We start from the raw sequence: 57,671 nt of genomic DNA, 5'->3' as shown, positions 1-57,671 counted from the left end.
CTCCCGCTGGTTGGTCACCCCGAGCGCCGCGAGGTCGGACGCGGCCAGCCGCGCGCCGCGCAGCGCCGTCTCGATCACCGCCCGGGTACGCTCCCAGATCTCCGTCGGGTTGTGCTCCACCCATCCGGCGCGCGGGAGGATCTGCTGGTGTTCGAGCTGGTGCCGGGCGATCTCGTTCCCACCCCGATCGAAGATCATGAACCGGGTGCTCGTGGTGCCCTGATCGACCGCTCCGACGAAGTCCGCCATGGCATGTCACCCCCTCTGCCGCACGCCTCACCAGGTCAGATGCCCTCGTTCTCGGTGGGGACACGGCCCACCTCCTGCCCCGGCACCGGCAGGAACCGGGCGATCAGGAGCCGGTAGAGGCCCGCACCCACCACGCCGCCGATGAGCGGGGCCACGATCGGCACCCAGAAATAGAGCTCCCCGTACTGGTCCCGCCATGCCGTCGCGTACCCGGTGATGAACGACGCGAGGCGCGGGCCGAAGTCGCGCGCCGGGTTGATGGCGTAGCCCGCGTTGGCGCCCCACGCCATGCCGATCGCCACCACGATCAGCCCGATGACGACCGGGAACAGGTTCGCCCCCGGCGCGACGTTCAGCTCGTCCACCACGGCGAAGATCAGGAACAGCAGGATCGCGGTGCCGATCACCTGGTCGCGGAACGCGCCCCACAGAGGCACCGGCAGCGACCCGTTGCCCGGCAGGGTCGAGAACACGAACTGCGTCTTGAGCGTGCGGCCCGGATCGACCGCGGCCAGCACCTCGTCGTAGTTCCACCGCACGAGCAGCGCGGCGACGAACGCGCCCAGCGTCTGGGCCGCCGTGTACGGCAGCACCTTGCGCCAGGCGAAGCCCTTGAACACCGCGAACGCGAGGGTGACGGCCGGGTTGAGGTGCGCGCCGCTGATCCGCGCCGCCGTGTAGACGCCGAACGTGACGCCGAGCCCCCACGCCCACGCGATGCTGTCGTGGTTCCCGAGACCGGCGGCGACGACCTGCGCGACGACGCCCGTGCCGAACAGGATCAGGATCAGCGTGCCCGCGAACTCCGCGGCCAGCTCCGCGGCCAGCCTCGGGGCCTTCGCGTGTGCAGCCACGTCTTCCCCTCCGGTCGCGGCGGCCCCGGCGCCCTTGCCCTCTACTGATCTCCGCGTACGGACCGGCGGACACGGCCCACCACCTCAAGAGTCCGTCCATATGGCATAAAAGTGAGAGACAAGAGACTCGGGAGCTCATGGGCACGGACGGACCCTTCTGGCGGGCCATCGCGGTGTACCGCGTCGCCTCGCTCGCGTACGCCGCGCTGCTGCTCGCGGCCTCGGGAGACTACCGGCGACCCGCCCTCGGGTGGCTCATCCTCGGCGTGATGGCGCTCTGGACGGCGGGGGCGACGGCGGCCTACCGCGTCGCGCGCGGCCGGGCGCTGCTGCTGATCGACCTGCTCGTCACAGTGGGCTGCCTGCTCGCCTCGCCGTACGCGCAGGGGCCCGAGGCCGAGCTCGGTGGCGTCGTGCCGATCACGGCGACCTGGATCGGCGGCCCCGTGCTGGCCTGGGCGGTGCACGGAGGACGCCGCGCCGGCGTCGCGGCCGGGGTCCTGCTGTCGACCGCCGACCTGTGGGTGCGCGGCCTGCGCGGCTTCGACCTCCTCGTCCCCCTCAACGGGTCGGCGCTGCTGATCCTGGCCGGGGCCGTCGTCGGCCACGTCGCCCGGCTCACCGAGCAGGCCGAGCGGCGGCTCCAGCGGGCGGTGGAGATGGAGGCGGCCGGCCGGGAGCGGGAGCGGCTCGCCCGCGGCATCCACGACTCCGTCCTCCAGGTACTGGCCCTCGTACAGCGCCGCGGTCTGGAGATCGGCGGCGAGGCCGCCGAACTGGGACGGCTCGCCGGAGAGCAGGAGGCGGCGCTGCGCGAGCTGATCCGGGCCGACCCGTCCCCCGCCGGCGGCGCGGGATTCTCCGACGTCGGCGTCCTGCTGCGCCGGCTCGGCTCCGCCTCGGTGACCGTGGCCACGCCCGCGACACCGCTGCTCCTGCCCGCGAGATCGGCCGAGGAGGTCGTGGCCGCGGTCGCCGCCGCCCTGGACAACGTGCGCCGGCACTGCGGCGAGGGCGCCCTGGCCTGGGTCCTCGCGGAAGGGGACGGCGGCTCCGTCACCGTGACCGTACGCGACGACGGCCCCGGCATCCCCGCCGGGCGCCTGGCCGAGGCGGAGGCCGCCGGCCGGCTCGGCGTCGCCCAGTCCATCCGCGGCCGGATCGCCGCCCTCGGCGGCGCGGTGGACGTCTGCTCCGTCCCCGGCCAGGGCACCGAGGTCGAACTGACCGTGCCCACGGCCTCCACGGGCCCCGCCCGGCCGTCCTACAGTTACGGTCGTGAACGGTCTGCGGGTGATGGTGGTGGACGACCACCCGATGTGGCGCGACGCCATCGCCCGCGATCTCAGCGAGGCCGGCTGCGACATCGTGGCGACCGCGGGTGAGGGACGCCAGGCGCTCCGGGTCGCGGCGGCCGTACGCCCTGACGTGGTCGTCCTCGACCTGCGGCTGCCCGACCTGTCCGGGGTCGAGGTGGCCCGCGGGCTGGCCGCCTCCGCGCACCCGCCGCACGTGCTCGTGCTGTCGGCGAGCGGCGAACAGGACGACGTCCTCGACGCGGTGAAGGCGGGCGCCTCCGGCTACCTGATCAAGTCCGCGAGCCGCGAGGAGTTCCTCCAGGCCGTACGGCGCACCGCCGAGGGCGACGCCGTGTTCACCCCGGGCCTCGCCGGGCTCGTCCTCGGCGAGTACCGCAGGCTCGCCGCGCAGCCGCCGCCCGACGACGGCCCCCGGCTCACCGACCGCGAGACCGAGGTGCTGCGCCTGGTCGCCAAGGGGCTCTCGTACAGGCAGATCGCCGAACGGCTGGTGCTCTCCCACCGCACCGTGCAGAACCACGTGCAGAACACGCTGAGCAAGCTGCGGCTGCACAACCGGGTCGAACTGGTCCGTTACGCGATCGAGCGCGGGCTGGACGAGGAATGAGAGCCCGAGGTCACACGCCGTCCACCTTGTACGGGTCGTGCTCGGACAGGAGCTTCTCCAGGCGCGCCTGGTCCACCCGGCTGTGCATGTTGCCGAGCTCCTGCCGGTCGCGCACGCACTTGGCGAGCGCGAACGCCGTCGTCACCGTGTACATCACCCCGACCCCCAGGAACGCCCGCACCCACGGGCTGACCGGCAGGTACGCGACGCCGACCGCGACACTGGTGAGCGCGATCCCGAACGAGATGACGCACTGGGTGTAGTAGGCGGCCGTCATCGTGGGCTGGATGGGCTTGGTCTTCATGCCTCCGATGGTCCGCCCCGCCCCGGCCTCCGCGCCTGAGTACGGCTACCCGACTCCGTCTGAGTACTGCACCCGGGCGTGGGTCGTTCCCGGCCTTCGCCTTGGGGAGACGGCTGGATATCGTGTCCGATGTGTCAGGACCCCGTACCCCCATGCCCGCCGCCGACCTGGCCCGGACGGTCGTGTTCGCCGCCTTCATCGCGGTGCTCGGCATCTTCCCGGGTTTTTACGTCGGAACCTCCGGCGTGCCCATCGTGCTGCAGAACGCCGGCCCGCTGCTGGCGGGGGCCGTCCTGGGCGCGCGGCGTGGCACCGCGTCGGTCGTGCTGCTGCTCGCGCTGACCGCGATCGGCCTGCCGCTGCTGTCCGGCGGGCGCGCGGGGATCGGCCCCTTCCTCGGCCCGAGCGGCGGTTTCCTGCTGGGCTGGATCCTGTCGGCGCTGGTCGTCGGCCTGATCGTGGAGCGCGCGGCGCGTCCCCGGCTGCCGGTGCTGTTCGCGGCGGGCGCCGCCGGGCTCGCCGCCGACTACCTGATCGGCGTTCCGTTCCTCGGCCTCTACACCGGCGACCTGCCCGCGGCCGCGACGCAGTCGCTGGTCTTCCTGCCGGGCGACGTGGCCAAGGCCGTGACGGTGGCGCTGATCGCCGCCACCCTGCACCGTGCCCTGCCCGGACAGCTGGCCGGATCGGCGAAGCGGGCCCGATGACCCTCGCCACGCCTCCGGTCCTCGGCCCGGCCCGGGTCCCGTACGCGCTGCTCGCCCGGGCGCACGGGGCCGCGCGGCTGCTGGCCGGGCGCGGGGTCGGCGCGGGCGCGCGGATCGCCGTCGACGTGGCGGACCCGTGGGACGCGCTGGCGTGGTTCCTCGGCGCGGACCTGCTCGGCGCCGCCACGCTGATGGTCGAGCCGGCGTGGACGCCGCGCGAGCGCGCGGCGGTACTCGCCGACGCCCGCCCGCACCTCGTGGTCACCGGCACGCCGTCCCCGGCCGCCCACGGGATCACGCCCGCCGGGGACGACGACACCTTCTTCTACCTGCCGACGACCTCCGGCAGCAGCTCCCGGCCCAAGGTGCTCATCCGGACCCGCGGGTCGTGGCTGCGCAGCTTCGCCGCGCTCGGCCGTCTTCCCGGGCCCGTGCTGATCCCCGGGCCGCTCAGCTCGTCGCTGTTCCTGTTCGGCGCGCTGCACGCGCTGTGGTGCGGCCACGAACTGCGGCTTTCGCCGCGCTGGGACCCGGAGGCCGCCGCCGGGGCCGCCCGCGACGCCGCCGCCGTCCATCTGGTCCCGGCCATGCTGGCCGGGCTGCTCGCCGTACTCGACCGGCGGCCGGACCTGCGGGCGGCCTGCACGCTGCGCACGGTCGTCTGCGGCGGAGCGCACCTCGGCGCCGAGACGCGGGAGCGGTTCGCCCGGCTGCTGCCGGACACCGAGCTGATCGAGTACTACGGCTCCGCCGAGCACTCCCTGATCGCGATCCGCCGCGGCGACGACGGCCTGCGCCCGGTCCCCGGCGTACGGCTCGACATCCGCGACGGACTGCTGTGGGTGAACTCGCCCCTGGCGTACGGCGGCCGCCTCCGCGACGGCGGGCTCGAACCGGACGGCGCCGGATGGTCCACCGTGGGCGACCGGGTCGAACTGGACCCGTCCGGCTGCCTCGTGGTGCGCGGCCGGGCCGGGGCGGTCGTGTCCAGCGGCGGCCGGCTCGTGTCCGCCGAGGAGGTCGAGGCGGTGCTGCGCGGCGTCCCCGGGGTGACGGACGTGCTCGTCACCGGCACCCCGCACCCGGCGCTCGGCGCGATCGTCACCGCCGTCGTCGAGGTCGGCGCGGACGCGCGCCCGGCCCTGCGTGACCTGCGCGCCGCCGCCCGGACCGCGCTCGAACCGGGCAAACGCCCGCGCCGCTGGCTGGCGACGCGCGCGCTCCCCCGCACGCCGTCCGGCAAGCCGGCCCGCGCCGCGATCACCCGTCAGTTGCGGGACGGCACCCTCCCGGCCGAGCCGCTGCGATGAACGACGACCTCACCCCCGTGGTCGTCGCGGCGCGGCGCACCCCGATCGGCAACGCGGACGGCGCGCTGCGCCGGTACGCCGCCGACGAGCTGGCCGCTCCGGTGCTGCGCGCCGTGCTCGACGACGCCGGCTTGGACAGCGTGGACGACGTCGTCCTCGGCAACGTCTTCGGTCCCGGCGGCAACCCGGCCAGGATGGCGGCCCTGCGCGCCGGGCTGGGCGAGGGCGTCCCCGGGATGACTGTGGACCGGCAGTGCGCCAGCGGGCTCGCCGCGATCGTCCTCGCCGCCGCGATGATCCGCGCCGGGGAGGGGCGGGCGTACCTCGCCGGGGGCGTGGAGAGCGCCTCCACCGCGCCGATCCGGGCGTGGCGTCCCGCGTCCCCCGGCGAGCCGCCGCGCCCCTACGCGCGGGCGCCGTTCGCCCCGGCCGAGATCGGCGACCCGGACATGGGCCCGGCCGCCGACCTGGTGGCCGCCGAGGCGGGCGTCTCGCGCGAGCGGCAGGACGCCTTCGCCGCGCGCAGCCACGCCAGGGCCGTCGCGGCCGTACGGGACGGCCGGTTCGCGGCCGAGCTGGTCCCGATCGGCGGCGTCGAGCAGGATGAGCGGCCCCGCGCCGGGTTCACGGTGGAGCGCCTCGCCCGGTTCCGGCCCGCGTTCACCCCCGGCGGCACCGCGACGGCGGCCAACTCGTGCGGCATCAACGACGGAGCCGCCGCCGTGCTCGTGGTGAGCGAGACGCTCCGCCGCCGGCTCGGACTGCCCGGCCTGCGGCTGACCGCCTCGGCGACCTCGGCCGTCGATCCGAACCGGCTCGGCCTGGGCGCGGTCCCGGCCATGAAGACGGTGCTCGGCCGCACGCCGGACGTCGTCGAGTTCAACGAGGCCTTCGCCGGACAGACGCTCGCCTGCCTGGACGCCGCCGGCATCGACGAGCACACGGTCAGCCCCGACGGCGGCGCGATCGCGCTCGGCCACCCGTGGGGCGCGTCCGGCGCGGTGCTCGTGGTGCGGCTGTTCGCCACCCTGGTCCGGGTACGCGGCGCGGGCCGCGGCCTGTCCGCGCTGTCGGCGGGCGGAGGCGTCGGCGTGGCCGCGATGTGGGAGGCGGTGCGGTGATCGAGTTCGAGGACGTCGGGCACCGCTACGGCGAGCGGGTCGTGCTGTCCGGCGTGGACCTGCGCCTGGCCGAGCGGCGGGTGGCGTTCGTCGGCGCGAACGGCTCCGGCAAGTCCACGCTGGCCCGCATGATCAACGGCCTGGTCCTGCCGGCCTCCGGACGCGTCCTGGTGGACGGACTCGACCCGGCCCGCCAGGGCCGCGAGGTGCGGCGGCGGGTCGGGTTCGTCTTCACCAACCCCGACAGCCAGATCGTGATGCCCACGGCGGGCGAGGACGTGGCGTTCTCGCTGCGCCGCTCCGGGCTCTCCCGCCGGGAGCGCGCCGAGCGGGCGGCCGAGGTGCTGGCCGAGTACGGCCTGGCCGGCTACGCCGACCATCCCGCCCACCAGCTCTCCGGCGGCCAGAAGCAGCTGCTCGCGCTGTGCGCCATGCTCGCGCTCGACCCCGCCGTGCTCGTCTGCGACGAGCCGACGACGCTGCTCGACCTGCGCAACAAGCGGCGGTTCGCCGAGATGCTGACCGGTCTGCGGCAGCAGGTCGTGATGGTGACCCACGATCTCGACCTGCTCGACGGCTTCGACCGCGTCGTCGTGCTCGACGGCGGCCGGGTCGTCGCGGACGACGAGCCGGGGCCGGCGCTGCGCCACTACCGCGCGCTCGTGACATGACGGCGGGCGGATGGTACGAGCCCGGGTCGAGCCCGGTGCACCGCGTGCCGGCCGGCTGGAAGTTCGCCGCCCTGCTCGCCCTGGCGGCGGCGGTGTTCGCGCTGCGCTCCCCCGTCTGGCTCGGCGGGATCTGCGCCGCCGTCGTCCTCGCGTACGGCGTGGCACGGGTCTCCCTCCGGCGCTGCGCGGGGGTGGCCCGCTCGCTCGGGGTGCTGGCGGCGTTCGTGTTCGCGGTGCAGTGGTGGCTGCTCGGCGCGGATCGGGCGCTGGTGGTGTGCCTGCGCGTCGTGACCGCCCTGGCCGCGGCGAACCTGTTCACGATCACCACCAGGATCGACGACGTGGTGGCCGCGGTCGAGGGCGGGCTCGGGCCGCTGCGGCGGTTCGGGGTCCGGCCGGACCGGATCGGCCTGATCGTCGGCCTCACCCTGCAGGCGGTGGCCGCGCTGTCCGCGATCGCCGCCGAGGTGCGGGAGGCCGCCAGGGCGCGGGGCGCGCAGCGGTCGGTCACCGCGTTCGCCGTACCGTTCCTGGTCCGGACGCTGCGGCACGCGGACGAGCTGGGCGAGGCCCTGGCCGCCCGCGGGGAGGGCGACCGCTGACGTCGCGGACGGATGTGTCTCACCCGCGCAGCGTCCGCCAGATCACGGCCGGGCGGGCCAGCGCCGACGGCGGATCGATCAGCCCGGTCACCCGGGTGAAGGCCTCCGCGACCCGCCAGTCCCGCGCGGCCGCCCGCCGCATCCTGCCGAGGTAGGCGTTGAGGACGCGGCTCGCCACGGTCTTCTGGTTCCCGGCCTCCCGCAGGGCCAGATCCGCCCCGGTCGAGAGCTGCCACGGCGGGTCGAGCGCCTTCGCGACGGCGGCGAAGTACCGGCCGGCCAGGGCCCGGGTCCCCTCGCGCAGACAGTCGCGCAGCGCGAGCGCGTCCAGCGCCCCCACCGACATGCCCTGGCCGTAGATCGGGTTGAAGTGGCAGATCGCGTCCCCGGTGACCAGGAGCCCCTTCGGGAACCGGCCCAGCCGCTCATACCTGCGCCGGACGCTCGTCGGCATCCTGGCCACGCCGATCTCACCCAGCGCCTCGCCATCGCGTACGGCCGCGGCCACGTCGGGCGGGAGCACCTCGTCGACCCAGGCGAGGAAGTCCTCGGGGTCGGCCGGCGGGCGGACGCCGGCACTGCCGCCCAGCGTCACCAGCCAGCGGCCGCCCTCCACCTCGCAGAGGGCCGCGCCCTTGAGCGTTTCGGGGGACGTGCCGACGAGGACCATGCGGTCGCCCTCCACCGCCCCGTCGGGAAATCGCACGTACCGGGTGGCGTAGGCGACCTCGACCCGGATCGTGTCTTCCTCCGGGCGGTCGAACCCCAGCGCCTCCAGCCAGGCGGGGGTGCGCCCGCCCCGGCCCATCGCGTCGATCACGAGGTCGGCGGACAGTTCCCGCTCCCCGTCCGGCCCGGCGACGCTCGCCCCGACGACCTCGTCTCCCCTGGCCAGCACGCCGGTGACCTGGACGCCGTCCTCGATCGCCACGCGGTCCAGCGCCCGTACCCGCCGCAGGAGGTGCCCCTCCAGGAAGGGCCGGGTCGCCGACACCCCGATGTCCCCGGCCGGCGCGCGGGCGAACTCGAGCCCACCCATGATCATGCGAACCTGCGCCGCCGCGTACGGCACGGCGCCCGCCGCGAGCAGCTCCCCGGTCACGCCGGGAAACAGTTCCTCCATGATCTGGAGGCCTCTGGCGAGCAGGGAGTGGGCGTGAAAGCCCTGTGGCACGCCTCTGCGCGGCCCATCTCCGTCCAGCGCGTCCCGCTCGACCAGCGTCACCCGGTCGTAGAAATCGGTCAGCACCCGGGCGGCGAGCAGCCCGCTGATTCCCGCTCCCAAGACGATGGCATGGTCACCGGCCCGTGGCGTCATGAAACGGATCTTGCCGGAAAAATCACCAAAGATCGAGATTTGACCGGACGACGATCTCAAGATCCGTAATCATCAGATCAGGGACAGGTAGACGGAGCCCCGAAAGGAAGCCTCCATAAAGGGGATTTCCACCCACCGGAAATCCCCATTGTCAACTGTCACTGGTCGGTCGAGAACTGCCAGGCCCACGATGGCAGGGAACGAATAACGAAAGCCCAGGCCGGGATGCCCGACCTGGGCTTTCGACAGGTGCGCCGCCAGGGGGTCGAACCCTGCCTCCAATTAAGAGTCAGCGGTTCTTCCGGCTGCCAGCGGAGCTGTGGGGGAACGGAGGCCGATCACTCCGCTCCCCCACCACGCGCCTACTTCAGCCTGATGGTCGTGAGGTGGCTGCTGCCGTCATCGAGCTTCAGTTCGAACTGGCGGCAGGAGTCGGACCAACCGCGGTCGGTCTTCCACACGTAGTTGTACTGGCCGTCGTCGTAGCCGAGCTTGGAGTTCCCGGGACCGCTGGTCGGCTCGGCCGGACCGGTCGCCTTCCCGGTGTCGCAGGTCACCGGCCGGGAGACCGGGTAGCCGGACGCGATCACATCGGTGCCACGGTCACCGCCGAGGCCGAACTTGATCGGCACGGCGCTGCCGGCCTTGCCGTCCATCGTCTCGGGGAAGTAGGCCTGCCAGGGGTAGACGACCTGGTAGGTCGCCTTCTGGTCGGCGACGTTGCCCGCGTTGTCGGCGGCCTTCACGGTGAACTCGTGGAAGCCGACGGCGGAGGTGTCGAGCGGACTGCCGTCGGGCACGGTGCCGGTGCACGTGGCCACCCCGGACAGGGTGTCATCGCACCGGTACGACGCGGTCGCCGCCGTCCCGAGAGTGAAGACCGCGCCATCGGCGGGCGTGGTGAGGGAGATCGTCGGCTTGGTGAAATCGACGGTCATCTTCACGGCTCGGTCACCGGCGATCGACACGGCGCGCTCGGTCGCCGTCCGGCCCTCGACGGTGGTGGTGAAGTCGCAGGTGGCATGCGGGAGCACCGCCTGCAGCCGGCCGTCGGCCCCGGTCGTGCCCAGGTCGCGCGGGCCGTTGCCGCAGTCGGCCCGCACCGGCGCGCCCGCCACCGGCTGGTCGGCGTCCGAGGTCGCGGACACCGTCACCGCGTTCAGCGCGTTGTGCGCCACCGCACCGCCCACGACATCAAGGGTGATCTGCAGCCGCTCGGGGCTGATGTTGTCCATCGTGTCCGTGGGCTTGTGGTACTCCGGCTCCGTGACGTACGTCCCGCCGGTCGGACCGCAGACAGCCGGCGGGGCCGGCGGCCGGTAGTCGAGCCAGATGAACAGCGACGACGGGATGCCCACGTCGTAGAACGCCTGGTGGTCGCTCTGCCCGAGCCTGCAGTTGCGCAGTCCGTCGAACCCGGCGCGCGCGGCCGCGTCGTACGCCTCCTGGACCACGAAGTTCGACTGGCCGTTCGGGGTCAGCGCCCACAGCCGGGCCGGCTCGTACGGCGTACCGACCATGTCCATCTGCCACTCGCCGACGAACCGGGCCTTCTCCGCCGCGGTCAGCGTGTTGACGTACGCCCGCGCGCCGAGCAGGCCGCCCTCCTCACCGCCGAAACCGCCGATCCGCAGTTCCTTGTCCAGCGGATACTGGCTGAGCACCCGGGCGACCTCCAGGGAGACGCCGTTGCCCGAAGCGTCGTCGTGAGCACCGGGCGCGCCCAGCACCGAGTCGATGTGCGCACCGACCATGACGATCGGCGCGGTGGTGCCGGTCGGGTCCCCGACCGCGTGCCGGATGCCGATCACGTTGGTGCCCATCGGGTTCGCGTACTGGTTCGTCGCGATCCGCAGCGTCAACGGGCCCTTGTCCAGGAGACCCCTGATCCAGGTGTAGTGCGCGCTGCCGCCACCGATCACCGGGATCCCGGGCTGGGACGTGGTGAGAGTGAACGACGGCGGCGCGGAGTTGCCGGTCGGGTAGGCCAGGATGACCGCGCTCGCCCCCCGGTCCGCCGCGTTGGCCACCGCGGTGTTCCGGATCGAGGCGGTGCTGTTGTAGTCCATCAGCACGATCTTGCCCGCGGTGTCGGCGGGGAAGTCCGCCGCGGACTGGCCGGTCCCGGCGTAGACGACGGGCCCTTCCACGCCGGCGTCGCCGGTGAACTTGCCGCTGGCGGAGGCGTACATCTGCCAGTTCGGTCCACCGGGCAGGTCGGCGTTCGGGGACGTGACCTTCGCTACTTGCTTGGTCGAGACCGGGCCCCACTGCTGGTAGGTCACCTCGAAGCCGTAGGACTTGAGGAGGCCGCCGATGTACTCCGCGCCCTCCCTCTCCTGCGGGGTGCCGTTCAGCCGGGGGCCGATGTCCACGGCCAGGTGCCGGATATGGCTGACGGAGTTGGCCGAGTCGAACTGGTCGACGATCTCGCGGTCATAGCCCGTCAGCGACGCGTTCTTCGCAGCGGGCGCGTCGGCCGACACGTCCGCGCTGGAAGCGCCGGACGCGCCGGACGCGCCCTGAGCCTGAACGCCACCGACGGCGGCGGACACGGTCCCGAAGGCCAGTGCCGCAGCCAGGCCGCCGGCGATGGTAAGTCGTCTGAGGAGTGGGGGGTGATTGAGCGAACTCCTCACGGAGAACCTCCTGGTACTGGCGGACACAGAGGTCCGCGTGGCGTCCCCGCCTGTCGGATCACGAAGGCGGGGACAGGTTCGCGATTAGTATCAGGCAGGCAAAGAAAGGGTCAAGAGGTCCTATAGCGCCCGACAAGTCCAGACCCGGCCCGATCCGCCAAACGCAGGCGATTGAGGTGAAGGGCGAGGGTCGACGACCGCAGGCCGCTTCCCACACAGTGATCACGTGCGATGCGACGAACCGGCGTGCGTCGGAGTGTCCCTCGCATCCCGCCGCGCTCAGATGAGGCTCGGGGCCGAAACGCTCACGGCGTAGCTCCGGCCGAGAAACCCGCTGTCTTCTGGTCGAACTCGTCACGCAGGATGGAGAAGAGGAGCTGGTCGTGCCAGCGCCCTCCCCGCCATTGGGCGCGCCGGACGATGCCCTCCAGCCGGAATCCGATCTTCTCCAGGCAGCGGACCTCCGCCCTGTTCTCCGGATCGGTGGTCGCCTGGACGCGTTCCACCCTGGTGTGCGTGAACAGGTATCGAACGAGTTCCCGCTGGGCCCAGGTGCCGATGCCTCGACCTCGCGAGTCCGGCAGCAGGCCGATCGCGATCTCCCAGCACAGCGACGTGTCACGGCGCCCCCAGCGCCGCTCCAGCCACTCCACCCGTCCGGCGAGTTTCCCGTTCACCGTGACGGCGAGCATGTTGTCCGCTCCCGCCAGAAGCCCGCGGGTGCGCAGGGCCTCCCGCAGTGCCGTCGTCGGGGTGAATCCGAACCACTGGTACGGGGTCGCGCCGCTCTCGCTCTGGAAGGCGAGATCGAAGGCGTCCAGGTCTGCTTCCGTGACAGGGCGAAATTCCAGGTGACTGAGCATTCGTGCCAATCTTCCATAGTTGGTGCGTTCGGTACGGGATAGCCAGGCGAAGGCGCTGATCAAGAGTCTCGAGACATATACCGGCAGCCCATCGACACCGATCTTCGACGATCTCGGGCCGCCGGGGAGCGTGGCCGTCGCCTCAAGGGGCCGGAGCCCGCTCTCGATGCCTTTGCGCAGGAGACCCCCGGCCGAAGCCTCCAATGATCAGGCAAGCAGCGTTGCTCCGCCCCCTTGAATTCGTGCGGTACACGGGGTGTGGGGCATCGGCGAGTTGATCACTAAATAAAGAAAGCCCAGATCAGTGACGCTGACCTGGGCTTTCGACAGGCGCACCGCCAGGGGCTCGAATCCCGGACCCGCTGATTGAAAGTCAGCGGTTCACCCTGCCGCACTGCGCCGACCGCTACCACACCGCGCCATTTGATGCCGTTTGTACGGCTGTCGCCTGCTTTGACCGTCGCTCAATACCGGCCCATGATGCCCCGTTCCGCAGCGTCCGAGCAACCACCGAGTAACCGAACCGGGAATACACCGACCGATCTCCTTGGCACTGCTGACGTGCGGACTCGGTGTCCCAGCGGTCAGGGGGCCGTGGCCGGTTCCGACCCCCCGGCCGACCCTCCTGATCGAAATTCGTTATCCCAGGTCATCCAGATGTTCATTAACGTTGCCGAACAATGGTGAGACAGGCGAGCGAGGGAGGACTGGTGGCGCGCAACCCGAATCCGGGAGAGGGCCCCGTCGTCGAATTCGCCGACCGGCTGCGCAAATTACGCGGACAGTTGAGTTCACTGAACGATCTTGATGTCAACAGCCCTTCCGCTACGAGCACGGGTTCGTCGTCGGCACCAAGGCGTAGGTTCCAGCTCAAGGAACGGGTGCGTCCGGCTCTCACCCCGATCCGGCCGCTCCCGAGTTCGCCAGAGTGTGGAGTTCGAGTGCGGCACCGGCCTGACCGATCCGCAGCGTGGCGGCGTGCGAGCGTTGCTGGACCAGTTGCGCTGCTGGCCGGCGGATTCCGGCATATCCGGCGAGCGCGACCGGAGCCGGAAGGTCAGGCAACGTGAGCAGTTCGGAAAGTACAGCGGCATCTTGTAGGCCCACTCCCGCGCCCTGGCCCAGTCGTGGACTCATGGCGTGCGCTGCGTCGCCTGCGAGCGCGATCCGGCCGGCGGCCCACTTATCGGTCACGACTTGGTTGATGTTGGCGTAGAAACCGACGGGCTCGGTGCGCATGGCCTTGACGAGACTGGCCAGCGGACCCCGTAGGTCGCCGTAACCCTCGGCCAGTTCGGTGAGCGTGCGGTCGCGGTTGTTGTCCGGTTCACCGGGCAGGAACACGACGCCGTGCAGTGTCGTGCCACCGTTCAGGACGAAAAGGCCCAGACGGCCATCACTGGTCATGGCGGCGAGGTCGAGGCCACCGGTGTTAGGGACTTGGAAGCGCACCACGGCACTGCCCGCGTAGGTGGGATCCGGACCGCCGAAGACGGTGCGCCGGGTCCAGGAGTTGATGCCGTCGGCGCCGACGACCGCGTCGAACTCGCCGCTGGTGCCGTCGCTGAACGCGACCTCGACGTGCGGGCCACTGTCGTTGATCGTGACCGCTGTGATCCCGGTGCGCACCAGGTCGCCGACGGGTCCCCAGAGCCACAGCTGCAGCTCGGAACGGGTCGTCACGACCCCGTCCATGGCGGTGATTCGGACCGGGACGGAGGTGTTCGGGTCGAACATGATGGTTCGGGCGAGCGGATCCGCGGTCAGATCCCGCAGCACCAAGCCCAGGTGCCGCAGGGCTTCGAGATGCCTGTCGGTCAGGCTGATCGCCCAGCCGGCTTCGGTGATGACCGGCGCCTGCTCGACGACGGTGACCTCGATGTCGCCGGCGCGGCGGAGCCCGTTGGCCAAGGCCAGACCGGTGAGTCCAGCTCCGATGATCAGGACGCGGCGGGTCATGCGATCGCCATCCCGCCGTCGATCGCGATCACCTGGCCAGTGACCCACTCCGCAGCGGGGTCGACGAGCGCGACGATCCAACGGGCGACTTCGTCCGCGGTGCCGCGCCGCTTGAGCGGGAGCGACGCCGCCTCCAGCGCGGCGATCTCGGCAACCTTGTCCGGCGGTAGCACTGTCGAAAGGATCGGGGTGTCGGTGGGTCCGGGAGCGACCGCGTTGACGCGGATGCCCTGGCCGGCCAGCTCGCCTGCCCATGACCGAGTCAGGTAGTCCAGGGCGGCCTTGGACGCACCATAGAAGACTGACCGTGACTGGGGACGCTGCGCGACCGCGCTGCTGACGTTCACGATGCTGCCGCCGGAGACCGACAGGTGCTTGACCGCGGCGCCGACCAGATAGGACGGCCCGAAGACGTTGATCGAGAACAAGTGGTTCAAGGCGTCGTGGGTGGGGTTGGTGGTCGATATGGGGTTGAGTGCGCCAGCGTTGTTGATCAGCGCGTCGAGTCGGCCGTGCGTGTCGATGGCCGAGTCGACGAGCCGGCGGGCCTGGGTGTCATCGGCGACGTCCACGACCTGGTAGCTGATCGCCGGATGCTCGGCGGCGAGATCGGCGAGTGGTGCTTCCCGACGCCCGGCAACGATCACCTGCCAGCCCGCGTCGGCGAGCTGGATGGCCGTCGCGCGGCCGATGCCGGTGCCACCACCCGTGATCAGGGCCACCCGACCGGTGTTGTCCGCAGTCATGGTCAAGCTCCTCACCCGATAAAACGAATGATCTTTCGCTTTAATTGATACTCGCCACCAGCACACGCGTCAAGGCGAAAGATCGTTCTATATTGGGGTATGCCCCAGGTCACGCCCGAGTACCTCGCCCAACGACGTGCGTCGATCCTTGACGCCGCCGCTCACTGCTTCGCGGCCAAAGGCTTCCACGCCACGTCGATGCCGGATATCTGCAGCCAGGCTGGGATGTCTGCGGGTGGGGTCTACCGCTACTTCGCCAGCAAGGAGGAACTCATCGAGGAACTGGCCGACACTGTGATGGTCCCGGTGCTCCACGTGTTGCGTGCGGCGCTCGACGCAAACCCAGTGCCGCAACCGGCCGAGGTCATCGATTTGATCCACGACACGCTACTGGTCGACAGCCCACCCCTACCCAGCGCCGCGCTCATGCTTCAGGTGTGGTGCGAGGTCGTCCGCAACCCCCGCGTCCACGAGTCCCAGCGCCGCTATATGAGCGAACTCCTCGACGTCCTGAGCGGTTTCACCCGCCGATGGGCCCAGCTCGACGACGCCTCGGCACGGGCCGCAGCGAGTGCGCTGGTGGCGATGAGCATGGGCACGTTCTTGATGCAGAACGTCCTGGAGGCGGACCTGAAGAAGACGTCGACCCGGAAACTCATCGAAGCACTCAACCCCATCGTCCGCTCGGGCTAGATCCACAAACGGGCTACCGACTGCACCAGCTACAACGCCACCATGCCGCCCCTGTACACCGACATGCTCTTCGGCATGAACAACCCCCGTCACGGCCAACGCCTACATCAAGCTGCCCTCGGGCGAGGAGAAGAAGGTGACCACAGACACGACGGCGGGCTGACGCGCATCCTCCGCGGCCGCGAGCCGGCCCGCGTGATCCCCCGCCGGGCGCCTCCCGCTCGGAGTCGTGGCCGGGCGGCGCTTACCCGACGGCGGCGCAGCCGATGACGTCCTTGACGACGCGACCGCCCACAGCGACGAACGGGGGGTCCAGCAGCGCGTCGACGCCGGACCGCGGGTCGGCGTCGACCGCGATCAGGTCGGCCAGGTATCCCGGCTTGACCGCGCCCGCCTTCTCCAGCCCGGCGGCGCGCATCCCGGCTTCCGTGGCCGCCGCCAGCGCCTGCCGTACGGACAGGCCCGAGGCGACGAGGCCGCGCAGGCCGTCGACGACCCCGCCGACGTGCGGGTGGCGGGGGATGCCCGAGTCGGTCCCGGCGAGGATCGGCACCCCCGCGGCGTGGAGCTGGGCCACCCAGCCGCCCCTGACGTCGAGGGAGATGGGATGGGTGTGCGCGCCCGCGAGCCCCAGCGTCGGGCAGACCCCGGTCCCGGCGCTCACCAGGTCGCGGACCACGGTCGCGTCGTAGCCGTCCCCGCCCTCGGAGGAGATGAACGTCGCGTGCTCGATCGAGTCGACCCCAGCGGCGGCGGCCGCCCGGACGCCCACCGTCGACAGGGCGTGCGCGGCGACGGTGACCCCGTTCCGGTGTGCCTCGTCGACGATCGCCGCGAGGGCCGCCTCGGACACCTCGAACCGCAGCGGGTCCGTACCGGGGGTCATCCGTCCGCCGGTGACCATGACTTTGACGAGGTCGGCCCCGGACTCGATCTCCTCCTGCACGGCGGCCCGAGCACGCTCGGGCCCGTCGACCTCGTTACCCATGAACCAGCAGTGCCCGTTGGGCCGGGTCAGCGGCCGGCCGGCGACCATCAGGCGAGGGCCCGGCGTCGTCCCGCTCCGGATCTCATCGCGGATCCGCGCGGAGAGTCCGCGCGGCGCCCCGAGGTCCCTGGCGAAGGTGACTCCGCTCTCCACCAGCTGCCGCGCGGACAGCCGCATCCCGTCGAGCCGCGCCTGCTCGTCCCTGGCGAGCATGCTCGCCACCGGGTCGTTCCCCGCGTCGAAGGCCAGGTGCACGTGCGCGTCCATCAGTCCGGGAAACAGGACGCGCCGGCCGAGGTCCACGACCGCGGCCGCCTCGTCGGCCGGCGCGTCGACGGTCGGCCCGACCCAGACGATCCGGTCGTCTTCCACCAGGACGGTCGCGTCGTCGACGGCTTCGTCGGCGAGCACGTCCGTGATCACGGTGGCCGCCCTGAACACGATCCTCATGTGGTTCTCTGCTCCCCTTCGATTCCGCCTTCGCGGTATCCCAAGCTCTGTGAAACGGCCGTCGCGGTGTCCTGGACGGCGGCGGACAGGCTGGCCAGCCGCCGCTCGTCCACCGCCCGCTCCAGCACCGTCACGCAAACGCAGTACCGAACCGATCCCTCGGTGTCCCAGACCGGGGCCGACACGCCGACCGTGTGCGGCGTGATCTCCCCCTCACTGATCCAGACCCCTTCGGCCCTGATCCGGTCGAGCATGTCGTGGATGACCGCCGGGTCGGTCGGCGTCCGGTCGGTGTAGCGCGGTTGCGGCGCGGCGAGAACCTCCTGGATGAAGCGCTCGTCCTGGAACGCCAGCAGGGTCTTCCCCGCTCCGGCGTTCAGGCCGATGGTGTCGCCGATCTCCACGGTGACCGCGGTCTCCGCGTTGATGTCCAGTCGCTCGACACAGACGTAGCGGTGGCCCCGGAGCGTGTAGAACAGCACGACCTCCCCCGTCTGCTCGGCCAGCCGGATCAGGTGCCGGCGGGCGGCCGTCCGGGGCGCCCGCCGCCCGGCCGCCCGGCCGAGCGCCACCGCGGCGGAGCCGAGGGAGTACGAACCGCGGGCTTCTGCCTGCTCCAGGAACTGCCGCGCCTCGAGGGACCGGACGATCCGGTGCGTCACCGCCTTGTGCATGCCCAGGTGCTTGGCCAGATCGGAGACACGCCACTCGGCCTGCCCCACGAAGGCCTCAAGCACGGTCAGCACCCGGTCCACGCCCTGCAACGACGCGGGCTTGACAGGTCCCTCCACCACGTCTTCCTCCAACCGCGAGTCAGCTCCGAGGATCATCGCGTCCATTCTCGATCATCGCCGCGAGCTCCCGGACTAGGTCACCGGAGGCCGTCGACGAGCGAGCCGACGTGTTCGATCTCCGACTCGGTGTTGTAGTAGTGCACCGATGCCCGGACGACACTGGTCAGCCCCCGTGACGGCAGGTCCCACTGCGACGACGTGGATTTGGAAACGCTCACGTTGACCCCGTTGTCGGCGAGAGCGCACCTCACGTCATCGGGCGCGACGCCTTCGACGGTGAACGACACGATCCCGCACCGGCTCTGGCCGAGGTCGTGAACCCGGACCCCCTCGATGTCGGCGAGCGTCCGCCGCAGCAGGTCGCCCAGCGCGAGAACGCGGGTCTCGATCGCGTCCATCCCCAGAGCCAGGGCGTAGTCTACGGCCGCTCCCAGGCCGACGACCGCCGCGTAGCTCTTCTCCCACGTCTCGTAACGTCGGGCGTCGGGGTTCATCTCGTACGCGGTGGGTGACGTCCACACCGCGGAGCCGTTGTCCAGTACGGCCGGCTCGAACGCGTCCATGGCGTCCTCCCGCACGTACAGGAAGCCGGTGCCGCGCGGCCCCCGCAGGTACTTGCGGCCCGTTCCGGTCAGCACGTCGCACCTGAGCTCGCGGACATCGAGGTTCAGCTGCCCGACGGACTGGCAGGCGTCAAGCAGGAACGGCACCCCGGCGGACTCGGCCAGCGCGCCGACCGCCGCCGCCGGGTTGATCAGGCCGCCCTGTGTCGGGATGTGCGTCATCGACACGAGCTTGACGCGGCCGTCGCCCAGTTCCCTCTCAAGCTGGGCGAGGTCGATCTGCCCGCTGGGATCGTTGCCGATGGCCGTGGTCTCGACGCCGAAGCGCTTCGCCTGCTGCAGGTAGGCGATCGCGTTGCTTCCGTACTCCGCCTGGCAGGTGAGAATCCGGTCCCCGGGCGTGAACCGCATGCCGTAGAACACCATGTCCCAGGCGCGCGTCGCGTTGTCGGCCAGCGCGATCTCCGACGGCCTCGCGCCGATCAGGGAGGCGAGCGAGGTGTAGGTCGCCGCGATCTGCTCGGACCGGTCCCTCTGGACCTCGTATCCGCCCAGCGACGCCTCGTTGCGCAGGTAGTCCGTCATCGTGTCGACCACGCCCCTGGGGGGCAGGGAGCAGCCGGCGTTGTTCAGATGGACGAGATCCCGGCACCCCGGGGTCTCGTCACGTACCCGCTCGACGTCGATGCGGTTGTCCACTGTTGTGTCAGCCTCGTTTCAGAAATTCTCGGGCCCGCGCCGTACGCGGATCGGTGAGCACGGTGTCCGGGTGGCCTTCCTCGACGATGACGCCTTCGTCCATGAAGCACACGTGATCGGCGACGTCGCGGGCGAAGCCCATCTCATGGGTGACGACGATCATCGTCATCCCCTCGGCCGCGAGGTCGCGCATGACCGAGAGCACCTCGCCCACGAGCTCGGGGTCCAGCGCGGACGTCGGCTCGTCGAAGAGCATGACCTTGGGCTTCATCGCCAGGGCCCGGGCGATGGCGACGCGCTGCTGCTGCCCGCCCGACAGCTCGTTGGGGTAGTGATCGGCGCGCGCGGCGAGGCCCACCTGGTCCAGCAGTCCCATGGCCAGGTCGCGGGTCCGCTCCTTGTCGGCGCGGTTGACGCGGAGCGGCCCGGACATGACGTTCTCCAGCGCGGTCATGTGCGGGAAGAGGTTGAAGCGTTGGAAGACCATGCCGATCTGGCGGCGCTGGTCGGCGATCTCCTTCTCCGGCAGCGGGACCACGTGGTCCCCGTCGATCCGCAGGCCGATCAGCTCGCCGTCGACCCAGACCTCGCCCTCGTCCGCCGGCTGCAACCCGTTGATGCAGCGGAGCAGGGTGGACTTGCCCGAGCCGGAGGGGCCGATCAGGCAGCTGACCGATCCCCTGGACACCGAATAGTCGACTCCCTTGAGGACGTGCACGGAGTCGAACCGCTTCTGGATCCCCCTCAGGGCGATCATGGGAGTCTCCACTAGGCCTCCTTGAGCGCGACGGCGTCGCTCGTCCCGGTCGCGGCCTGCGGGCGCGACCTCGGCACGTAGCCCTTCGAGTACCTGCGCTCCAGCAGCGACTGGACGTAGCTGAGGAGCGAGGTGAGCAGGAGATACCAGAAGGCCGCGACGATGAGGAGCGGGATCGTCTGGTAGTTCAGCGCGTAGACGACCTGGGCACTGTGCAGGAGATCCGCCAGGCCGATGACGCTGACCAGCGCGGTGTTCTTGAACGTGGTCACCAGCTGGTTGGCGGTGGGCGGGATGATGGTGCGCACGGCCTGCGGCAGGATGATCCCGAAGACCTTGCTCGGCCGCATGCCGAGCGCCTGAGCCGCTTCGTACTGGCCTCGGTCGACTCCCAGCAGGCCGCCGCGCACGATCTCGGCCATGTACGCGCCCTCGTTCAGCGACAGCGCGAGCACCGCGGCGGTCCATGGCGTGACGAGGGCGTTGGCGTCGATGCCCGCCAGCGTCGGGCCGAACGGCACGCCCAGCGAGATCCGCGGGAAGAGGGCCGCGATGTTGAACCAGAAGATGACCTGGATCAGCAGCGGCGTGCCGCGGAAGAACCAGATGTAGGCCCACGCGCCCCGGGCGACGAACGTGTTCGTGGACGTCCGCATGACCGCCAGGATCACGCCCAGGACGGACCCGACGACCATCACGACCGCGGTCAGCTCCAGCGTCAGCAGGAGCCCGTCGAGAATGACGGCGCTGAAGAGGTACTGCCCGACGACCGGCCAGCCGAAGTTCGGGTTGGTCAGGACCACGTCGGCCAGCGCGAGCGCCAGGAAGAGCATCACGGCGATGACGACGTACCGCCATGGGCTTCTCTTGGGATTCCGGCGGGGCCTCAGACCGGGCCCTTCGGTGACGTTCATGGGTTCGATCACCTAGCCCTTGAGCTGGCCGAGCTCGGCGGCCGGAAGAGCGTAGCCGGGCATCCCCCACTTCTCATAGATCTTGTTGTATTCGGGGAGCCCGTGGAGCACCTCCATCGCCTTGACGACCGCCGGTGTCAGCTCGGAGCCCTTGACGACGGCCATCCCGCCGGTCGAGGTCAGGTTGGACTCGTCCTGCAGCACCTCGAACTTGGTGTCCTGCGTCTTCTGCGCGTAGCCCAGGACCGGGCCGTCGGCCATGACCGCGTCGATGCGGCCGCTCGACAGGGCCAGCAGCACCTGGCTCTGGTCCGGCAGTTCGACGGGCTTGATGGCCGGCTGGCCCTGGCTTGTGCACGCCTCCTCGCTGAGCTTCGGCAGCCGGGTCGTGGCCTGGAAGGATCCGACGCCGACGCCCACCTGGAGGCCGCAGAGCGTCTTCGAGCTGAGGCCCTTCGGATTGCCCGCGGGTACGGCGATCGCGGAGCCGCCCTTGGTGAAGGCGACCATGTCGAGGACCTCGAGCCGCTCCGGGCTCGGTGACATGGAGGCCACGGCCATGTCGTACTTCTTCGACTGCAGTCCGGGGATGATGCCGTCGAGCGGGATGGACACGAGCGTCGGCTCGACCCCCATCGTCCTGGCGAGCGCGCGCCCGATGTCGGCGTTCAGTCCCAGGCTCGTCTTCCCGTCGGGAGAGATGAACGACGTGGGCGGAGCGCCCGCGGTGAGAACAATCGTGATCTTCTTCGACTGCTTCAGCTCTGCGGGAAGCAGGGCCTCGACCTCCGGGTTCGGCTGGATCTGCGGGAAGGTGTCGGCCTGTTCGAAGGCCGCTCCGCCGCTCTTCCCCTGATCACTCTGAGGGGTATCGGTGGGCGTCGAGCAGCTGACGAGCGCGACTGCGGACACCAACGTCGCCGCGGCAACCTTCACCCTCTTCACGGGCGTTCACATCCCTCAGACAGTCTCTTTGAGAGAGACAACGTTTCGCGGAGGGAGACGCTATTGGAGCCGGCTCGGCATGGTCAAGAGCTCTGCCGCACACTGGGGCGAAAGCGGCTGATCCGGTACATCCGCGACTGCCGGACTCACCCGGTGCGGACGATCACCGAGGACATGGCCCACCGCCTGGTCGAGGTGCCGGGCGTGACGGGGTGACACTCCGGCCACAGGAATCTCGGCGTCTACTTATGACCGATACATCCTGAGTTACGGGCCTTACGGAACTCCGCGCCTTTTGGGGTGGTCGCCGGTCAAGTAATGGAGAAGGACAAGTTTTATACTTGAAGCGCCCTATTAAGGGACTCTTGATTGCGGGAACTATGAGCCACTTTCGCGCCGCAGGGACTCAGAAGACCTGCTTGCATCGCGTCAACTCGTCGAAGCTCCTGGAATAGAGACTCACGTCCTCATCGAGCGAGTCATACAAGGCTTCCCGCACGTCAGCCACCCCGACGAAAGTCCATGTGACCGTCTCGCCGTACTCGTTGGCATAAGACGTCTCATCCTCTCGTCCTCGTGAATCCGCCGCCGCGCGCGCTTCGCCGAGAGAACAGGCATGAATGAGAACGATGTCCTCGCTGAATCGTGGAGGGGCGTAGCCACCACCGACCTGAGTCGTGAAGACCAGAATCGCGATGTACGGAACTCTGGATCCGCTATTCACAAGCTCGCCTCTCCCTCAGGGTTGGGCGCGGTAGTGGTCGGTGGCCGAGTCGTATGTGGGCCGGCCGTCTTCGCGAGGCGTTCCCGGCATCGGGGGGCGAGGCCTTTCCTGCCGAGGCTTCGCACCCGCGTCACGGTTGGGAAGGCGTTTGAAGGAACGCGCGCACCGTCGCGACCACCTCGGGGCCGGCGTCCTCCAGGAGCGCGTGACCGGCGTCGCGAACGTCCACCAGGCGCGATCCCGGCATCACGTCGCGATAATCGTTCGCCGCGGACATCGGGATGTAGTCGCAACCGCCACGCAGGATCAGGGTCCGCACCGACCCGAGGCCGGGCACCTCGGCCCGGGTGACACCGTCGAGGCCAGGATGCTGTTGCGGTACCTGACCGGCGTAGAATCCCAGGCCGGACGGCTTCGCGGACCGGCTGCGGCGGTCGCAGAACGTCGCCGGTTCGGACGCGGCGAACAGCTCGGCGAACCGCGCGTCCATCTCCGCGTCCGAGGCGAACCAGCGCGCGACATCCGGGTCCGCGCCGACCAGCATGTAGACGAACAGGTTTCTGGGTTTGACCGCCAGTCCGTACGCGTATGCCTTCTGGGGCAGGGTCAACCGGCTCTGCGGCAGTCCGGGTCGCAGCGGGCGGCCCTGCCAGGGAAAGAAGCCCGGCGACATGAGCACGAGTTCCGCGACCCGGTCCGGGTGCTCGGCGGCGTACACGGTCGCCACCTGAGCCCCCCACGAGTAGCCGAGGATCGAGACCTTCGGCATGCCGGTGGCCGCGACGACCGCGACGAGGTCGTCCACGGCTCGCCGTAGAGAGTACTCATGCGGTTCGGAGAGCCTGCTCGAGTCGCCCACCCCGATCTGGTCGTAGATCACGATGTCGCGGTCGACGGCGAGGCCGCTCAGTGCGCGTTCCTCGGCTTCCGTGAAGGGCACCCCGGGCCCGCCGTGCAGAGCCACCAGCGGCGGCCTTTTCTGGACCGTGGCCCGGATCGTACGGACGGCCAACTCGCCGCCGGCCACCCGCAGGCGCGTCGCGCGGTGATCGGGCCGGACATCGGACGTGGACACGCCCGGCCACATGAAGAGACCCAAGGAGACGGCCGTGCTGATGGTGACCAGGCGTGCCGCGTCGACCAGTGGCCGCCGTCCCGCCGAATCGCGGGCTCGGCTGACCCGCCACTTCGCGATCAGGATCGCGGCGGCGCAGCTCACCGACCAGGCGCCGGCGAGCGCGGTCCACGGCTGGTGGAACGACGCGACCAGCACCACGACGCTCGCGACCTGCAGCAGGCACAGCAGCCCGCACAGCATGGCGAACCGTACAAATCTCATCGAGGCCCTGACGCCCGGCGTCGGCGGCGGCCCTCCGGCGCTGTCACGCGGCCTCGTCACCACGTCGCCTCTGCCTCCTGGTGATCCGTACTGCTGTACGCAGAGCGCAGCCTAGCCACGAGAGCCTCCGGCGGTGAAGGCCCGCGCCCCCCGTCAGCGCCTGATCAGTTTCCCCGAGCGTGAAGAGTTGAACGGGCTTGGCTGTGGAATGCCAGTAGGGAGCGCTACGGGCTTGACCGATCGAGTCGGTGTTGGGGGATCGCCTTGGAGCAGTGGGCCAGGCGCGAGGACCGGCGGCTGCTATCCGGCCGTGGCCGGTTCGTCGCGGATGTGGCGGTGCCGGGTTGCCTGGATGCGGTCTTTGTCAGAAGCAGGATCGCTCACGGTGTCGTGCGCGACGTGGACTGCGCGGCCGCCCGAGAGGTGCCGGGAGTGGTCGGGGTGTGGTCGGCGGCGGATCTGTCCGGGCTACCCGCGTGTGCGCACGCTGCCGCGCGCCTGCAGGATCTGCCGCCGGTGCCTCATACGCTGCTCGCGAAGCTGTCCACCGCTGAGGCGGTCGCCGGACGTGAGTGGCCGGCGTTGGCGAAGGACCGGGTGCGGTATGCGGGAGAGGCCGTCGCGGTCGTCGTGGGAGAGGACCGCTACCGGGCCGAGGACGGAGCCGCCGAGGTCGCCGTCCGGATCGATCCGCTGCCGGCCGTGGTGACGCCCTCCGCCGCCGCCGACGACTCGGTTCTGCTGTTCGACGGGCGGAGCAACACCGCGTTCCGGGGAGAGGCCGGGACACCGATCGATGAGACGGTATGGCAGGAGGCGGCCGCCGTCGTCGAGGCCCGCTACCGCCAGCAACTCCTGATGCCGACGCCGATGGAGTGCCGGACGATCCTCGCCGTCCCCGAACAGGACGGGCGGTTGACGGTGTGGTCGGGGCATCAGATGCCTCACCGGCTGCGGAGTGAACTGGCGGCGCTGCTGGGAATGCCAGTCGACCGGATCCGCGTGGTGGTGCCCGATACCGGCGGCGCGTTCGGTTCCAAGAGCGCGGCGTTTCCGGAGTTCGTCACGGTGGTCTACCTGGCGGTGATGCTCGGGCGGCCCGTGCGCTGGATCGAGGACCGTCTGGAGTCCATGACGGCCGCCACCCGCGGGCGGGGCCAGGACCAGCGGGTCCGGCTCGCCGCCGACGCCGACGGGCACCTGCTCGCCTACGAACTGCAGATCGACGCCGACGTGGGTGCCTACCCTCATCTCGGGGTGGGCCTGCCCATGCAGACGGCCTGGATGGCCACCGGGCCGTACGCCACACCGCGGGTTCACGCCTCCGTGCGCTCAGTGCTGACCAACACGATGGTGACCTACCCGTATCGCGGTGCCGGCCGGCCGGAGGCGACGATCGCGTTGGAGCGGTCGATGGACCTGCTGGCCCGCCGACTCGGGCTCGACCCGGCGGAGTTGCGGCGACGCAACTTCATCCCGGCCGATGACGTCCCGTACCAGACTCCCACCGGCCGGTGCTACGACAGCGGGAACTACGCCGCCGCCCTCGACCTGGCGTTGGAGACCATCGGCTACGACACGTGGCGGGCCGAGCAGACACGCCGCAGGCATGACCCGTACGCCCTGCCGCTGGGCATCGGCCTGTCCTGCTACGTGGAACGCTCCGGCGGAGAACCGGGGGGACTGCACGACTTCGCCGGCATCGAAGCGCACGAGGACGGCACGATCATCGCCCGCTGCGGCGCGGCATCCAGCGGGCAGAGCCATGAGACGACCTTTCCCGCACTGGTCGCCGCGACCCTCGGCGTCGACGAGAGCCGGGTACGGCTGATCGAGGGAGACACCGACGCACAGCCCGAGGGCCTGGGTTCCTTCGCCAGCCGTTCGGCGCAGGTCGACGGGGCGGCCCTGCACCACGTCTCCGCGCTGCTCATCGACCTGGCACGCGAGCGGGCCGCGGACTTGTGGGGGATGCCGGTCGAGGAGGTGGAGTGGTCCGACGGCTCGGTCCACCACATCCGGGACGGCTCGGCCGCGATGGACGTGGCGGAACTGGTCAAGGCCACCGGACCGCTCAGCGTCGACGACCGGTTCGAGTCGGGCATGGGCTTTCCGTTCGGCGCCCACGCCGCCGTCGCCGAGGTCGATCCGGAACTCGGCACCGTCCGCGTGCTACGGCTGGTTGTCGTGGACGACTGCGGAGTCGTGCTCAACCCGGCGATAGTACGCGGGCAGGCATTCGGTTCGGCCGTCCAGGGGATCGGCCAGGCCCTGTACGAGGGCATCCCGTACGGCGACGACGGCGTGCCGCTGCTGGCGGGCGGCCTGCTGGACTACCTTCTGCCGACCGCGACCGAGGTCCCGCCCATCGAGGTCAAGGAGACCCGCACCCCGAGCCCGATTACGCCGCTGGGTGCCAAGGGGGCGGGTGAGTCGGGCTGCATCGGCACACCCGCGGCGATCGTCAACGCCGTGGCCGACGCGCTCCAGATCGCCGACCCCGGTCTGCTGCAGATGCCGCTGACCCCGGACGTCGTGTGGCGCGCGGCCCGAGCCACGAAGTACGAGGGGGCCCGTTGAAACCCGCAGCCTTCGACTACGTCGCACCTCGTACCGTGGACGAGGCCCTGAACGCCCTCGGCGACACCCGGCGCGACGTCCGCGTCCTCGCCGGCGGCCAGAGCCTGATCCTGGAGATGCACCTGCAGCGGATCCGCCCCGACCTGGTGGTCGACATCAACCGTGTCGCCGGGCTCGACCGCCTGAGCGTGAACGACGGCACGGTCGAGATCGGCGCGCTGGTCCGCCACGGCGTCTTCGAGTCCCCGCAGGCTGTGCCGGGTCCGCTCGGCAGGCTGTTCGCACTCGCCGCCGTCAACATCGCCCACCCGCCCATCCGCGCTTGCGGCACGATGGTGGGCAGCCTCGCCTGGGCACATCCGGCATCGGAGTGGTGCGCGATCGCCCTCGCGCTCGACGCCGCGATCGAGGTACGCAGTACCGGCGGCGCCCGCGAGATCGCGGCCCGTGACTACTTCCGCGGCCCTTTCCAAACCGCGCGCGCACGAGACGAGCTCATCACCTCGGTGCGGTTCCCGCTGCCCGCAGACGGCACCGGGGTCGGCTTCATGGAGCACCGGCGGACGCATTTCTGCTTCGCCCAGGTGGCCGTTGCCGCCGCGCTCAGCGCGCAAGACGGACTGATCAGCGACGCGAGGATCGGCCTGGTCAACTGCGCCGACCGGCCGATTCGGGCCCACGCCGCCGAACAGGTCCTGATCGGCCGCGAGATCACCGTCCCGGCGGTCGGCAACCGGCTGCCCGGCGGCCACCCATTCGCCCGCGCCGGCCGGATCGCCGCCGACCAGGACGCCGCTCCTCTCGCCGAGCCATACGCCGACCCGGAATACCGGCGGCAGGTCATCGCCGTCCTGGTCGGCCGAACGCTGCGCCAAGCGGCCGAGGGAGTCCTTCAGTGAAGATCACACTCACGGTCAACGGCGACGACTACCCGCTGGATGTCGAGCCGCGACGCATCTTGGCCGATGTACTGCGCGAGGACTGCCGGCTGACGGGTACACACCTCGGTTGCGAGCACGGCGTCTGTGGGGCCTGCACAGTGCTGGTGGACGGCAAGGCCGTACGTTCCTGCCTCATGCTTGCCGTACAGTGCGACGGCCGGTCAGTACGCACCGTTGAAGGCTTGGCGGGGCCTGACGGCGAGCCGCATCCGCTCCAACGGGCCTTCTCCGCCGAGCACGCCCTGCAGTGCGGTTTCTGCACACCGGGCTTCTTGATGGTGGCGGCAGGCGCCCTGGAGGCCGACCCCACTATCGGCGACGATCCGGAACGGGTACACGGCCTGGTCGAGTCCAACATCTGCCGGTGCACCGGCTATGAACCCATCCGGCGGGCGATCATGCGCGCCGCGGCCGAGTCGGCCTTCGCGGACCCCTCAGGCGGAGGCGAAGAACCGGCGGCCGGTGGCCGTCCCGAGTTCTGACCGCTCAGCCAGGTTGATCCCCATCTCCGACAGCCTCACCAGGTGAATCAGTCGCTGCTCTTCCCAGTCCGCCAGCCGCCGGGCGGGAAGGTCGTGACCGGGTGCCCATCCGCGCATGGCCGCGGCGAGGCCGGCCGCGTCACCGAACGCCTTGGAGGTCCCGGAGGCGGTGTGCGGCCGGACCGTTCCGGCGGCGTCGCCGATCAGAGCCGCATGGTCGGCGACCATCCGAAACGGCCGAAGGTCGAAGACAGGCTGCATGAAGACCTCACTGTGGCGCACGAGCTCCGCGAACGGCGACGGAAGCGATGCCTCCGCCGTGGCATTAACCTCCGCGACGACGTCCGGACGCATCTCCCCAGGCGGCAGGAAGGTCGTGAACCGCCTTCCGGACCGGCTCGCAAGCAGCCGTGGAACGTCGCGCTCGAGCACGTTCGTGTACCACACCCAGTTGACCCGCCTGGAGCCCACAGCCAGCTCACCGCCGGGACCAGGGACCAGGTAGCACAGCATCTGCAGGCCGTCCGCGCCGAAGAACGTGAACCGGTCCGCCAGCAGGTCCAGAAGGCCACCGGGCAGGGCCGACTCCGGTTCCAGCCCTCGCCAGGCCACATACCCGGCGTACGCGGGACGCGCGGCGGAATCGAGCAGCCGCCGCGTGGCCGAGCCGATCCCGTCCGCGCCCACCAGGAAGTCACCCTGAGCCGTGTAGCCGTCAGCGAACTCGGCCGTGACGTCAGAACCTTCCACCCGGACCCGTCTAAGGGCACTGTCCAAGCGGTAACAGACCCCGGCGAGGGGTTCCCGCAACGCCCGGTAGAGAGTGTCCCAGGCCGTCATCAACTGCGGGGCCTCATACCTGTCGGGACTGCCGTGGATGTGAAGCTGCTGGCGCTCACGCAGTTCGACACTCACCGACTCCGCGGACATGCCCAGGCCGACCAGCAGCGCCTCCACCTCCGGCTGCATGACGATCCCAGCGCCACGGGCCTGCATCCTGCCCGCCGACCGCTCGTACACGACAGTCTCCGCACCGACCGCCCGCAACTCATGAGCCGCTGCCAGCCCCCCGACGGACCCACCGATGATCAAAGCCTTGAACGATTCCATCGGACGCATTGGATACCCTTCCCTGCCCGCAAAATCCGGCAGGTCTTTTCTATACTCGCGCGTCCCTGCGTTCCCCTTAATTCAGCGCGACCAGAGCCGAAAACTGGGTGTTGACCTGCGGGTAGACGAAGAGACACGCCGGGGTGGCATGTCTCCAGGGAATGGGTGATCGGCAGGGCGATGAGGCGGGCGTGAGCTCGATGTGGCAGGTCTACCGCCGATCCGGCTGCACGATCTCCGCCATGGTGCCGTCTCGCTGATGCTCGCTGCCGGCATTGTCGTGGCCGAGGTTGTGGGATGGAGAACCGGGAAGGTGTGGTGTCAGGAATCGAGCTATGCGGTCTGGCTGTCCACCCTCATCCAAGGGAACCGATCATGTCCACTCCCGTGGTTCTCGTTACCGGCGCGCTCACCGGCATCGGTCGCGCCGTGGCCGTCGCCTATGCTCGCGAGGGCGCGAATCTCGTCGTCTCCGGCCGGCACGAGGACGTCGGCGTCGAACTCGCCGATGAGCTGGGCAAGCTCGGCGCGCAGGTCGCGTTCGTCCGTGCCGACGTGCGCAGCAACGAGGACATGACCAACCTCATCGACCGCACCGTTGAACGCTTCAGCCACTTGGACATCGCGTTCAACAACGCCGGCACAGAGGGCGCACCGGGACCCGTCACGGATGTCACCGACGAAAGCTACGCGGCCACCTTCGACACCAACGTCCTGGGCACGTTGCTGAGTATGAAACACGAGTTCCGCGCCATGCGACCTCAGGGCGGTGGGAGCATCATCAACGTCAGCTCCACCTACGGGCTGATGGGCTACCCCAACTCCGCCCTCTACGTCGGTAGCAAGCACGCCGTCATCGGCATCACCAAGGCGGCGGCACTCGAAGGCGCCGCCCACGGCATCCGCGTCAACGCCATCGCCCCCGGCTTCACCCAGACCGGCATGTACGAGAGGTTCACCGCCGGCGACGACGTCCGCGAGGCCGTCAACTCCGTCCTGCCCATGCACCGCCCCGGCACCCCGGAGGAGATAGCCGCGGCCGTGCTCTACATCGGCTCCGACAAAGCCTCCTACCTCACCGGGCAGACCATCGTCCTGGACGGCGGCCTCACGGCCGGATGGCCCCTCTTTTCCACCGGCTGACCTTCGCGAAGCGACGCGGCGACGATCGGTGAAGCCCGGCTCCTCGCTCCGGCTCGCGGCCCCTTCGCGGACCTTTAGGTGATCCGTCAAGACGCGGCGGAACGGAAGATCGCGCGCGCCAAGCGAAGCCTGGCCGAGGCCACCCGCGCAGACGGCCCCGCCCGCGTGCGGACGAGGCCATCTGGGTGTCTGGCGCTCCCTAACAGGCCGGCTCACCGGCGGACGCCGGCACCGGGGCGTAACCGGCGGCCCGGGTGGTGAAGTCTCCCTGGCCCTGGGTCCGGCTGCGGAGGCGGGTCGCGTAGCCGAAGGTCTCGGCCAGCGGCACGATCGCGGTGATCACGACCGTACCCGCTCTCGCGGTCGAGCCCGAGATCCGGCCGCGCCGTGCCGCCAGGTCGCCGAGCACTCCGCCGACGGCGGCGGCGGGCACGGTGACCGTGACCTCGGCCACCGGTTCCAGCAGCACCATCGCACTGGCGCGCAGTGCCTCCCGCAGTGCGAGCCTGCCGGCCGTCCGGAACGCCATCTCCGAGGAGTCCTTGGGATGGGTGGCTCCGTCGGTGAGCGTGACCCGCAGTCCGGTGACGGGGTGGCCGCCGATCGGGCCCTCAGCCAGGGCGTCCCGGCAACCGGCCTCCACCGCGCGGGCGTACTCCCGCGGCACCCGTCCGCCGACGACGGTCGAGTGGAACAGGAAGTCCACTCCGCCGCCGTCGTCACGGACGAGGTCCGGGGTGGCCTCCAGCGGCGCCACGTCGAGGACGACCTGGGCGAACTGGCCCGCGCCACCGTCCTGCTTGACGTGCCGATACACCAGCCCGGACACCCCACGCACCATCGCCTCCCGGTATGTCACCCGCGGGCGGCCGACGATCGGTTCCAGCCCATGGGTACGGCGGATCTTCTCCACCGCGACCTCCAGATGCAGCTCGCCCATCCCCGACAGCACCGTCTGACCGGTCTCGGCGTCGGCCCTGACCACCAGCGAGGGATCCTCCTCGACCAGCCGCGCCAGCGCCGAGGCCAACCGCCCGGTGTCGGTGCTTCTGCGAACCTCGACGGCCACGGAGACCACCGGAACGGCCGTGCTCGGCGGTTCGAGGACCAGCGGCGCCGCGGGTGCGCACAGCGTGGCTCCCGCGCGGGCCGTCTTAAGCCCGATCACCGCGACGATGTCTCCGGCCACCGCCCGGTCCACCTCGGTGTGCCGGTCCGCCCGCACCCGCAGGATCCGGCCGATCCGCTCGGTGCGCCGCGCGCCGGCGTCCAGCACCGTGTCTCCCTTCTCCACCGTTCCCGAGTACACGCGCAGGTAGGTCAACCGCCCGGTGGCGGTCGAACTCACTTTGAACGCCAGTGCGGCGAACGGCGCCGCCAGGTCGGCGGCGCGCTCCTGCTCCGTGCCGTCCTGGCTGCCGCGCACCGCCGGCATGTCCAGAGGCGAGGGCAGGTAAGACACGACGGCGTCCAGCAACGGCTCGATCCCGCGATTTCGGTAGGCCGATCCGCACAGCACCACCACGCCCTCACCCGTACGGGTCAGGTCGCGCAGCGCGGCGGCGAGAGTCCGTTCGGAGATCGCCGACTCCGCGCAGAACTCCTCCAACGCGATCGGGTGCAGTTCGGCCACCGCCTCCTCGAGGAGCCGGCGGCGCCGGCGGGATTCTTCCCGCAGGGAGTCCGGAACCGGACCCTCCTCGCACGTGCCGCGGCCGTCGGCCCAGACGAGCGCCCGCATGCGCAGCAGGTCCACCACTCCGACGAACCCGTCCTCACGCCCGATCGGCAGCTGGACCACCAGCGGGGTGACGTGCAGTCGCGTGCGGATCGACTCGACCGCGGTGTCGAGATCGGCGCCGGCGCGGTCGAGCTTGTTGACGAAAGCGATCCGCGGCGCCCCGTACCGGTCGGCCTGCCGCCATACCGACTCGCTCTGCGGTTCGACTCCGGCGACTCCGTCGAATATCGCGACGGCGCCGTCGAGTACCCGCAGCGAGCGCTCCACCTCGTCGGAGAAGTCGACGTGGCCCGGGGTGTCGATCAGGTTGATCCGGTGTCCGTCCCACGCACAGCTCACCGCCGCGGCGAAGATGGTGATCCCACGATCCCGCTCCTGGGAGTCGAAGTCCGTGACGGTCGTCCCGTCGTGGACTTCGCCACGCTTGTACGTGGTGCCGGTGACATAGAGGATCCGCTCGGTGATGGTGGTCTTGCCGGCATCGACGTGGGCGAGAATGCCCAGGTTGCGGACATCGGCCGGCGTATCCGTGAGATGGCGGTGCAGGTTGGCGCGCATTGCCTATGACCCTTCGAGATGGTCCAGATGGGGAAAGCGCGATTCCCGAGCGAAAGAGCCTGATGCGGTGCCACCGCATCAGGAGATGCCCGGCCGATCAGCTCGGCACGGGGCAGACGCAGGTCAGATTTCCGCCGGGGACATCCGGTGCCGGCCGCGCAGCCGACACCAGGCCGGCGAAGACACCAGGAGCACCTCATACCGTGACGCGGGGATGACCTCAGCGGTGCGGTAGCGCACGGCCGGCTCCTCTCCCTCGTCAATGCGCACGTCGTGGCGGCGCGTCGTTCGCAGCGAGTGTATTGAGATCAGTGCCCGCGAGAGAACTGGTTTTTTGACGGCGAACCCGGTGCTGCGGGCCCTCGCCATCCGGTCGGACTCCCCGGCGGTTCCCGCGAGCCGGGCGGAGCGGCGGACTCTATGGGAGCGCCAAGGGGATCCCGTCCGCCGCCTGCCACAGGCTGCTCGCCGCCGTGGCGGTCGGGTCACGACTGCGCCGGCTGAGGTTTCAGAAACAGCGGGAGAGGGTCTTCTTCAATCAGATGACGAGCCCAGGCAGGTGACTCCCGCCTGACAGCATCGATCGCTCTGCTGGTGGGGCGTCCGACTCCCTGGGGGACCTGTTCGAGGGGCACGTCGAAGAGCTCCGCCCACTGGCGACGCCAGCCCAGCCGTCGCCGGGCCAGCCGGGTGGCGCGATTGTCGGCGTGGCGGCGACGGCGGTCGGCTTCCGCTCTGGCTGCGGTCTGCGACTGCAGCCAGAGCGGGGTGTCACGCAGCAGTCGCTCAACGTTCTCGGCCGACCACCGGCCGCTCTGGGGACGCAGGAGCCGGATCACCTCGACGGGAAGGTCGAAGAGCTCCGCCACCGATGTGTCGGACAGACGGGAGGCCACCCGCGCGGCCGCGTCGACGGCGGCTTGTTCGTCCCGGTGGCGCCGGAAGGCCGCCTCGGCGGCTCGGCGGGCTTCGGCGAGAGCGGCCTCTCGCAGCTCTTGATCCGCCCGAGCTTGCAACAGCCAGGAAGGCGGCGCGGCGAGCAGCTCATCGAGGGAGGAAGCGAACAGATGATCTCCAAAGCGTTGGAGATCATCTGGTACCTGATCGATGGGCACGCCGAGTTTCCGCTCGGCTTCGTGCGGCGAGATCAGGAGTGCGATCAGCTCCGTCGCCCGGGCGAGCAGAGCGGTGAGCATCGCCTCCAACTCGGCAGGAGTCAGGCGAGCCTGGCGTAGGGTCGCGACGAGCGGGGGGATACGCGGGTCCACGATGAGGCGGAGCCGTCGCAACGGGCCAGGCCAGACACTGGCGGCTGTCATCAGCGCCGCGGCCCAGATCAGCACGTCGACCCGATCTCTGTCCAGCGCGGGCTTGGCGCTTCCAGGCTTGCGGGCCTGGTGCGGGCCAGGGGCCACCTGGCAGGCGGGCGGTGTCGTAGCGCCATGGCGATCGGTGAAGTTCAGCACCCAGGAACTCGGCCGGGGCCACAAAAGATCATGCTGCGACCAGGGTTTCGGCTGGCGAGCAAACGACGAGCAACCATCGTGATCAACGCGGGGGCGTGGGGCATCGGCGAGCTGACCGCCGAATGAAGAAAGCCCAGGTCAGTGATATCGACCTGGGCTTCTTGCACGTGCGCCGCCAGGGACTCGAACCCCGGACCCGCTGATTAAGAGTCAGCGGTTCGCCCTGTCATCCCGTGCCGGCCACCATCACACCGCACCGATTGATGCCGGTCGGTACGGCCGTCGCCCGGTTTGCGTGCCGCCCAAGGCCATGCCGTGACATCCCATTCCACGGCATCCGAGCAACCACCGAGCAACCACACTGAGCGGCGATCAGGCATGGGAGCCAGCATGACCCTTCTATGACGTTGGCATTTCAATCTGCCCGTTGGGCCGTGGCCAGATCTTAGTGATGGTTTCCGCGAGTTCAGTGGAGCGGGCCATGATCGCCTCTTTTGTCCATGTGTCCGGGTGCCTCGCCACTATCTCCGCGTTCAGCTTGAGGGTGGCGTGCCAGAGAAGCAGGCTCCGCTTGCCCGGCACTGGCTTGAGCTCTTCACCCTCTTCGGTTTGCGCCTCGGAGTCCTTCCATGGCCGGTTGGAGAGCTTGGGGTTCAGCCGCTCGTTGACCAGAGTCAGATTGCCGAGAGTCTGCACAAGGCGGTCCCTGCGCTGGCGTGCAGCGTGGTCCGCAACGTCATCTCCCCAATACTGCTCCCAACTTTGGGGCATCACATGCTCGATCGTCAGGGTTCCTCGGGGGCAGTGCTCATGTTCAGCCCACTTTCCGCGACGATCGTCTTCGAGCGCCTCCAGAACCATCCGCAACCGCGTCTGGGTGAGGTCCTTGTACAGCCGAAGCGTCTGCATGGCTTGAATGACTTCCGGATCCGAGGGCCAGTAACCCGCGTTCGCCGTGGCGGTCGAGAGGACGCGCTCGGTGACGTCCCCGGCCACCTCCGGTCCATGGCGATCCAGTGCTTGCAGAAGATCGACAAGGATGCGGCTGTAGCTCTTCGTGGACAGCTTGCACAGCATCCGGCGGACCAACCAGCTCTCCATCGCCCCCAGAGCCTTGAGGCGCTGCGCTCTGCTCATCTTCTCTTCCGGCCAGCGCAGGACCCACAGCAGGAATGGACCGACCACCGCTGTCTCCATGATGCGGATGACGCGGTAATAGAAGGTTCCCTCCGGCGAGTCCCACGGGAGGTGCTCCAACTCGGCATACACCTTGGCGTCAGAGGCAAGGTCTCGCATCACCTCCCATGCCGCCAGTTCAGAGGTGCGCACATGATCCCGGAACTCGCTAAAGACCCGGTCTGCGGGCACTTCGCGGAGCCGCTGCATGGTGAGCCAGTACTGGAAGAAGATGTCGACATAAGGACGATAAAGCCGCCCTTGCCGCACATTCCGGCGCCAGTGATCGGAATCGAAAGGTTTCCAATACTGCACGTACAGACTCTTGAGGTCTTCATTCTGGGCTGTGGCCAACTGGAAGACCAGGTTCTTGATGAGGTCGGCCGCGAGAAGTGGCGTCCCCCGATGGTTCAGCGTCTCGAAGATGACTTGCGCATTGTCACCAGGCTCGAGATCGATCACCACGAGCTTGAGGAAGCTGCGCAGCGCATGGGTCAATGCCGTTACCCGGCGTTTGCAGTTGTCCGGGTCACCATCCGGATCTGCCCACGCCGTCAGCTCCGTCACGAAATACCCGTGAGCCTGGGCAATCCGGCTTTCCGCAAGCTCCGCTGGGATTTCCCGCTCATTGTCCATGACCACTCGGAACGCGTCCTGGTCACGATCGGTCGGCCAGACCTTGAACACCTCGTCAGGGTGCTGGGCGAGGCCCTTGTGGTTGAGGACCAGCGTCTGCAACGCTTGAGCGTCCATCTGCAGGCCATGCCGCTCGGCCACGAGCTGAGCGGCGTCGAGAAGGATCTGCAGGGTCGTCAGACGCTGCTGTCCGTCAATGACGTGCCGGGTCGGAATGAACGCCGTCGGAGACCACTGCTGCTCCAATACGATGGCGCCGAGGAAGTGCGGAGGAATCGGCTCGGTGTTGTAGGGCCCATTCTTGGCTTCCAAAATCTGCTCGGCGACGGTGCGGACATCGTCCCACAGCGGCTCCCACTGATCATTCTTGTTCCAGACATATGGCCGCTGAAAGAGTGGGATCAGGTATCGGATATCGCTACCAAAGATCTCAGCGGGGGTGTGGGTATCCGCCTTCATGAGCCCTCACACTTCCGATCGGGGGATATCGCTGGAGGATTTGTTAATTTTTACCACCGAGGCATCGACCTGCGCCACATCCGCACTAAGACGCAACCGTCGAGGATGCCATCATTCGCATCAATATCCAGCTTGGGCGCAAAATAGCATCATTTCTAGCAAATAGGCACACAACTTACACATCACGATCCTCCCGAAATGGCCTATATCGGTAAGAACGAGCTCGCGTTACCGTGCCAGGAGAGAGCAAGTTCCTCGCGGGCTCGAGTGCAGGCAACGAAGAGCAGGCAGCGTTCCCGCTGAAGGTCCTGGTGATGGGCGATCACATCCTCATCAGCGGGAGTGATTGCTGACGTGGGCGGAACGGTGTGCTCGCTAACGCCGATCACCGCAACGCACCGGAACTCCATCCCCTTCATCCGGTGCATCGTGCCGACCCCGATCTCGGAATCTGTGTGTTTCTTCGCCAAGGAGGCTGCCGGAATGCCCGCTGCCTTAAGCTTGGCGACAGCCTGGTCGGCCACCATGTTCGATCGTGCGGCGACACCGATGCGACCGGGTTCCACTCCCTGGTCGAGCCAGCGGGTGACGGTCTTGACGAGATTGTCGAGCTCGCCCTGCTGGGTTGTGAAGCCCACCCTCTGAGGCTCCGCGCCATGGATCTCAGAGCGATATCCGGCCAGCGTGTCCAGATCACCGTTCATGTCGTCGACGCGCTCACCATGCAACAGCCCGAGGCTCCAGTGCAGGATCTCCGCCGTCGTCCGATAGTTGATCTTTAATCGGGCGGACCGGCCCGCGATGTCGATGCCCAGCTTCTTCAATGAGACGCGATAGTCGTAGACCCGCTGGTGGGTGTCGCCCGCCAGAAACAGGTCGTCCCGGCCTCGGGTCGTCGCGGCGCGGAGAAGCCGCCAATGCCATGGACTGAGGTCCTGCGCCTCGTCCACGATCACGTGCCGGTACGGCTGTCGCTCGCTGGCCTCAAGCAGCCGGATTGCTTCCAGGCAGATGGTTTCGTACGTCCACACCTTGTCGGCACGGAGACTCTCGGTGAAGGCCGAGACGGCTTCCCAGACCTGCGCCTTCTGGAGATGCCCCAGAGCCTTTCCCCGCCCCGGGCGGCGCGCCTGCTGGTAAGCCTCCAGTGAGGTGATGTCCTGACTAAGGATCACCTGACGCCACTCATGACCGAGAAACGCCTCATCGAACCGTGATGGCAAGCCGAGTCGCCGAATGACCCGGGTCCAGCGTGCCTTCTCCTCCTCGGCCCGCAGTACGGCGAGGCTGCCGGAACCCCCGGTGACGAGACGGTAGGCGACCCCATCGATGTGCCTGATCTCGATTCGATTCAGCACCGCTTCGTCATCCACGAGCTCGCGTAGCGCGTCCTCTATCGTGGAGGGCAATGTGCGGATGAAGGTGGTGACCAGGACGGCCCCGTCCTGGTTGGCCCGCCCGGCCAGATGCTTCGCGCGATGGAGCGCGACGACCGTCTTGCCGGTTCCCGGTCCTCCCGTCACTCGGGCGGGTCCGCCGAAGGAACCGTGAGCAGCATCCCGCTGAGAAGGGTGCAGGTAGATCCGCCAAAGGGCGAACGGCTTCGCAAATGCCTCCATCAGCTCATCGGGCCCATTGACCAACAGGACCTGCTCGGGAGAGCGCTCAACCGCGGCGGCCACGTCCTCAAGGTCGATGTGCCGCAGATCATCAGCGGGGGACGGCAGGCTGGCCCATACCTCGTCCACTGTCATGCCGGAGGCAAGACCGACGAGCACATCGTGCTGCTGCTTCGGCAAGAACGTCTGCGCCTTGTCGAGTTGGTCGTCACTGTTGAACGTGCGAGCGAACGCGAGCACTTGAGCATCGACCCCCAAACGCTCCATTTCGGCGTCCTTAACACGAGAAAAGAGCGGGGCCAATTCCTGAGGCTCAGCAATAGTGGACTCCGCCTGCTCTTCGAGGGTCACTAAGTCACGCAGCTCGATGACACCCGTGGCCGTGTTCACCGTGACGCGTCGCCGCTTCGCCCAGTCGTACGCCTTGTCATGTGGCAGCACGTTGAGCAGGACGTATAGATCACCCCTCTCCGGAGCAAGCACGACACCTCGCCAGAAGTCTGTGATGCGAATGGTACGCATTCGACCATCACGGGCGTTTTTTACCGGTTCCAGATGCAGCCCGGCGTACGTGGCCTCCTCGAACTTCGAGAAGGCCTCGATGACCTGGTCCTGAACGGGCTTCTCAAGTCGCGAGAAGTGACGAAAGAAGTCCCGATAGACACCCAGCCGCGCCATGCCGCACCCTCCACAAATCGCCAGGTCGCCGACCGTGATCATAGCGATACAGACTGCCATCTTTGCAGTGACAGTTCCGTTAAGCCATCTAGCACCACATAATGGCCTACTAATATCTTCAATCCGTCATGACTCTTCTAACCCATTAAGTTGGACATTTCGCCCTCAATGGCAGAAATGGAGCAGTTGCCTGGCGATGGATGTCTTCCAGGTACACGAGCGGCTCATTGCTGACTACGACGAGTTCACCACGTCGCTCGTTCACGTCCGCGATGAACGGATAGGCAAGCACCTTGCAGACGAGCGCCAGGCCCGGGTCCGTTGGCCCTACCCCTGGGTGTCGCTGAACCCGAGCTTCGCCGGTGGCGGCACGATCTCCGAGCTAGTCGAGAGCGGCCTGCTGCACCCGATGTGCAAGCGTCTCTTCCGCATAAAGGCTGATGGGAACGATCCAGGGGCTCGTCCCATCTCCCTTCACCGGCATCAGCGGGAGGCAGTGGAGGCCGCCCGCGACGGCGGCAGCTACGTGCTGACGACCGGAACGGGCTCTGGCAAGAGCCTCACCTACATGGTGCCCATCGTCGACTCCGTCCTCCGGAATCCCGAGCCCGGCCGGGTCAAGGCGATCGTCGTCTATCCGATGAACGCGCTCGCCAACAGCCAGCTCTACGAGCTGGAGCGCTTTCTCGAATGGGGCCTTCCACGAGGTGAACGTCCCGTCAGCTTCGCCCGCTACACCGGGCAAGAGAGCGACGAGCAGCGCAACCGCATCCTGGCCCGCAAGCCGGACATCCTGCTCACCAACTATGTGATGCTGGAATACCTGCTCACCAGGCCCGATGAGCGCAGGGCGCTGATCGGAGCAGCCCAGGGCCTGCGTTTCCTCGTTCTCGACGAGCTGCACACCTACCGGGGCCGACAGGGTGCGGACGTCGGCCTCCTCGTACGCCGCCTACGCGATGCGTGCGACGCCCCCGACCTGCAGTGCGTCGGCACTTCGGCGACCATGGCCACCACGCGAACCTTCGCCGAAGCACAGGAAGTCGTGGCCGAGGTCGCCACCCGCCTGTTCGGCACGCCGGTCAGCCCCGAGCGGGTGATCGGTGAAACCCTCGTACGGGCCACGGCCGACAAGGACCCGGCCGCCGCGGAACTGATCGCCGGCATGGCGCGGGCGGGCAGCGACAGGTCTTACGGCGAACTCGCCGACGACCCTCTGGCGTGCTGGATCGAGTCGGAGTTCGGGCTCGCCGCCGAATCCGGCAGCGGCAGGTTGACCAGGCGGCGTCCCGCGAAGGTCGCTACCGCGGCGGAGGCGCTGCACGAGGCAACCAGCCGTCCAGTCAGCGAGTGCGCCACGGCGATCGAACGGCTGCTGCAGGAAGGGGCGCGCGCACAACACCCCGAAACCGGGAGACCGCTGTTCGCGTTTCGTCTGCACCAGTTCCTATCCAAGGGCGATACGACCTACGTCAGCCTGGAGCCCGAGGACGAGCGCTACATCACCAGCCAGTACCAGGTGAGCGTCCCCGGCGAACGCGAGAAGATCCTGCTCCCCCTGGCGTTCTGCCGGGAGTGCGGCCAGGAGTACGCGGTCGTCGTGAAGAACAAGGACGGCAGCTACAGCGCACGCCAGGAAGCCAACGTCGTCGGCGGTGACGCCGTCAACGGCTACCTCTACATCAGCACCACCCATCCGTGGCCGGCCGATCCCGTACAGGAAAGCAGACTGCCGGATTCGTGGCTGGAGCCCGCCGCGGACGGTGGCACGCAGGTGCGTCCGTACATGAGCGATCGCCTACCGCGAGAAGTGTGGCTTGGCCCCGGCGGGTCCGAGGTACCGCGAGGTGAGGGCCTGCAGGCGTGGTACGTCCCATCGCCGTTCCGGTTCTGCCTCCGCTGCCGGGTGGCGTACGAGCAGAGCCGGGGGCGTGACTTCGCCAAGCTCGCCACCTTCGCCACCGAGGGACGCAGCTCGGCAGTCTCAATCATCAGCACCAGCATCGTGCGCAGTCTTCGTGAGCAGAGCGAGCGCAAGCAACTCGACGAGGAGGCTCGCAAGCTGCTCACCTTCGTCGACAACCGGCAGGACGCAAGCCTCCAGGCGGGACACCTGAACGACTTCGTCCAAGTGGCTCAGCTCCGTGGCGCGCTCTACCACGCCGCCAAGGCCGCGGGCGAGGACGGGCTGCGGCATGACGATGTCGCCCAGCGAGTCGCCAAGGCGATGAATCTGCCGCTCAGCGCGTTCGCGCTCAACCCCGAGGTGAAGTTCGGCCAGAAGGAGGCGGTGCTCAAGGCGTTCCGGAGTGTCCTCGCGTACCTGATCTATCTCGACCTGGAGCGCGGCTGGCGCATCACCATGCCGAACCTGGAACAGACCGGCCTGCTCAGGTTCGACTACATCGCCCTCGACGAGATCGCGGCCGACACCGAGCACTGGACAAACCCCGTGCTGCGTACGGCCGATGCCGCCCATCGGGCGGAGCTGGCTCGTCTTGTCCTGGACGAGATGCGTCGAGCGCTGGCCGTTGACGTGGAAGAGCTCACCCCCGAGGGGTACGAACGGATCCTCAAGCAAAGCACCCAGCACCTCACCGGAGCATGGACGCTCACCGACGGCGGCAGCCGTGACAACGCCCGCACTGTCTTCGCCCAGCCCGGCAGGCCAGGTGAGAGCCGCGACCGGGTCAACTTCACCGGCCGTTCCGCGCTCGGTGCCTATCTGCGCCGCCATGGAGCGTTCCCCAACTTCGGCCACAAGCTGGGCATCGACGATGCCCAGCTTGTCATTGCCGATCTGCTGGAGACGCTTACGAAGTACGGCCTGCTCATCCAGGTCGAGGAGGGTCGAGACAGGGCTAAGGGGTATCGGCTGAAGTCCTCCGAGCTGATCTGGAGGGCCGGAGACGGTTCGACTGGCGCCTCCGACCCGCTCCGCAAGACGGTGGACCCAGAAGTCGGCGCCCGCGTCAACCGGTTCTTCCGCAACCTCTACACGCAGGTCGCCACGGACTTGGTGGGCGTTCACGCAGCCGAGCACACCGCCCAGGTACGGACCGAGGACCGTCAGGAACGCGAGCAGCAATTCCGCGAGGGGAAGCTTCCCCTGCTCTACTGCTCGCCCACGATGGAGCTGGGTGTCGACATCGCCACCCTGAACTCGGTGGCCATGCGGAATGTCCCGCCGACTCCCGCGAACTATGCGCAGCGCTCGGGCCGGGCGGGACGGAGCGGCCAGCCCGCGCTCATCACGACGTACTGTTCCACGGGCAGCTCGCACGACCAGTACTACTTCCGGCGCAGCGACCTGATGGTCGCGGGCAGCGTCCAACCGCCTCGGCTCGACCTCACCAACGAGGACCTGGTCCGCTCGCACGTCCACGCGGTCTGGCTAGCCGAAACCGGCGTTCACCTGCACAGCCAGATGACCGATGTCATCGACATCTCGCGACCCGACGACTTACCCATCCACGAGCACATCCGGCTGCAACTCACCGACGAAAGCGCCCGCCGCCGAGCTGTACCGCGCGCGACGCGCATGCTCGCCACGATCCTCGAGCGGGAGCGGCTCGGTAAGAGCGCCTGGTGGTACGAGGGCTGGATCGAGGACACCGTGCGTGGGGCCGCGGAGAGATTCGATGCCGCCTGCGGAAGGTGGCGCGACCTTTACCGGGCAGCCATCGCTGAACAGGCGGAGCAAAACCGCCGGGTTCTGGACCACGCCTCCACTCCGGGAGCCAGGCGGCAGGCGCAGCAGCGCCGCCTCCAGGCGGAGAACCAGCTGCGGCTACTCAAGAACGAGGACAGCGAGCAGCAGTTCAGCGACTTCTACACCTACCGCTACTTCGCGTCCGAGGGGTTCCTCCCTGGCTACTCCTTCCCACGTCTCCCTCTTGCCGCGTACATCCCGGGGCGCAAGCAGCGGGGCACCTACGTGCAACGCCCCCGCTTCATCGCGATCGGCGAGTTCGGCCCAGGCGCGCTGATCTACCACGAGGGGCAGCGCTACCAGGTGGCCAGCATCCAGGTGCCGGCCGGGGAGTCCGGCGACGTCGCCACCGCCGAGGCCCGAGTCTGCGCCGAATGCGGCTACTGGCACGATCGGCAGGCGGGCGCGGACACCTGCGACGAGTGCGATGCAGAGCTGGGCGGCTCCCTCGCGGGCCTCATGCATCTGCAGACCGTGCACACGGTTCTTCGCCAGCGCATCTCCTCCGACGAGGAGGAACGACGCCGCGCCGGGTTCGAGCTGCAGACGACGTACCGCTTCAGCACGCACGGCGCCGGCCGCTCCGGCCGTCTCCAGGCCGGCGTCGAGGGGGCCGACGGCTCCCTGGCCGAACTGGTGTACGGCGACACCGCCACGGTCCGAGTGCTCAACCGCGGCCACAAGGGACGGCGCAATCGAAACGATGTCGGCTACTGGCTCGACCCGATCCGGGGCCGATGGCTCAGCGAGTCGAAGGCATCCGAGCGAGCCCCGGAGGACGAGGGCTTGACCTCGGCCGAGGAGGCGCAGCGTGTACTGAAGGTCGTCCCCTTCGTGGAGGACCGGAAGAACATCTGCGTGATCCGGCTCACCCAGCCCGTCTCCCCCACCGCGACCACCACGCTCCGGTACGCCCTGGAGCGCGGCATCGAGGCCGAGTTCCAGCTGGAGGACGCCGAGCTCACCAGTGAGGAGCTGCCCGACCCTCACGACCGCGCGCGGATGCTCTTCATCGAGAGCGCCGAGGGCGGTGCCGGTGTCCTGCGCCGGTTACACGACGACTGGGACGCGCTGGGCAAAGTGGCCAGGAGAGCACTCGAGATCATCCATGTCGACCCGGCGACCGGTGAGGATCTGGGCCACGCGCCGGGCGCGCGGGAGCGGTGCGAGCGCGGCTGCTACGACTGCCTGCTCTCCTATACGAACCAGTTCTGGCACGAGCAGATCGACCGGCTCGCCGTCATAGAGATTCTGCGCGAACTGGCGGCGGCGCAGACTCGGCCGTCCTCCGGCCACCGCACAGCCGAGGAGCACGTGGGCAGCCTCCGCAACGCATCCGGCAGCGAGCTTGAGCGCGACTTCGTGAACTTCCTGCGGGCCGGAGAGTACCGGCTCCCGGACGGATCGCAGGAACTGGTCGCCGACGCCCGGGCGAAGCCCGACTTCATCTACCGCACCAAGGGCGGAAATATCGCCATTTTCGTTGACGGTCCCCATCATGACGCTCCGCACGTGCACGAGCGCGACATTGAGGCGGAAGACCGCCTGATGGATCTGGGGTGGCTGGTCATCAGATTCCGACACGACGAGGAGTGGGACGAAATCGTGCGCAGGTATCCGAGCGTCTTCGGCACCGGACGGAGCGGCCGATGAGCTACGACGTCGGTTCCCTGGTGACCGCCCGAGGACGTGAGTGGGTCGTTCAGCCCGGTAGCGGTGACGACTTCCTCGTCGCCCGCCCGCTGAACGGCGACACCGATTTCGACGCCTGCCTCTTCGCCGACGAGGTCAGCGACGCGACCTTCCCTCCACCCACTCCGGACGAGGTCGGAGACAACGCCGCAGCCGGACTCCTGCGTACGGCGTTGCGGATCGGGTTCACGTCCGGGGCGGGACCATTCCGCTCGCTCGCGTCGATCGCCGTCGAGCCGCGGCAATACCAGCTTGTCCCGCTGCTGCTTGCGTTGCGCATGCCGACCATACGGCTGCTGATCGGCGACGACGTCGGCATCGGCAAGACCGTCGAGTCCGGGCTGATCGCCAAGGAGCTGCTGGAGCGCGGCGAGGCGAACGGCCTGACCGTGCTCTGCTCCCCCGCACTGGCCGAGCAATGGCAGGCCGAGTTGCGCGACAAGTTCGCCATCGAGGCCACGCTCGTGCTGCCATCCACCGCCACCCGGCTGGAGCGCGAGCTGCGCCTCGACGAGTCCATCTTCGAGCGGCACCCAATCACCGTGGTCTCGCTGGACTTCATCAAGTCCGACCGTCGCTACCAGCAATTCGTCCGGACCTGCCCCGACCTGGTGATCGTCGACGAGGCCCACACCTGCGTGGCCGCCGGGTCGTCGAGCAAGCAGAGCCAGCTCCGCTACCGGCTGCTGCAGGAGCTCGCCACCGACCGCACGCGGCACATGCTGCTGGTCACCGCCACCCCGCACAGCGGCAAAGAGGACGCTTTCCGCGACCTCATCGGCCTGCTCGACCCCGCCCTGGCGACGCTGGACCTCGAGGACGTGAAGGGCCGGGAGGCCCTCGCCAGGCACTTCGTGCAACGCCGCCGACGCGACATCCGCCGATACCTCGACCAGGAGACGCCCTTCCCCCAGGACCGCCAGGTCCGCGACGTCTCCTACACCCTGACCGGCGAGTACGGCCGACTGGCCCGACAGGTGCTGGGCTACGCCCGCGAGACGGTCCGCAAGCCCGGAAGCGGGCTGCGCCAGCGCGTTTCCTGGTGGTCCGCGCTCGCGCTGCTGCGCTCGGTGGCCTCCTCCCCCCGCGCTGCCGCGGCCACCTTGGAGACGCGGTCGGCGACGGTCGCCGCGGAGAGCGAGACCGAGGCCGACGAGCTCGGCCGCTCCAGCGTGCTGGATCTCACGGACGAGGAGGCCCTGGAGGGCATCGACGCGGCGGCCGGCGGCCGTACCGGCGAAGGAGATGACAGCGAACGGCTCAAGCGTCTGGCACGCGCCTTCCGCAAGATCGAGGGCCCGCAGGACGACGCGAAGCTCGCCGCGCTGATCGCCGAGGTCAAGGCCCTACTTGCCGACGGCTACGACCCCATCGTCTTCTGCCGGTTCATCCCCACCGCCGAGTACGTCGCGGAGCACCTGGCGAAGACCCTCGGCAAGAAGGCGCACGTGCGCCATGTCACCGGGCAACTTCCGCCTGAAGCCCGGCAGGAGGCCATCCGCGACCTCGCTCAGGAGCCGGGGCGGCACGTGCTGGTCGCGACCGACTGCCTCTCTGAAGGTGTCAACCTGCAGGAGAACTTCCAGGCCGTCATCCACTACGACCTGGCCTGGAACCCCACCCGCCATGAGCAGCGCGAAGGACGCGTCGACCGGTTCGGCCAGCGCAGCCCGCTCGTGCGTGCGGTCACCCTCTACGGCCTGGACAACGGCATCGACGGTGTCGTCCTCGACGTGCTGATCCGCAAGCACCGCACGATCGCGCGGCAGACCGGCGTCGCCGTACCTATCCCAACCGGGGGCGACGACGTCATCAAGGCACTGGTCGAGGGCCTGCTGCTGCGCAGCGACGACAACCAGGACCAGCTCGACCTCGATCTCGGCGTGACCAAAACGCGCGACCAGGTGCACCGCGCCTGGGAGAGCGCCGCCGATCGCGAATCCAAGGCGCTCACCAAGTACGCCCACTCCGGCGTGAAGCTGGAGGAGGTGCAGCGCGAGGTCGCCGAGATCCGGGCCGCACTCGGCAGCTCGGCAGACGTGTCCCGCTTCACTCGGGAGGCGCTTTCCGGGTTCGGCGCAATCATCGACTCTCACCCGGACGGGTTCCGCGCCGACACCCGGCAGCTTCCCATCCCGGTGCGGCACGCGCTCGGCCTGAGCTTCGACGGCAAGGCCGAGACACTCAGCTTCCACCCCGACATCCCGGCACCTCCAGGCAGCCATGCCCTGGTCCGGACCGACCCCATGGTCCGCACCTTGGCCAGGACCGTGCTGGACTCGGCGCTCGACGGCATCGGCCCGGCCCGGCGCAGCGGTGTCATCCGCACCGACGCGGTCTTCTCCCGGACGGTGCTGCTGCTGGTCCGCTACCGCTTCCACGTGACGCTGCCAGGCCGTACCGGAACGTCGGGCGGCCGGACGATCGTCGCCGAGGACGCCCAGGTCGTCGGCTACCGGAGTGGGGCGACTGGCCGCGAGTGGCTCGGCGCGGATGAGATCGACGCTTTGCTGGCCGCGAAGCCAGAGAACACGCTGCCCGAGCTGGTCCGCCGGACGGCGGAGCGGGTCATCACCGAGCTCGTCACCGAGACCAAGGACGAGGAGACCGGGGGGATCACGCGCGAGCTGGCCCCCGAGTTCGCTGAGGCACTGAACGCCCGTGGCGACGGGCTGGCCGCACGACTCGTCGAGTCCCACCAGCGCGTTCGCGGCGCGATCGGTGTCGGGTCGAGAGGACTGAAGGTGACCGCCAACCATCCCGCCGACGTCCTCGGTGTTTACGTCTACCTTCCCGCCGGTGGTGCCCGATGAAGAACGCCTACCTCGCCGTCGACGTCCAGGGCAGCCTGCTGCCGCAGGACGTGCTCTCCCGGATCGCCGCCGCCGACCGAGAGCTGCCCGGCATGCGGCCCGAGGACTACCACCTCGCGGAGGCGGAACGACTCGGCGACGCCGCCAGCCGCCGTTGGGATTACCTGCTCGGCGCCTACCGGGCCTTCCTAGAGAAGCTGGCGAAGCTTCCCGCAGGAGATACCGGAACCTCCCTCACCCGTGACCGCTGGCTGCTGGTGCTGCTGAACGAGCTCGGCTTCGGCCGGGTGCCGTTCAACCGCGGCGGTCTTCAGGCGGGCGAGAAGGAGTTCCCGATCTCCCACCTGTGGCACAGCGTGCCGATGCACCTGCTCGGCTGGAACACAGAGCTCGACAAGAACGTGCCCGGGGTCATCAGGCGAGCACCGCAGTCGATGCTGCAGGAGTTCCTCAACCTCTCCGACGACCACCTGTGGGGCGTGCTCTCCAACGGCCGGCGGCTGCGCATCCTGCGCGACTCCACCGCCCTGGTGGGCTCCGCGTACGTCGAGTTCGACCTCGAAGCGATCTTCGATGGCGAGCTGTACTCGGAATTCGTGCTGCTCTACACGCTGCTGCACGCCTCGCGCTTCGAACTGATCGCTGGTGACGAGTCCGTGCCTACCTGCGCGGACTGCTGGCTGGAGAAGTGGCGGGCCTTCGCAGCCGAGACCGGGCTGCGAGCCCGCGACCAGCTCCGCGACGGAGTGAAGGAGGCACTGGAGGCACTCGGCACCGGCTTCCTGATCGCCAACCCGAAACTGCGGGAGCAGCTTTCCTCCGCCAGACTCAGCCGCGAGGAGTTCCATCACGAGCTGCTGCGGTTGGCCTACCAGCTCATCTTCATCTTCGTCGCCGAGGATCGGGGCGCTCTCCTCGACCCGGACGCGGCGCAGGAGGCGATGGACCGGTATGCGACGTTCTTCTCCAGCCGCCGCCTCCGCCGCCTCGCCATCCGCCGATCCGGCGACCGGCACAGTGACCTGTGGAAGACGATCGCGAAGGTCATCGCTGCCCTCGGCGACGACAACGGCCTCCCCGCGCTAGCCCTGCCCGGCCTCGGCGGCCTGTTCTTCCGTACGGCCAGCGACGCGCGGGTCCTGACCGGCGAACCCCGCCCGGACCAGCTCTTGTGGTGCGACCTCCCCAATGAGGCGCTGCTCACGGCCGTGCGGAAGATGTGCACGGTCCGGGCCAAGGACGGCCGCCCTCGCGACGTCGACTACCAGCACCTGGGGGCTGAGGAGCTCGGCAGCGTCTACGAGTCGCTGCTGCAATTCGTGCCGTACGCCGAATCCAATGGCATGGGCCCGAAGTTCGAGCTACGGGAGAAGGTCTCCGGGAACGACCGCAAGACCACGGGGTCGTACTACACACCCAGCTCGCTGATCGAGTCGCTGCTGGACACAGCGCTCAACCCAGTCATTGACGAACACGCGAAGTCCGGTGTGGCCGACGACTTGCTGAAGATCACGGTCTGCGATCCGGCCTGTGGGTCGGGCCACTTCCTGGTCGCCGCAGCCCGGCGGATCGCCAAGCGATATGCGGCGATGGCCACCGGCGAGGACGAGCCGGTGCCGAAGGCCGTGCGCAAGGCCATGCGCAAGGTCGTCGCGGCGTGCATCTACGGCGTGGACATCAACCCGCTTGCCGCCGAGTTGGCCAAGGTGTCGCTGTGGATCGAGTCGCTGGAGCCCGGAAAGCCGCTGGCGTTCCTCGACGCCCACATCAAGGTCGGCAACGCCCTCCTGGGCGCCACCCCAAGGCTCATCGCCGCCGGCATCCCCGACGGCGCGTTCAAGCCGATCGAAGGCGACGACAAGAGCGTCGCGGGCGAACTGAAGAAGCGGAACGCGCGCGAGATACAGCGTGCATCGCGGGAGTCCAGCGGCACACGCCGTGGAGGGCAGGAGGCGCTGTTCGATGAGGCCGAGCTTCCGGGCTACGAGAAGCTCGCCCAAACGGCTCGTGCTCTGGCCACGATGCCGGTGTCCAGCGTCGCCGATGTCCGGGAGCAGGAGCGGCGCTTTCGCAAACTGGAGAACTCCGAAGCCCTCATCCAGGCTCGCCGGGTTGCCGACGCCTGGTGTGCCGCATTCGTCTGGCGCAAGCACACTGAGGCGCCCGAGGTAATCACCACAGCAACCATCCGCAGCCTGGAAAGCGGTGCCTCACTGGCACCTGAACGTGCCGAGGAACTGCGGAGGCTGATCGGGCGATACCGCTTCTTCCACTGGCACCTTGAGTTCCCCGAGGTCTTCCGCGTTGGCGGCTCCGGTGCGGATGTCAGCACCAACACCGGCTGGGAAGGCGGCTTCACCTGTGTCCTCGGGAATCCCCCATGGGAACGTATTGCATTTGACGATGACGAGTACTTTGCTTCGCGCGCCCCTTGGGTGCTTGAAGCAACTACGACTGCTGAACGAAAGAGAAATATTAGCAAGGCAATTCTCGGCGACAGCCTTCTCCACAAGGACTACACCACCACCCGCCGGGAACGGGCGGAGGTTTCCCAACTCATTTCAGAATCCTCTCTCTACCCTCTCACTGCAGCAGGCCGTTTGGCCACCCAGGGCCCTTTTTCAGAACTAACGCTTAGACTCGTATCCGAACAAGCAAGAATCGGCCTCATCGTACCCACGTCAGTACTAACCGCAATCCCTATGAAGGAATTCTGGGGATGGCTACGCAAAAAACGGCGCATAAAGGGGATCTTGGACATAGAAAACAGCGAAGGGATCTTCCCTGCGGTCCATCGATCCACCAAGTTCACGCTCCTGACGATGACCGGCGGATCGATTACCAGCGATCAAGAAAACTTGCGGGTCGGCGTCTATATCCGTACAAAAGAAGAGCTAGTAAACCCGGACCGAGTGTACGAATTTCCACTGACCGATCTCGAAGAGCTGAACCCTATTACTAAACAGCTTCCTATATGCAAGTCCCGCCACGACGTGGAGCTACTACTCCAAATGTCACGCAAAGCCAGGCCACATCTTTCGGTGAAGCCTTGGGTCGGCTTCACATCCGAAGGATTCTCTCATCACTATGAGGAGGATTTCAGTACAGACAATATAGCCCTTTTCGAGGGCAAGATGATGCATCAATTCGATTCAGCCTTTGCAAGCTACGCGGACGCGACGAAGGAAAGTCGACAGAAAGGAAAACCCGCCGAAGTCCCCATCGCCAATAAAGCATATCTAGCACAGCCGCGTTTCTATGCACCTCGCATCATTGTCGACGAATTCCTATCCAGAAAGGGTGAGATGAATGACTGGATTTTAGTGGTCAGAGATTACGTACGAGCGACCGATGCGCATACGGCGATCGCCACAGTCGTTCCTCGCACCGCACCGATTCAGCCGCTTAACGGCTTCTCCGTTGAGGATCGCCCGATGCTGCAAGCCTGGGCTCTCGCCGCGATCAACTCTTTCGCCTATGACTATATGGCGAAATTGAAAACCCCAGGACAGCACTTCAACGTGACCATAATGTCGCAGACGCCGATACCCGAAATTAGAAACTTCCTTATGGAAGACTTTTCACCCCATGTGGCCGAGCTGACATATACGAACAAGCATATGAAACCTTGGGCCTCGGCGCTGGGATACGATGGCATGCATTTCATATGGGACGAAGAGCGACGGGCACTGATTCGGGCGGAGCTTGATGCGGCGTTCTTCCACCTTTACGGAGTCGCCCGGGACGACGTGGACTACATCATGGAGACGTTCCCGATCGTCAAGCGGAAGGACGAGGCTAAGTTCGGCGAATACCGCACAAAGCTTCTAATCCTGGAGGTCTACGAAGCGATGCAGGACGCCATCGACGGGGGAAAGCCATACCGGACCCCGCTCATCCCACCACCGGGCCACGGCCCCCGCCATCCGGCCCGCTAGAAATCGCCCACTGGGCGTTCAGAGAGTTCCCAGTAGGCGCTCGGTTCGCTCATTCGCTGCCATCGTCTCCGATGACAGATTACAGACCAGCACGTTTTTCGGGCCAATAGTGGAATTCCGAACCACATGGCGGGTGAGCCCGTGCACGCTGGTTCCGGGCTGACCAAGTAAGGAGGGTGATCAAGGATGGCGCCTCGGCGGGCCTTTCAGGTCGAAGGTGAGTGGTGGCTTCCCGGCCGCGAGGGGCGCCGGGTCACAGGGACCCTGCGCTTCGACCCTGAATTCGGGGCCGAGCTGCGGCTGATCGGGGCGTTCCGCGGCATTCTCGACGGTGGCGAGCTCACCGAGAGAAGGGGCACGATCACCGTCACCCACTCACGCGAGTCCATCGAACGTGACGGCACTTACCCACGAATCCTCGGTGTGGCGGGCGGCAAGCCGTACACCTTGGAGGACTGCGTGCAAACGCAAGCCGTACGCCACCTGATGAACGGTGGGGCGGCTGAGGCCATCAATGTGCGCCAGATCTACCAGGGGGCGCATTTTGAAGGGGATGAGCCGCCTTCGGGAAACGCGGTCTCCGTTGACCTGCGCTATCTCACCCACTGGGTCGGGCGACCAGCGATAGGGGAAAGCTACATCTCCGCGTCCGCGACGATGTCCAACGCGGAGTCGGTCACCCTTCAGGCCGAGCCATTAGACGATGAGATCGTCCGCCTCAAAAGCGGCGCAAGGTTGCGGCTGACGCACTCCGTACGCGTGAGCGGAGATCAGATCACCAGGCGGAGCCTCGCCCAGCGGTTCTACTTCCGGATCGACACATCCGACGTCGAGCCCTCCAGTGATCTCATCCAGCGGATCAGCGACTTGCAGGACCTCGTGTCGATCGCGGCAGGTCGTACCGCAGAGATCGACGGCCTGCGTTTATGGCACCCGGACGTCGCCGTGCGCGCCGACGATCACGTCTACCCCCAGCCGGTGCAGTTCTTCGTACAGTGGAACAACCGGGACACGAGCCAGACGCCCGGTTCGATGCGCCTGAACGATCTGTACTTCACTTATGAGCAGTTCGGCGGAATCGACGGTGTCGGGAGATGGCTCGACGGGGTCGAGCCATACCGGAGCGCACTGGGCCGGGTCGTCGCCAGCCGGTACGCCAAGAGCATGTTCACCTCGGACCGGTTCCTCAACTGCGCGGCGGCGCTTGAGTCCTTTGACAAGGCGAAGAATAAGAGCGGCAATTTCAGGGACCGGATGCAACGATGCACCGACCTGGCCGGAGAGCCGTTCCAGGACCTCGTTCACGACATCGATGCGTGGATTCAGGTTGTCAAGGGCCACCGGAACGACATCGCGCACGGTACGCAGGTGAAGCAGACCAGCTCGGCGCAGTTCTTCCTCGCCCGGTCGCTCTACTGGCTGTTCGTGCTGTGCCTATTGCGCGAAGTCCAGGCCCCAGACGCCGTGTTCGACCGGATCCAGAAACATCCCGACTTCCTATTTCTGGGGCCCCGCGTCCAAGCCGCTGCGCAGATCGGGTGATGGTGCCGTAGAAGAAGCCAGAGCCTCATCCGTAGATGCAAGCCGTTTCGAATCGCGAACTCGTCCGCATGACGCTCTTTCGGACCAGTCCTGTACGACTGACCGAGAACCTCGGTACCACGATCAGGAACATAACGCCAGACCGGGAAGGATCGACCTACTGGCTATGGCATCACGGATGGAACTCACCAAGAAGATCCTGTTCACGGCCGCGCAGATATTGGCCGAACATCGTGAAGGCATCCTGACCCGCCAGCTCTGGCCACTCGTCAGGGAACGGCTTCCGGGCCTGCAAGAGCAGTGGAATCAGGGTGGTGTCGAGAGCAACACGCCTGAGCTCGCACTCGGATACAAGAGCGGCGGCCTGGTCAAGTCGGGCTGGGTCATAAAGACGCAGGGGCAGTGGCGGCTGACTCCGCTTGGCCGTGTCGCTCTCAACGAGCATCGCGACGCGTCGTCGTTCATGGCGGCGGCCCACGCCGGCTACACGTACTGGAATCAGCACAGAGCGGGATTCGAGACTGCCAAGCAGCTCCTGGAAGCCGTACCAGAGGGGAGCTGGGTCGCGGTCGGCGATCTCGCGGCACAAGCGGGCCTGGACGAGGCGCGCCTGGTGCAATGGCTGCAGGGGGAACGGCTTGTGGGGTGGCACAGGGCTCTGGACGCTGACGGCGGTATACCGGACGCCGCCCACGCCGACGAGGAGCTGCGCAAGCAGTGGCAGCAGATGCTCGAAGATGACGGCTTGCACACCATCCTCGGCGGAGTGCCGTCCACGCGCAGGCTCTCGGGCGCGGACCTGCATCAACTGCTGCTCGACGACTTCGACGACGAGGCCGAGCGGCCGAAGCGGGCCTGGCTCGTGCGAGGCTCGAACGTTCATGGCGAGAGCATGCTGCAGGAGTGGCTTGCCGACGGCATCTGCTCGCTGCCCGCCTCAAAACTGCGGGAGCTGCCGCCGGGAGCGTCGCGGGAAGCCGTCAAGGCGGCGGTCGACGAGGATTACGCCCATGGGTCCTACAACGACAAGCTGAAGAAGGCCGCGGAGTTCCACGCCTTCCTGAGCCGCATGCGCGAAGGAGATTTGGTACTCACCAACGAGGGTGGGAAGGTCTACCTCGGCCGCCTGCGCGGCGGCCCGGCCTTCCGGGCGAGCGTGGAGAATCGGGCGAACCTGCAGCGGCCGGTCGAATGGCTGAATGGGAAGGCTCCGGTCGACTTCGACGACCTGCCGGATGAGATGTCCGCCAAGCTGGCAACTCAGCACGACGTACTCGATCTCACCGAGTTCCTCGACGATCTGGAACTACTGGTCAAGCCGCAGGTAGGCGAATCGCCGGCGCGAGAGGTCACGCTCCCCGATGTCACGGCAGAGCTCGCGGCGGCGCTCCTGGTCGACCAGGAGTGGCTGCAGGAATGCGTGGACCTGCTCGGCGACCGGCCCCAGCTGATCCTTTACGGGCCGCCGGGAACGGGAAAAACGTACATTGCACAGCACCTCGCCCAACACCTCGCGAACGGCAAGCCGGAGAACGTGAAGCTGGTCCAGTTTCACCCCTCGTACTCCTATGAGGACTTCTTCGAGGGCTTCCGTCCGGTCCAGACGCCCGACGGGCAAGGGGTGGTGTTCAAGCCGCTGCCCGGCCCGCTGCTCCGGCTGGTGGACGCCGCGCGGCAGCGCCCTGAGGAACCCTTCCTCCTCATCATCGACGAGATCAACCGGGGGAACATCGCCAAGATTTTCGGCGAGCTGTACTTCCTGCTGGAGTACCGGGGCAAGGCCGTCGACCTGCTCTACTCCTCGGCGGACGAGGCGGGCAAGCCATTCACTCTGCCCAAGAATCTGATCATCATCGGCACGATGAACACGGCCGATCGGTCGATCGCCCTGGTGGATGCCGCGATGCGGCGGAGGTTCGCCTTCGTGGAACTGCATCCCGAGGAGACACCGACGGCAGACATCCTGCGCCGCTGGCTGGAGCACCATGACCTCCCTGACGAGGCGGCGCGGCTGCTCAACGAGCTCAACGCCCGTATCGAGGATCGCGACTTCAAGATCGGCCCGTCGTACCTGATGCGTCCGGCGATCTATCACGATGTGAAGGGATTCGAGCGCGTCTGGCGCACGCAGGTGCTGCCACTGCTCGAAGAGCATCACTACGGCGACGGCACCGACGTGGCCGAGCGGTATGGCCTGGAGAGCCTGCGTCGAGGGCTTTCGTGATCGACCTCGTCGAGGGCGGCCCGGCACGGGACTTCACGCTGTCGCCGGATCAGGTTGCGGCGTTGCTGGCCTCGAAAGCCGTACGGATCACTCCCGGTCCACGCTCCGGGCTCTGGCGAGTCCGCGACAACGGGTACGTCGGTGCCGCGACGATCGGAGGCGTCGCAGTCCGCATCAAACCGAAAACGCCGATCGACCGGGTGCTCTTCCTTTTCGGCTACAGCCGGTCCCTGCGTGGATGGCGGCAGGAAGAGATCGACGTCGGCGAGCAGCCGGACTTCCTTCCCGCGCTCGCGCATGCCTTCGCCCGAGTCGCGGAACGCGCGCTGCGCCAAGGCGTCCTCCAGGGTTATCGCACTCTGGAGGATTCGCTGCAGTTCGTCCGCGGGCGGATCCGCGAGGCTGACCAGGTCAGGCGGCGGTACGGCCTGGCACTGCCAGTCGAAGTGCGCTACGACGAGTTCACCGTTGACGTGGCGGAGAACCAGCTACTTCTCGCCGCCACGGCCCGGCTGCTGCGCCAGCCTGGGCTGACGGTCGCCACCCGGAGGCTGCTGCGGCACGTTCTGTCACGGCTGACGGGCGTGTCGGCACTGGTGCCGGGCCGGCCGCTCCCACAGTGGCGCACCTCGCGGCTCAACGCTCGATACCACACCACCTTGCGGCTCGCGGAACTCGTGCTGCGCGGGTCCTCGTACAAACTCGACGACGGCACGGCCGTGCGAGTGGACGGGCTCTTGATCGAGATGTGGCGGGTCTTCGAGGACTTCGTCACCGTCGCGCTCTCCGAGGCATTCCTCCCCTACGGAGGACGCAGTGCTCTGCAGGATCGCAAGCACCATCTCGACCACGGGAGGCAAGTGCCACTGCGTCCCGACTTGGTCAGATACGTCATAGGCGCCAACGGCACGGAGCAGCCGACAGCCGTGGTGGATGCCAAGTACAAGATCTCCACAGGGCCCGGCGGACACAACGATGACCTCTACCAGGCGCTCGCGTACTGCACCGTGCTCGGTCTCCCCTCCGGGCATCTCATATACGCCAAGGGGGACAGCGAACCGCACCGTCATGTAATTCACCGCGCGGAAATCGAGATCATCCAGCATGCGCTCGATCTCACGCTGCCGCCCTCGGAACTGCTCGACTCTGTGGGGCGCCTGGCACGATCTATCATCCGATACGGTGCCGATCATGAGCTCGTACCTGCTGATCCTCGGTGAGCGCGAGGCTGTCGCCTGGGTACTGCGGGAGTCGCGGATGGCCTTTCCTCCGACCAGCCGCAGCGAGGTGAACCGGCTCAAAGTTGGGGACGAGCTGTTCGTCTTGACCACGCGCGGCTGCTGGCACAACCCGACCCGGGACCGTACGCGCGTGATCGGCCTGGCCACGGTGACCTCGGATGTCCTTCCGCACGAGGAGCCAGTCACGATCGCGGGCCGTGACTTCACTCGTGGCTGCGCCATCAACCTGCAGTCCCTCACGCCTTACCTCACCGGCATCGAATTGGTGCCCCTCGTGCCGAAGATGGACGCGTTCCCCAACAAGAGCGCATGGTCGATCCGCCTGCGACGCCCACTGCTGGAAGTCACGGAAGCCGATGCCCACTTGCTTCGGCAGGAGCTGACCGCCGTTGCCGCCGAGCCCTCTGCGATCGTCCCCGGCTACCTCTCCAACATCCGGCCTGTGCGAAAAACGCCCAGAAGCTAGTTTCATCACTGCCGTTTCCCTGAGGCCTATATCTCCTGGTCGAAGTCACCCTCGGCTCCTCAGAGCAGAGAGACAGGATTTTCATGCACGGAAGTGAATTCGGACCAACACCGGCTCGTCGCCGATAGTCGCGTGCCAGGCTGAGCTGGCCACAGCTGAGGAGTGACTAAACGCGCCTTAACCAAGAGCCCTGATCCGACCGGATTGTGAACCGCCCCGGCTTCGGTGGAGACCTCAGGGGTTGATTCCAACGGGTTCGCTGGACTGGTGTTGAGCGTAGTAGAGGGCTTCGTATTCCTCCGGCGGAACATTGCCGATAGCCGAGTGCAGGCGGGTCGTGTTGAACCACTCGACCCATTCCGCGGTGGCGAGTTCCACCTCGGCCAAGCTGCGCCACGGCCCGCGAGGCTTGATCAGTTCAGTCTTGTACAGGCCGATCTGCGATTCCATCAGCGCGTTGTCCAGCGCATCGCCCACCGTGCCGATCGAGGCGTCGATACCGGCGGTCATCAGGTGGGTGGTGAAGCGGAAACAGGTGTATTGACTGCCGGCATCCGAGTGATGGATGAGGCCGGGACCGGCGGGGCGTCCGGAGCGGTCACGCCGCCACAACGCCATGTCCAGGGCATCCAGCACCAGGCCGGCGCGCTTGGACATCGAGGCTGACCAGCCGACGATCGCCCGGGAGTACACGTCCACGACGAAGGCGACGTAGACGATGCCGCACCAGGCGGGAACGTAGGTGAAGTCCGCGACCCACACGGCATTGGGCCCGGATGCGGTGAAGTCCCGTTTCACCAGGTCGGTGGCCCGCTGATGTTCAGGGTCGGAGGTGGTGGTGCGGATCTTCTTGCCGCGGCGGGCCCCTTGCAGGCCCAGGGCACGCATCCGCCGCTCGACGGTGCACCGGGCCACCTGGTGGCCCTCGCGCAGCAGTTGCCGCCAGACCTTGCGGACGCCGTAGACGCCGTAGTTGGCGGTGTGGATCCGCTGGATGTGCTCGTCCAGCTCGGCATCGCGGATCGTCCGTGCCGAGGGTGGCCGGGTCTTGGCGGCGTAGTAGGTGCTGGGAGAGATCGACAGGCCGTGCTCGCTCAGCACACGACAGATCGGCTCGACACCGAACAGCTCACGGTGTTCGTCGATGAAGGTCACGAGTGCGTGTGTGGCCGGTCGAGCTCGGCCGCGAAGAAAGCCGAGGCGGCCTTCAGGATCTCATTCGCCCGGCGCAGCTCGGCGTTCTCCCGCCGCAGCCGCTTCAGCTCCGCCGATTCATCGCTGGTTGTGCCTGGTCGGGTGCCTTCGTCGATCTGGGATTG

General features: G+C 68.1%; 40 protein-coding genes, 1 tRNA gene and 1 pseudogene (1 of these 42 running past the window's edge). 19 read left to right on the top strand and 23 right to left on the bottom strand.

The features are described 5' to 3' along the window. Both glpK and AWQ71_RS20850 read right to left on the bottom strand, forming a co-directional pair. Positions 1 to 249, bottom strand: the 5' end (the start) of a protein-coding gene (gene glpK / locus AWQ71_RS20855) for a glycerol kinase GlpK (protein WP_067135716.1). The gene continues 1,269 nt to the left of window position 1, outside the view; only the first 249 of its 1,518 coding nucleotides appear in the window; it begins with the start codon at positions 247 to 249; its stop codon lies off the left edge, out of view. A gap of 35 nt (positions 250 to 284) precedes the next feature. Beyond that, the gene (locus AWQ71_RS20850; RefSeq protein WP_067135714.1) at positions 285 to 1,103 is read right to left on the bottom strand and encodes an MIP/aquaporin family protein; all 819 of its coding nucleotides are present in this window, start codon (positions 1,101 to 1,103) and stop codon (positions 285 to 287) included. A gap of 137 nt (positions 1,104 to 1,240) precedes the next feature. Between AWQ71_RS20850 and macS the strand changes: the two genes are divergently transcribed. Further along, positions 1,241 to 2,488 (top strand): MacS family sensor histidine kinase, encoded by a 1,248-nt coding sequence (gene macS, locus AWQ71_RS20845; protein ID WP_084259106.1) that lies wholly within the window; start codon positions 1,241 to 1,243, stop codon positions 2,486 to 2,488. Next, entirely contained in the window at positions 2,400 to 3,029 is a 630-nt protein-coding gene (locus AWQ71_RS20840) for a response regulator (protein ID WP_067135712.1), read from the top strand. The genes macS and AWQ71_RS20840 overlap by 89 nt, the downstream gene beginning before the upstream one ends. Before the next feature lie 10 nt (positions 3,030 to 3,039). On the opposite strand, the gene AWQ71_RS20835 is transcribed toward AWQ71_RS20840, so the two are convergent. Continuing rightward, positions 3,040 to 3,333 (bottom strand): YiaA/YiaB family inner membrane protein, encoded by a 294-nt coding sequence (locus AWQ71_RS20835; RefSeq protein WP_067135710.1) that lies wholly within the window; start codon positions 3,331 to 3,333, stop codon positions 3,040 to 3,042. A 131-nt stretch (positions 3,334 to 3,464) separates the two neighbouring features. On the opposite strand from AWQ71_RS20835, the gene AWQ71_RS20830 reads away from it, so the two are divergent. The 5 genes from AWQ71_RS20830 to AWQ71_RS20810 are packed head-to-tail and all read left to right on the top strand — an operon-like array spanning position 3,465 to position 7,744. Next, entirely contained in the window at positions 3,465 to 4,040 is a 576-nt protein-coding gene (locus AWQ71_RS20830; protein ID WP_218001889.1) for a biotin transporter BioY, read from the top strand. After that, on the top strand, positions 4,037 to 5,350 hold the full coding sequence (locus AWQ71_RS20825; RefSeq protein WP_067135706.1) for a class I adenylate-forming enzyme family protein: 1,314 nt from the start codon (positions 4,037 to 4,039) through the stop codon (positions 5,348 to 5,350). The genes AWQ71_RS20830 and AWQ71_RS20825 overlap by 4 nt, the downstream gene beginning before the upstream one ends. After that, positions 5,347 to 6,471 carry a thiolase family protein gene (locus AWQ71_RS20820; RefSeq protein WP_067135704.1) on the top strand — a complete coding sequence of 375 codons (1,125 nt, stop codon included), beginning with the start codon at positions 5,347 to 5,349 and terminating at the stop codon, positions 6,469 to 6,471. The genes AWQ71_RS20825 and AWQ71_RS20820 overlap by 4 nt, the downstream gene beginning before the upstream one ends. After that, positions 6,468 to 7,142: an energy-coupling factor ABC transporter ATP-binding protein gene (locus tag AWQ71_RS20815; protein WP_067135968.1), complete on the top strand. Its 675-nt coding sequence runs from the start codon at positions 6,468 to 6,470 to the stop codon at positions 7,140 to 7,142. The genes AWQ71_RS20820 and AWQ71_RS20815 overlap by 4 nt, the downstream gene beginning before the upstream one ends. Beyond that, complete coding sequence (locus AWQ71_RS20810; protein WP_067135703.1) at positions 7,139 to 7,744, top strand: energy-coupling factor transporter transmembrane component T family protein; 606 nt, start codon at positions 7,139 to 7,141, stop codon at positions 7,742 to 7,744. Before AWQ71_RS20815 ends, AWQ71_RS20810 begins: the two co-directional genes overlap by 4 nt. A 19-nt stretch (positions 7,745 to 7,763) precedes the next feature. Here the strand turns inward: AWQ71_RS20810 and AWQ71_RS20805 are convergent, their stop codons facing one another. The 5 genes from AWQ71_RS20805 to AWQ71_RS20780 all read right to left on the bottom strand — a co-directional run bounded on the left by AWQ71_RS20805 (position 7,764) and on the right by AWQ71_RS20780 (position 15,245). Further along, positions 7,764 to 9,062 carry an FAD-dependent oxidoreductase gene (locus AWQ71_RS20805; protein WP_067135701.1) on the bottom strand — a complete coding sequence of 433 codons (1,299 nt, stop codon included), beginning with the start codon at positions 9,060 to 9,062 and terminating at the stop codon, positions 7,764 to 7,766. 362 nt (positions 9,063 to 9,424) lie between these two features. Beyond that, the gene (locus tag AWQ71_RS20800) at positions 9,425 to 11,617 is read right to left on the bottom strand and encodes a PxKF domain-containing protein (RefSeq protein WP_067135700.1); all 2,193 of its coding nucleotides are present in this window, start codon (positions 11,615 to 11,617) and stop codon (positions 9,425 to 9,427) included. Positions 11,618 to 12,006: 389 nt separating this feature from the next. Then, positions 12,007 to 12,564 (bottom strand): GNAT family N-acetyltransferase, encoded by a 558-nt coding sequence (locus AWQ71_RS20795; protein ID WP_067135698.1) that lies wholly within the window; start codon positions 12,562 to 12,564, stop codon positions 12,007 to 12,009. 894 nt (positions 12,565 to 13,458) lie between these two features. Next, the gene (locus tag AWQ71_RS20785; RefSeq protein ID WP_067135696.1) at positions 13,459 to 14,523 is read right to left on the bottom strand and encodes an FAD-dependent oxidoreductase; all 1,065 of its coding nucleotides are present in this window, start codon (positions 14,521 to 14,523) and stop codon (positions 13,459 to 13,461) included. After that, the gene (locus AWQ71_RS20780) at positions 14,520 to 15,245 is read right to left on the bottom strand and encodes an SDR family NAD(P)-dependent oxidoreductase (RefSeq protein ID WP_218001888.1); all 726 of its coding nucleotides are present in this window, start codon (positions 15,243 to 15,245) and stop codon (positions 14,520 to 14,522) included. The genes AWQ71_RS20785 and AWQ71_RS20780 overlap by 4 nt, the downstream gene beginning before the upstream one ends. 123 nt (positions 15,246 to 15,368) lie before the next feature. Here AWQ71_RS20780 and AWQ71_RS20775 point away from each other — a divergent pair, with 123 nt between their 5' ends. After that, complete coding sequence (locus AWQ71_RS20775) at positions 15,369 to 15,962, top strand: TetR/AcrR family transcriptional regulator (protein WP_067135692.1); 594 nt, start codon at positions 15,369 to 15,371, stop codon at positions 15,960 to 15,962. A gap of 244 nt (positions 15,963 to 16,206) precedes the next feature. Here AWQ71_RS20775 and AWQ71_RS20770 read toward each other — a convergent pair whose 3' ends face one another. From AWQ71_RS20770 to AWQ71_RS20740, 8 genes are all read right to left on the bottom strand, one after another. Next, positions 16,207 to 17,400, bottom strand: coding sequence for an amidohydrolase family protein (locus AWQ71_RS20770; protein WP_067135690.1), 1,194 nt, complete (start codon positions 17,398 to 17,400; stop codon positions 16,207 to 16,209). Next, a complete protein-coding gene (locus AWQ71_RS20765; RefSeq protein ID WP_169806597.1) occupies positions 17,397 to 18,230 on the bottom strand; it encodes an IclR family transcriptional regulator in 834 nt (277 codons plus the stop codon). Before AWQ71_RS20765 ends, AWQ71_RS20770 begins: the two co-directional genes overlap by 4 nt. 41 nt (positions 18,231 to 18,271) lie before the next feature. After that, entirely contained in the window at positions 18,272 to 19,456 is a 1,185-nt protein-coding gene (locus AWQ71_RS20760; protein WP_067135686.1) for an aminotransferase class V-fold PLP-dependent enzyme, read from the bottom strand. A 7-nt stretch (positions 19,457 to 19,463) separates the two neighbouring features. Beyond that, positions 19,464 to 20,213, bottom strand: coding sequence for an amino acid ABC transporter ATP-binding protein (locus tag AWQ71_RS20755; RefSeq protein WP_067135964.1), 750 nt, complete (start codon positions 20,211 to 20,213; stop codon positions 19,464 to 19,466). 11 nt (positions 20,214 to 20,224) lie between these two features. After that, entirely contained in the window at positions 20,225 to 21,127 is a 903-nt protein-coding gene (locus AWQ71_RS20750; RefSeq protein ID WP_067135966.1) for an amino acid ABC transporter permease, read from the bottom strand. A gap of 12 nt (positions 21,128 to 21,139) precedes the next feature. After that, positions 21,140 to 22,072, bottom strand: a complete 933-nt coding sequence (locus AWQ71_RS20745; protein ID WP_067135684.1) for a transporter substrate-binding domain-containing protein — start codon at positions 22,070 to 22,072, stop codon at positions 21,140 to 21,142. A gap of 406 nt (positions 22,073 to 22,478) precedes the next feature. Continuing rightward, positions 22,479 to 22,796, bottom strand: a complete 318-nt coding sequence (locus AWQ71_RS40360) for a DUF4288 domain-containing protein (RefSeq protein WP_084259105.1) — start codon at positions 22,794 to 22,796, stop codon at positions 22,479 to 22,481. 130 nt (positions 22,797 to 22,926) lie between these two features. Continuing rightward, on the bottom strand, positions 22,927 to 24,135 hold the full coding sequence (locus AWQ71_RS20740) for an alpha/beta hydrolase (RefSeq protein ID WP_157570464.1): 1,209 nt from the start codon (positions 24,133 to 24,135) through the stop codon (positions 22,927 to 22,929). 264 nt (positions 24,136 to 24,399) lie between these two features. Between AWQ71_RS20740 and AWQ71_RS20735 the strand changes: the two genes are divergently transcribed. From AWQ71_RS20735 to AWQ71_RS20725, 3 genes are read left to right on the top strand one after another with little or no spacing between them, the layout of a single operon-like run. Continuing rightward, positions 24,400 to 26,715, top strand: coding sequence for a xanthine dehydrogenase family protein molybdopterin-binding subunit (locus AWQ71_RS20735; protein WP_174550740.1), 2,316 nt, complete (start codon positions 24,400 to 24,402; stop codon positions 26,713 to 26,715). Then, positions 26,712 to 27,614 (top strand): FAD binding domain-containing protein, encoded by a 903-nt coding sequence (locus AWQ71_RS20730; RefSeq protein ID WP_067135680.1) that lies wholly within the window; start codon positions 26,712 to 26,714, stop codon positions 27,612 to 27,614. The genes AWQ71_RS20735 and AWQ71_RS20730 overlap by 4 nt, the downstream gene beginning before the upstream one ends. Then, positions 27,611 to 28,138, top strand: a complete 528-nt coding sequence (locus AWQ71_RS20725; RefSeq protein WP_067135678.1) for a (2Fe-2S)-binding protein — start codon at positions 27,611 to 27,613, stop codon at positions 28,136 to 28,138. Before AWQ71_RS20730 ends, AWQ71_RS20725 begins: the two co-directional genes overlap by 4 nt. Here the strand turns inward: AWQ71_RS20725 and AWQ71_RS20720 are convergent. Further along, positions 28,091 to 29,248, bottom strand: coding sequence for an FAD binding domain-containing protein (locus AWQ71_RS20720; protein WP_218001887.1), 1,158 nt, complete (start codon positions 29,246 to 29,248; stop codon positions 28,091 to 28,093). The two genes, AWQ71_RS20725 and AWQ71_RS20720, sit on opposite strands and share 48 nt — an antisense overlap. Positions 29,249 to 29,623: 375 nt before the next feature. Between AWQ71_RS20720 and AWQ71_RS20715 the strand changes: the two genes are divergently transcribed. Next, positions 29,624 to 30,391, top strand: coding sequence for an SDR family NAD(P)-dependent oxidoreductase (locus tag AWQ71_RS20715; protein ID WP_067135674.1), 768 nt, complete (start codon positions 29,624 to 29,626; stop codon positions 30,389 to 30,391). A gap of 199 nt (positions 30,392 to 30,590) precedes the next feature. On the opposite strand, the gene fusA is transcribed toward AWQ71_RS20715, so the two are convergent. The 5 genes from fusA to AWQ71_RS20685 form a co-directional block, all read right to left on the bottom strand. Continuing rightward, the gene (gene fusA / locus AWQ71_RS20710) at positions 30,591 to 32,690 is read right to left on the bottom strand and encodes an elongation factor G (RefSeq protein ID WP_067135673.1); all 2,100 of its coding nucleotides are present in this window, start codon (positions 32,688 to 32,690) and stop codon (positions 30,591 to 30,593) included. Positions 32,691 to 33,175: 485 nt separating this feature from the next. Beyond that, the gene (locus AWQ71_RS20700) at positions 33,176 to 34,156 is read right to left on the bottom strand and encodes a hypothetical protein (RefSeq protein WP_157570463.1); all 981 of its coding nucleotides are present in this window, start codon (positions 34,154 to 34,156) and stop codon (positions 33,176 to 33,178) included. Between the two features lie 168 nt (positions 34,157 to 34,324). After that, a tRNA-Lys gene (locus AWQ71_RS20695) sits at positions 34,325 to 34,411 on the bottom strand. Between the two features lie 144 nt (positions 34,412 to 34,555). After that, the gene (locus AWQ71_RS20690; protein ID WP_067135667.1) at positions 34,556 to 36,427 is read right to left on the bottom strand and encodes a DUF262 domain-containing protein; all 1,872 of its coding nucleotides are present in this window, start codon (positions 36,425 to 36,427) and stop codon (positions 34,556 to 34,558) included. Positions 36,428 to 36,630: 203 nt separating this feature from the next. Next, positions 36,631 to 38,724 carry a UvrD-helicase domain-containing protein gene (locus tag AWQ71_RS20685; protein WP_067135961.1) on the bottom strand — a complete coding sequence of 698 codons (2,094 nt, stop codon included), beginning with the start codon at positions 38,722 to 38,724 and terminating at the stop codon, positions 36,631 to 36,633. A 196-nt stretch (positions 38,725 to 38,920) separates the two neighbouring features. On the opposite strand from AWQ71_RS20685, the gene AWQ71_RS20680 reads away from it, so the two are divergent. The 7 genes from AWQ71_RS20680 to AWQ71_RS20650 all read left to right on the top strand — a co-directional run bounded on the left by AWQ71_RS20680 (position 38,921) and on the right by AWQ71_RS20650 (position 56,352). After that, the gene (locus AWQ71_RS20680; RefSeq protein ID WP_067135665.1) at positions 38,921 to 44,089 is read left to right on the top strand and encodes a DEAD/DEAH box helicase; all 5,169 of its coding nucleotides are present in this window, start codon (positions 38,921 to 38,923) and stop codon (positions 44,087 to 44,089) included. After that, positions 44,086 to 46,941, top strand: a complete 2,856-nt coding sequence (locus AWQ71_RS20675; RefSeq protein ID WP_067135663.1) for a DUF8741 domain-containing protein — start codon at positions 44,086 to 44,088, stop codon at positions 46,939 to 46,941. The genes AWQ71_RS20680 and AWQ71_RS20675 overlap by 4 nt, the downstream gene beginning before the upstream one ends. Then, on the top strand, positions 46,938 to 50,879 hold the full coding sequence (locus AWQ71_RS20670; RefSeq protein ID WP_067135661.1) for an Eco57I restriction-modification methylase domain-containing protein: 3,942 nt from the start codon (positions 46,938 to 46,940) through the stop codon (positions 50,877 to 50,879). Before AWQ71_RS20675 ends, AWQ71_RS20670 begins: the two co-directional genes overlap by 4 nt. Positions 50,880 to 51,065: 186 nt before the next feature. Next, the gene (locus AWQ71_RS20665; RefSeq protein ID WP_067135658.1) at positions 51,066 to 52,421 is read left to right on the top strand and encodes an ApeA N-terminal domain 1-containing protein; all 1,356 of its coding nucleotides are present in this window, start codon (positions 51,066 to 51,068) and stop codon (positions 52,419 to 52,421) included. Positions 52,422 to 52,599: 178 nt separating this feature from the next. Further along, positions 52,600 to 54,645, top strand: a complete 2,046-nt coding sequence (locus AWQ71_RS20660; RefSeq protein ID WP_067135656.1) for an McrB family protein — start codon at positions 52,600 to 52,602, stop codon at positions 54,643 to 54,645. Beyond that, entirely contained in the window at positions 54,642 to 55,865 is a 1,224-nt protein-coding gene (locus AWQ71_RS20655) for an McrC family protein (protein WP_067135654.1), read from the top strand. Before AWQ71_RS20660 ends, AWQ71_RS20655 begins: the two co-directional genes overlap by 4 nt. Further along, the gene (locus AWQ71_RS20650) at positions 55,837 to 56,352 is read left to right on the top strand and encodes a hypothetical protein (RefSeq protein WP_067135959.1); all 516 of its coding nucleotides are present in this window, start codon (positions 55,837 to 55,839) and stop codon (positions 56,350 to 56,352) included. The genes AWQ71_RS20655 and AWQ71_RS20650 overlap by 29 nt, the downstream gene beginning before the upstream one ends. Positions 56,353 to 56,586: 234 nt before the next feature. Here the strand turns inward: AWQ71_RS20650 and AWQ71_RS20645 are convergent. Next, positions 56,587 to 57,671, bottom strand: a pseudogene (locus tag AWQ71_RS20645) (IS3 family transposase); the annotation flags it as partial.

The organism is Microtetraspora malaysiensis (genome assembly GCF_001528665.1).
Lineage (GTDB): Bacteria > Actinomycetota > Actinomycetes > Streptosporangiales > Streptosporangiaceae > Microtetraspora_A > Microtetraspora_A malaysiensis.
This window is presented reverse-complemented; position numbering and strand designations above follow the sequence as displayed.

Bases quoted from the DNA above. Each gene is read 5' to 3' on its own strand.
- macS (WP_084259106.1), top strand. From the start codon at position 1,241: ATGGGCACGGACGGACCCTTCTGGCGGGCCATCGCGGTGTACCGCGTC.
- AWQ71_RS20840 (WP_067135712.1), top strand. From the start codon at position 2,400: ATGGTGGTGGACGACCACCCGATGTGGCGCGACGCCATCGCCCGCGAT.
- AWQ71_RS20835 (WP_067135710.1), bottom strand. From the start codon at position 3,333: ATGAAGACCAAGCCCATCCAGCCCACGATGACGGCCGCCTACTACACC.
- AWQ71_RS20825 (WP_067135706.1), top strand. From the start codon at position 4,037: ATGACCCTCGCCACGCCTCCGGTCCTCGGCCCGGCCCGGGTCCCGTAC.
- AWQ71_RS20820 (WP_067135704.1), top strand. From the start codon at position 5,347: ATGAACGACGACCTCACCCCCGTGGTCGTCGCGGCGCGGCGCACCCCG.
- AWQ71_RS20810 (WP_067135703.1), top strand. From the start codon at position 7,139: ATGACGGCGGGCGGATGGTACGAGCCCGGGTCGAGCCCGGTGCACCGC.
- AWQ71_RS20805 (WP_067135701.1), bottom strand. From the start codon at position 9,062: ATGACGCCACGGGCCGGTGACCATGCCATCGTCTTGGGAGCGGGAATC.
- AWQ71_RS20795 (WP_067135698.1), bottom strand. From the start codon at position 12,564: ATGCTCAGTCACCTGGAATTTCGCCCTGTCACGGAAGCAGACCTGGAC.
- AWQ71_RS20785 (WP_067135696.1), bottom strand. From the start codon at position 14,523: ATGACCCGCCGCGTCCTGATCATCGGAGCTGGACTCACCGGTCTGGCC.
- AWQ71_RS20775 (WP_067135692.1), top strand. From the start codon at position 15,369: ATGCCCCAGGTCACGCCCGAGTACCTCGCCCAACGACGTGCGTCGATC.
- AWQ71_RS20770 (WP_067135690.1), bottom strand. From the start codon at position 17,400: ATGAGGATCGTGTTCAGGGCGGCCACCGTGATCACGGACGTGCTCGCC.
- AWQ71_RS20765 (WP_169806597.1), bottom strand. From the start codon at position 18,230: ATGATCCTCGGAGCTGACTCGCGGTTGGAGGAAGACGTGGTGGAGGGA.
- AWQ71_RS20755 (WP_067135964.1), bottom strand. From the start codon at position 20,213: ATGATCGCCCTGAGGGGGATCCAGAAGCGGTTCGACTCCGTGCACGTC.
- AWQ71_RS20750 (WP_067135966.1), bottom strand. From the start codon at position 21,127: ATGAACGTCACCGAAGGGCCCGGTCTGAGGCCCCGCCGGAATCCCAAG.
- AWQ71_RS20740 (WP_157570464.1), bottom strand. From the start codon at position 24,135: ATGAGATTTGTACGGTTCGCCATGCTGTGCGGGCTGCTGTGCCTGCTG.
- AWQ71_RS20720 (WP_218001887.1), bottom strand. From the start codon at position 29,248: ATGGAATCGTTCAAGGCTTTGATCATCGGTGGGTCCGTCGGGGGGCTG.
- AWQ71_RS20715 (WP_067135674.1), top strand. From the start codon at position 29,624: ATGTCCACTCCCGTGGTTCTCGTTACCGGCGCGCTCACCGGCATCGGT.
- fusA (WP_067135673.1), bottom strand. From the start codon at position 32,690: ATGCGCGCCAACCTGCACCGCCATCTCACGGATACGCCGGCCGATGTC.
- AWQ71_RS20690 (WP_067135667.1), bottom strand. From the start codon at position 36,427: ATGAAGGCGGATACCCACACCCCCGCTGAGATCTTTGGTAGCGATATC.
- AWQ71_RS20685 (WP_067135961.1), bottom strand. From the start codon at position 38,724: ATGGCGCGGCTGGGTGTCTATCGGGACTTCTTTCGTCACTTCTCGCGA.
- AWQ71_RS20680 (WP_067135665.1), top strand. From the start codon at position 38,921: ATGGATGTCTTCCAGGTACACGAGCGGCTCATTGCTGACTACGACGAG.
- AWQ71_RS20675 (WP_067135663.1), top strand. From the start codon at position 44,086: ATGAGCTACGACGTCGGTTCCCTGGTGACCGCCCGAGGACGTGAGTGG.
- AWQ71_RS20670 (WP_067135661.1), top strand. From the start codon at position 46,938: ATGAAGAACGCCTACCTCGCCGTCGACGTCCAGGGCAGCCTGCTGCCG.
- AWQ71_RS20665 (WP_067135658.1), top strand. From the start codon at position 51,066: ATGGCGCCTCGGCGGGCCTTTCAGGTCGAAGGTGAGTGGTGGCTTCCC.
- AWQ71_RS20660 (WP_067135656.1), top strand. From the start codon at position 52,600: ATGGAACTCACCAAGAAGATCCTGTTCACGGCCGCGCAGATATTGGCC.
- AWQ71_RS20650 (WP_067135959.1), top strand. From the start codon at position 55,837: ATGAGCTCGTACCTGCTGATCCTCGGTGAGCGCGAGGCTGTCGCCTGG.